This window comes from Comamonas flocculans, from assembly GCF_007954405.1.
Lineage (GTDB): Bacteria > Pseudomonadota > Gammaproteobacteria > Burkholderiales > Burkholderiaceae_C > Comamonas_C > Comamonas_C flocculans.
Genome location: NZ_CP042344.1, coordinates 279,108 through 329,084, shown reverse-complemented (window position 1 = coordinate 329,084; position 49,977 = coordinate 279,108). Strand labels below are relative to the sequence as shown.

Genomic DNA, 49,977 nt, shown 5'->3' with positions numbered 1-49,977 from the left:
CGATCCGGAATTCACCCCGGTGATGGCCAAGGCGCTGGCGCTGCGCAAGCGGGCCGCGCCCATCCTGGTGATCGAGACCGAGGATGCGCTCTACGGCCCGCCCGCGCAGTCGCTGGGCGGCACGCCCTACGAGGCCTTCATCGCCGCGGGCGACCCCGGCTTCGCCTGGCAGTGGCCGCTGGACGAGTGGGATGCGATTGCGCTGAACTACACCAGCGGCACCACGGGCAACCCCAAGGGCGTGGTCTACCACCACCGCGGCGCCTGCACCAACGCCATCAGCAACGTGCTGGAGTGGGACATGCCCAAGCACAGCGTCTACCTGTGGACGCTGCCGATGTTCCACTGCAACGGCTGGTGCTTTCCGTGGACGGTGGCCGCGCGCGCGGGCGTGAACGTCTGCCTGCGCCGTGTGGAGGCGCAGGCGATCTTCGACGCCATCCGTGAGCATGGCGTCACGCACTACTGCGGTGCGCCCATCGTGCAGTCGTTGCTGGTCAATGCCCCGGCGGCGATGAAAGAGGGCGTGCCCCCCGGCGTCAAGGCCATGGTGGCGGGCGCCGCGCCGCCGGCGGCGCTGATCGAGGGCATGGAGCAGATGGGGTTCGATCTGACGCACGTCTATGGCCTGACCGAGGTCTATGGCCCGGCGACCGTCTGCGCCAAGCAGGACGACTGGGCGCAGCTGGACGTCGGCGAGCGCGCGCGCCTGAACGCCCGCCAGGGCGTGCGCTACCACCTGCAGCGCGCCGCGCGCGTGCTCGACCCCGAGACCATGCAGCCCGTGCCCATGGATGGCGAAACCATGGGCGAGATCATGTTCCAGGGCAACATCACGATGAAGGGCTACCTCAAGAACCCGAAAGCGACCGAGGAGGCCTTCGCGGGCGGCTGGTTTCATTCGGGCGACCTGGCGGTGCAGTACCCCGACGGCTACATCAAGATCAAGGACCGCAGCAAGGACATCATCATCTCGGGCGGCGAGAACATCTCCTCGATCGAGGTGGAAGACGTGCTCTATCGCCATCCGGCGGTGATGGCCGCCGCCGTGGTCGCGCGCCCCGACCCCAAGTGGGGCGAGACGCCCTGCGCCTTCGTCGAGCTCAAGGCGGGAGCGAGCGCCACGGCCGAGGAGATCGTTGCGCACTGCCGCCAGCACCTAGCGGGCTTCAAGCTGCCGCGCGCCGTGGTGTTTGGCGAGCTGCCCAAGACCAGCACCGGCAAGATCCAGAAGTTCGAGCTGCGCCAGCGCGCGGGCTCGTTGTCGGCGATCGACGTGTAGCGTGGCCCCACGCGCCGCGGGTGCTCAGCGGCCCGCGGTAGCCAGGCGCAGGCGCTCGGCCAGCGTGGCCGCGGAAAGCTCGCCCACGCGCGCGGCCACGAGCCGGCCCTGGGCGTCGTAGAACAGCGTGGTGGGCAGGGCGCGCAGGCCCAGGCCGTGGCTCAGGGTGGAGTCGGCATCGAGCAGCACGCTGCCCGCGGGCAGGCCTTGCTGCTGAGCGTAGCGGCCGGCCTTGAATTTGTCCTCGCCCTGGTTGATCCAGAGAAAGCGCACCTGGGGCTGCTCGCGGCTGGCCTGCAGCAGCACCGGCATCTCGCGCCGGCAGGGCGGGCACCAGGTGGCCCAGAAGTTCAGCACCACCGGCTGGCCCTTGAGGGCGGACAGCGCCAGCACGCTGCCGTCCAGGGCATCGCCCTGCCAGTCGGGCAGGTCGGCGAGCGCCGTGGCTGGCGGCTCCACGCCCGCGGGCGGCCCCTGGTGCAGCCAGAGCCAGCCGCTGCCCCAGAGCGCCAGCGCGGCGAGCGTGCCCACGCTGACCGTTGCGCGCCAGCGGTTGGTGCTGGCCCACAGGAAGAGCAGGTAGCTGATCGCCATGCTCAGGCCCCACCACGGCGACCAGCCGCCGTCGCGCACGTCCAGGACGCCCCAGGGCGCGGCCGCGTATTCGCGGGCGAACGCCAGCACGTAGCCCACGCGTGCGGCCAGCAGGATGGCCAGCAGCATCAGCCAGCTGTGGTGCATGCCCGCGCCCAGGCCGCGCCGGCGCGCCAGGCCTTCGTGCAGCAGCGAGCCCAGCAGCCAGGCGAGCATCAGCAGCAGCATGCTCCAGGGCAGGGCCAGCGGCCCGAGGGCCAGGGTGCGTTCCATGGCGCGCGAGTATGCACGAGCGGCAAAGCGCGCAATAATGATCCGGTTCCCAAGACCACGGCAGGAGGGCGGCATGGTTCACATTCGTTTGGCGCTGGCGCTGGCCGTCCTGGCGCTGGCCATGCCGGCGGCCCAGGCCGCCTGCTACGTGGTCTACGGGCCCGACCAGCAGGTGGTGTACCGGGCGCAGCACCCGCCGGTGGACATGTCGCGCCCGCTGCATGAAACCCTGCCGCGGGTGGCGCCCGGGGGCAGCATGGTGTTTTCGCTGGACAACTTCGGCTGCGAGCTCACGGTGAACCGGCTGCCGCTCAAGGCCAGTGCCAAGGCGCCGGCGCGCGGCGCCAGAAAGAACCAGCGCAAGGCCGCAGCCGCAGGCGCCGCTTCCTGAGCGGCGCGCGGCCTGCACGGGGCGGGGTGCGCTCCGCGGGTGTGGGCCAGGCCGCCCGGCCGCGCCGGAATTTTTCTTCTGCGCTGGCGCGCCGCCGCCACCGGCTTTGCGACAATCGGTGCGCATGAGCGCAGCCAAGCCGAACCTCCCCGAAACCCCCGCCGACTGGCTTGAGGTCACTTCCATGGACATGGAGGCCCAGGGCGTTGCGCACCGCGGCGACGGCAAGGTGGTGTTCATCGACGGCGCGCTGCCCGGAGAGCTGGTGAGCGCGCGCACGCGGCGCAGCAAGAACCAGTGGGAGCAGGCCGATCTGACCGAGATCCACCGCGAGTCCAGCCTGCGCACCCGGCCGCCGTGTCCGCATTTCGGCCTGCATGTCGGCGCCTGCGGCGGCTGCAAGATGCAGCACCTGGACGCGGCGGCGCAGGTGGCGATGAAGCAGCGGGTGCTGGAAGACAACCTCTGGCATCTGGGCAAGGTCCGGCCACAGACCGTGCTGCCCGCCATCCACGGCCCCGCCTGGGGCTACCGCTACCGCGCGCGCCTGGCGGTGCGCCACGTGCTCAAGAAGGACACGGTGCTGGTCGGCTTTCATGAACGCAGGAGCCGCTACATCGCCGACATGCAAACCTGCAAGATCCTGCCGCCGCATGTGGATGCGCTCTTGCTGCCGCTGCGTGCGCTGGTCGCCTCGCTGGCCGCGCGCGACACCTGCCCGCAGATCGAGCTGGCCTGCGGCGACGCGTTCACGGTGCTGGTGCTGCGCCACCTCGAGCCGCTGTCGCCCGCGGACCAGGAGCTGCTGCGTGCCTTCGGCCAGGCGCATGGCGTGCAGTGGTGGCTGCAGCCCAAGGGGCCGGACACGGCCCACCCCATGGATGAAGGCGCCGCGCCGCTGAATTACCGGCTGCCCGAATTCGGCATCACCATCGCCTTTCGACCGACCGATTTCACCCAGGTCAACCCGCAGATCAACCGCGTGCTGGTGGGCCGTGCGCTGGCGCTGCTCCAGGCCGGGAGGACGGACCGGGTGATCGACTGGTTCTGCGGCCTGGGCAATTTCACCCTGCCGATCGCCACGCGCGCGGGCAGCGTGCTGGGCGTGGAGGGCAGCAGCGCGCTGATTGCGCGTGCACGAGAAAATTTTGCATCAAATCAGGCCCAAAGGCTTGCTGGGCAAGCGCTGGCAGCTACGGAATTTGAGGTAAAGAACCTGTTCGAGATCACGCCTTCCGAGCTCGTGGCCTACGGCAGCGCCCGGCGCTGGCTGGTCGATCCGCCGCGCGAAGGGGCGTTTGCCCTGGTCAAGGCCCTGGCGGACATCCACCAGGCCCGGCTGCAGGCCGAAGGCGCGCCGCCGCTGCCCGTGGCTGCGCAGGACTGGCAGCCGCCCGAGCGCATCGTCTACGTGAGCTGCAACCCCGCCACGCTGGCGCGCGACGCCGGCCTGCTGGTGCACCAGGCGGGCTACCGCTGCAAGGCCGCGGGGGTGGTCAACATGTTTGCGCACACTGCGCACGTCGAGAGCATGGCGGTGTTCGAGCGCGCCGCCTGAGCGCGCCGGCGGGCAGCGGGCCGCGGGCGCGGATCAGCCGCGGCTGCGCGCGCCGGATCGGGCGGGGGCATCGTCCTCGTCCGCGTCGTCGCTGCGGGCGGCGGGCTTGCCCGTCTGGGTCAGCACCGAGGGCACGGCTTCGACCTTGTTTTCGCGCATGTACTGGTCCATCTCCTTCCAGCCGGCGAAGATCTGCGCCTTGGCCGCCTTGGGGTTGAGCGTGTAGCAGTCTTCCAGCCCGCGCATGGCAAAGCGGCAGGCGCCGCCTATGGCCTGCGCTTCGGCGCTGCGCGCGAGCTCGCGCGGGTCCGGCCCCAGGCCCGGGATGTCGCAGCCGGCCAGCGACAGCAGGCCGCTGGCCACCAGCGCCCAGCGGGCGGGGGCGGCGGTGCGGTGGAAGCGGCGGCGCGTGGGCATGCCTTCATTATCGGCAGCCGCGCGCGATTGTTGAGCCCCAAGAAAAAGCCCCGCCGGGGCGGGGCTGCGGGCTGGCGCGCTGCCAGGCCGTATCAGTCGTTGCTGCCGCCGAAGATGCCCAGCAGCGCCAGCAGGCTCTGGAACACGTTGAACATGTCCAGGTACAGGGCCAGCGTGGCGCTGATGTAGTTGGTCTCGCCGCCGTCGAGCACGCGCTTGATGTCGTAGAGCATGAAGGCGCTGAAGATGCCGATCGCGGCCACCGAGATCGCCATCACGCCGGCCGTGGAGCCGACGAAGACGTTGATCGCCGCGCCCACCACCAGCACCAGCGCGCCGACGAAGAGCCACTTGCCCAGGCCCGTGAGGTCGCGCTTGATCACGCTGGCCAGGCTCGCCATCACGAAGAACACGCCCGCCGTGCCGGCGAAGGCCGTCATGATGAGGCTGGCGCCGTTGCTCATGCCCAGCACCAGGCCGATCAGGCCCGAGAGCATCAGCCCCATGAAGAAGGTGAAGGCGAGCAGCACCGCCACGCCCTTGCCCGAATTCTTGGTCTTTTCGATGGCGAACATGAAGGCGAAGGCGCCGCCGAGAAAGACGATCAGCCCCACGCCGCCGCGCAGGCTCTGCATGATGCCGGTGGCCACGCCCACCCAGGCGCCGAGCACCGTGGGCACCAGGCTGAGTGCAAGCAGCCAGTAGGTATTGCGCAGGACGCGATGGCGCTCCTGTGCCGACAGGCCATAGCCAGCGGCGGAGCCCATGCGGGTGATTTCAGTGTTCATGGTGTCGACCTCCTTGAATCGGCAACGGTAGGACGCCTCGGGGCGTATGGCTGTGATTCTACGTGGCGACGAAAGTGCCCGATGCAAGAGCTCGCCAGGCCCGCCAGATTGCGCCATCCGGAGGCAAGACTGTTTTGCCCGCGCCCGCCTGCCCCTTCGGGGTGCACGCGGCTATGCTGTACCTCCGGTTTCATTTCACTTGCAAAAAAAGAGAGCACACCATGAAGACACAAGCCACGCTGGAGTTGTCCGACATCAAGCAGATCGCCGCCGCCGCCGAGGCCGAGGCGCTGCGCAACGGCTGGGCCGTGGCCATCGCGATTGCCGACGCGGGCGGGCACCCGCTGTGGCTGCAGCGCCTCGACGGCTGCGCGCCGATGGCCGCCTACGTGGCACCGGCCAAAGCGCGCTCGGCCGCGCTGGGGCGGCGCGAGACGAAGAATTTCGAGGAAATGATCAACAACGGCCGCACTTCCTTCCTCTCGGTGCCCGAACTCCAGGCCCTGATGGAGGGCGGCGTGCCCATCGTGAAGGACGGCCAATGCATAGGCGCCGTGGGGGTGAGCGGCGTCAAGTCGATGCAGGACGCGCAGATTGCCCAGGCCGGCATCGCCGCCCTGGGTCTGTGAGACGGCGGCGCCCGCCGCCTATTCGCTCGGGTCGGTGACGAAGCCAATCTTGCGCACGCCCGCGCGCTGCGCCGCCGACATGGCCTTGGCCACGCGGTCGTAGCGCACATCCTTGTCGCCGCGGATGTGCAGGTCGGGCTGCGGGTCCTTGGCCGCTTCCTGGCGCAGCCGCGCTTCCAGCTCGTCGTCGGCGATGTCGCTCTCGTTCCAGTGGTACTTGCCGTCGGCGGTGATCGACAGGCGGATGGTCTCGGGCTGCACCACCTCCTTCTGGCTCACGGCGCGCGGCAGGTCCACCGGCACCGCATGCTTCATCACCGGAATGGTGACGATGAAGATGATGAGCAGCACCAGCGTGACGTCCACCAGCGGCGTCACGTTGATCTCGTTCATCACCTCGTCGGTATCGTCCTGCGTTCCGAAGGACATGGCTTCACCCCTTCTTCATCGGCAACACGTTGCCCGACTCGCCCGGCAGGCTCACGCGCGCGCCGGTGACGAAGTAGGCATGCAGGTCGTGGGCGAAGCTGGCGAGCTGGTTGAGGATGGACTTGTTGCCGCGCACCAGGGCGTTGTAGCCCAGCACCGCCGGGATCGCCACCGCCAGGCCCAGCGCGGTCATGATGAGGGCCTCGCCGATGGGCCCGGCCACCTTGTCTATGGTGGAAGCGCCGGTCGCGCTGATGGCCATCAAGGCGTGGTAGATGCCCCAGACCGTGCCGAACAGCCCGATGAAGGGCGAGGTCGAGCCGATGGACGCCAGGATCGCCAGCCCCGACTGGATGCTCGCGGTGAACTCGTCGATGCAGTTGCGCAGGCAGCGCGTGAGCCAGTCGCTCACGTCCAGCGTGTCGTGCAGGTGCGCCTGGGTGTTGCGGTGGTGCGCGGTGGCCTCGCGCGCCTCCAGCGCCAGGTAGAGGAAGGGGTTGCCGGGGTTGCTGCCCAGCTTGGTCAGGCCTGCGGCGAAGTCCTCGCTGTGCCAGAAGTCGCGGGCGTTGCGCGCATCGCGCTTGAAACGCACGATGTTCATGGTTTTGACCAGGATCACGATCCAGGTGAGCAGCGACATGACGAGCAGGATCGCGGCGGTTGCCCGCGTCACGAAGTCGCCCTGTTCCCAGAGGTGCCAGAGGCCGAGTTGAGTTTCCATGGGGGTTCTTCTAGTAGGTCAGGACAAAATTGATCGGTTGCAGATGCCACATGGCCTCCGCCACGCCGCCGCGCGTGCCGGGCACGAAGCGCCAGCGCAGCACGGTCTTGACGGCCGCCTGGTCGAGCCGCTCGTAGCCGCTCGATTCCTTGACTTCCACCTTCTGCGGCAGGCCGTCGGTGCCGATGAGCACGCGCAGCACCACCAGCCCCTGCTCGTTCAGGCGGCGACTGATCGCCGGGTACTGCGGTGGCGGGTTGTTCAGGTAGCTGGCGTTGCTCGACGGCGCGACCACCGCGGGTGGTGCCGGCGGCGCCGGGGGGGCGGGCGGCGGCGGCGCCACGGGCGCGAGCATGGGCGGCGCGGGGGGCTGGGGTTCGATCACGCCCACGGGCGCGTCCGCGGCCGGCGTGGGGTCGGCAATGGCCAGCGGCATCGGTGCGGGCTTGGGCGCCGGCGCCTTGGGTTTGGGCGGGCTGGGTGCGTGGCGCACCGGTGGGGGCGCCGGCGCTGGAGGCACGGGGGGGGGAGGCGGTGCGGGCCTGGGCGGTTGCGGCGGTGGCGGGGCCGGGGGTTGCGGCGCGGGTGCCGGCGGCGAGATGAATTCGCTGAGCACCTGCACGGGCACGACGATCTGCACCGCCTCGCGCAGCAGGCCGGTCTGCAGCGCCCAGATCGCCAGGGCGTGCGCCACCACCACGGAGCCGACGACGGCCGCCGTGCGCGCGTTGCCGCGCGCCTGCGCATAGTGCTCGAAATGACTCATTTAAAAATAGCTGCTGGCGCTTGCCCATCAAGGGTTTGCGCCAGATTTGATTGCAATCTCGCGGTGCGGCGATTCAGAGCGCGGCAAGCGGGTGCTCGGCACCGTCGTGCACGGTATTGTGCAATGCCGCAACCGGGTGGGCGCTGCAGCACTGGTCCGCCAGCTCGCGTGCCGTCTGCTCGCAGCAGCCGCACTGGGTGGCGACGCCGAGTTCCAGCTGGATTTCGTCAAAGCTCAGTCCGGCGCGCGCATGGCGTGCGATCTCGCGGTCGGAAATGCGGTGGCAGACACAAACGATCATGGTGGCAACTGGCCCAAAGCCCTGTGGGTTGCAAGTATAAATGAGAATTCATCGCATTCAAATAGTTTCTTCGGGCACAAAAAAACCGGCTCGCGCCGGTCTTTGTCGCAGGGGCTGCAGACGCTCAGCTCACGTGCTTGCCGATCAGGCCGGCGAGCTCGAACATCGAAACCTGCGGCTTGCCGAACAGCGCCTTGAGCTTGGCGTCGGCATTGATCATGCGCTTGTTCTTCGCGTCCTGCAGGTTGTGGGCCTTGATGTAGACCCACAGCTGCTTGACGATCTCGGTGCGCGGCAGAGGCTTGTTGCCGATCACGGCAGCCAGCGCGGCGTCGGGGGTGAGCGGCTTCATGAAAGCGGCGTTGGGGGTGCGCTTCTTGGCGGCGGGAGCCTTCTTGCTTGCGGTTGCCATGTGTCGGTAGTCCTTGTCTTGTCCATGAGAAAGCCAGTGCTTGGCAGCGACTGAACCGGGCACGGATACTAGCGGGAAAAGCCCGCTTGCCAAGTCGGCAGGCGACTTTTTGTGCTCCTGCGGCCCCTGGGTGCGGCGAACGGGCAACAGCCGGGGCAAAATGCGCCGGTTTGCACTTGACCGAACCGTCCCCATGACTGCCGCCGCCGCCACGCCCGCATTCCCCGCCACCTGCGATCTCTGCGATGCCCGCCGGGGCGACACCAGCGGCGCGTTTCGCGTGCTGGCGCCGGTGTTCCGGCACTTCGGTGCGCGCAGCGCGTTCCACGGACCGGTGGCGACGATCAAGTGCTTCGAGGACAACTCCCTGGTGCGCGAGGCGGTGCAGCGTCCGGGCGAGGGCCGGGTGCTGGTGGTGGACGGCGGTGCCTCGCTGCGCCGGGCGCTGGTGGGCGGCAATCTGGCGGCCGCTGCGGCGCGCAATGGCTGGGCCGGCATCGTCGTGGACGGCTGCGTGCGCGACGTGGCCGAGCTGCAAGCGCTGGCGCTGGGCATCCGCGCGCTGGCGCTCGTGCCCATGGCCACCGACAAGCGCGGCGCGGGCGAAGCCGACGTGCCGGTGCAGATCCAGGGCACCTGGGTGCGCCCCGGCGACTGGCTCTATGCCGACGCCGACGGCATGGTGGTCAGCGAGCGGGCGATGCACGCCTGAACCGCGGCCGGCGCGCCGTGGCCAGCACCACGCTGGCCATGGCCAGCGCAAACGCCAGCCATTGCAGCGCGCCCATGGATTCGCCGAGCGCAAGCACCCCCACCAAGGCTGCGCTCAAGGGCAGGAAGGTAGTGAAGATGCCGGCCTGCGAGGCAGGCACCGTGGACAGGCCCGTCATCCACAGCCAGACGCTCCACACGCACGCTGCCAGCGCGTAGAACAGCAGCAGCAGCCAGTGCGGCCAGGAGACGGCGGAAAAATCGAACTGCCAGGCCAGCCACAGGCCCGCCGGCGTGGCCAGCACGAAGCCCCAGAGGTTCATCAGGGCGCAGATGCGCCGTGGTCCGAGCGAGGCGGTCAGGCGCTTGCCTATCACCGAATAGGCCGCCTCGCAGCACGAGGCCGCCAGCAGCAGCACGCCGCCGAGCCAGCGCGTGCCCGTGCTCGGCGTGCTGGCCAGCTCGGCAGGCATGGGCGCCGCCGGCTTGCCGAGCGCAAACAGGGCGATGCCGGCCACCGCCAGCGCGATCGCCAGCCCGGTGCGCGCGGCGATGCGCTCGCCGAGGAAGAACCGGCTCAGCAATGCCACCCACGCGGGGATGGAGGCCATGATGACGCCGGCGGTGCTCGCGCTCGTCAGGCTCACGCCATAGATCATCAGCACGGTGAACAGGAAGTTGCCCAGCAGCGCGTTCAGGAACAGCAGGCCCCTGGCGTGCGGGCTCAGCGCCGGTTCGTCCATCGGCTTGCGCAGCCAGCCAAGCATGGCCAGCGCACCCAGGCCGAAGCGCAGCCATGCCAGCAGCATCACCGGAAACACCAGCGCCAGCGGCTTGGACAGCGCGACGTAGGTGCCGACGAGCGACATGCTCAGCGCCAGGCAGGCAAAGGCGGCGGGACGCGAGAGTGGACTCATGCGTCGGCGTGGGCGGCGGCGGGCGGCACCGTTGGCAGAAAGCGCTCGGACATCAGCGCGCGAGCGAGCGCCGCGTCCAGCGGCAGCGGCTCGCCATGCAGCCGGGCGGCGAGCAGTTCGGCGCACAGGCTGGCCAGCGTCGCGCCGCGTGCGCCCAGGCCGGTGCACACCCACAGCCCGGGCTGGCGCGCCGCATCCAGCGGGCCAACGAGCGGCAGGTGGTCGGGCAGGCTGCAGCGCACGCCGGACCAGGCACGCAGGCCGGCGCCGCCGCCCGCAAAGAGCGGTGCGAGCGCCGACGCGAGCGCTGGCAGCAGGAGCGACAGCTTGGCGAAATTGGCTTCGTGCCCGGCTTTGATTTCGACCGGCGTGAGCGGCAGGCGGTCCTGCCCGCGCTCGAAGGTAGAGCCGCAGACCCAATGGGGCGCCGCGTCGCCTGCCGGGCCCGGGACCAGCATGCCGTGGCCATTGACCGGCTGACCGGGCCAGGGGACGTTGTCCTTGCCAGGCAGGCGTGCTCCCAGGCTGCACATGCCGCGCACCGGCTGCAACGGCAGTGCAGCGGCCTGCGGGCCCAGCGCGCCGCTTGCCGCGCCTGCGCACACCACCACCAGATCCGCCTCGCCGAGCAGCCGGCCCCTGGCGTCCAGCAGGCGCCAGCGCGCGTGCGCTTCGGCCGAGGCTTCGATGCGCGCGATGTCGGAGTGCGTCTGCAGCTTGACGCCCGCTTGCGCCAGCAACCGCTCGATCAGCGCCTGCGGGCGCAGCCAGCCTGCGCCGGAATGCCAGAGCGCGCTGGCCTGCGCCGGCAGCCAGGCCTGGGCGCGTTGCCTTGCGTCGGCCGGGGCGCTCCAGTGCCGCCATTCGGGGCTGTCGCCCGGCAAGCGGGCGCTTTCGCCCACCCGGTGTTCGAGGACGCCGCCCAGCGCCCAGTCGGTGCCCTGCAGGTCGCCCGCATGCTGGTGCAGCGCCAGCTGCAGCGCGCGCAGCCCGGCGCGCGACAGGCGCGAGATCAAGCTGTCGTCGGGCGAGACATGGGGCGCGGCGATAGCGGCGGGCACGCCCGAAGCACCACTGGCCGCGCCGGCGCCGCGTTCATGCACCGTCACGCGCCAGCCGCGGCGGACCAGGCTGTCGGCCACGGAGGCACCGGCCAGGCCGGCGCCGACCACGGCGCATTCGCGTCCCTGCGCCAGCGTGGTGGCCGGCAGCGCGGCTCGAACCGGGTGCGGCTGCCAGGGCGGCTCGTAGCTGCCTCTGAGGTTTTCGCGCTTGGGCGGCACGCCCTCGGCGATGTGCAGCGCAAAGCCGCAGCGCGCCAGCGTCTCGCGCACGCTGTGCGCGGTGCACCAGGTCGCGATGCGCGCGCCGCGCCGGCAACTGCGCGCCACGGCCTTGAGCGTGTGCTCGCTCCACATGCGCGGGTTCAGGCGCGGCGCAAACCCGTCCAGGTACACGCAGTCCGCCTGCAGCCGCTGCGCGCGCAGCATGCGCTGCGCGTCTCCCACCAGCACGGTGAGCAGCACCCGCCCGTGTTCGAAGGCCAGGCGCTGCACCCCCGGCGTCATGCCCCGGTACTGCGCGGCCAGCTGCGCCGCCAGCGCCTGCAGCGCGGGCTCGGGCGGCGTGGCGCGCAGCAGCGCCTCGGGCGCCACGGGCCAGGCCTCGCAGGAGGTGAAATGCAGCAGCTGGGGGCGCGCAGGGTCCTTGCGCCAGGCGTCCCAGGTGACGAGGAAGTTCAGCCCCAGCCCGAAGCCGGTTTCAAGCACGTGCCACTGCGCGCGGCCGGCCCAGGCCTGCGGCAGCTCGCAGCCCGCCAGAAACGTGCCGCGCGCCTGCGGCAGGCCGTGGCCGGCGCGGCTGTGGTAGCGATCGCCAAAGCGCGCGCTGGCGGGCGTGCCGTCGTCAAGCCAGAGCAGGGGTTCGGCCATGGCCGGGTTCAGCGGCGCATCTGCAGCGCGCCGGGGTTGACGACATTGGTGGGCGTGCCCTTGATGTAGTTGACCACGTTGTCGAACGCCGCCCCGAAGTACAGCTCGTAGTTGTCCTGCTCGACGTAGCCGATGTGCGGCGTGCAGATGCAGTTTTCCAGGCGCAGCAGCGCATGGCCCTGCAGGATGGGTTCGCTCTCGAACACGTCGATCGCGGCCATGCCGGGGCGCCCGCGGTTGAGCGCGGCGATCAATGCGTCGGGCTGCAGCAGTTCGGCGCGCGCGGTGTTCACGAGTACCGCGGTGGGCTTCATCAGCGACAGGTCTTCCAGCGTGATCTGGTGCAGGGTCTCGGGCGTGAGCCGCAGGTGCAGGGAGACCACGTCGCACTGCTCGAAGAACTCGGCGCGGGTGCCCGCCGCCTGGTAGCCGTCTGCCAATGCGCGGGTGCGCGAGGCCTCGCTGCCCCAGACGCGCACGTTCATGCCGAAGGCGCGTGCGTAGCCGGCCACGATCTGGCCGATCTGGCCATAGCCCCAGATGCCCAGGGTGCGCCCGCGCAGCACCTGGCCGAGGGCGAAGTTGGGCGGCATCGACGCCGAACGCAGCCCTGCCTGCTGCCACGCGCCGTGCTTGAGGTTGGCGATGTAGTGCGGCAGGCGGCGCATGGCCGCCATCAGCAGCGCCCAGGTCAGCTCCGCCGGCGCCACCGGAGAGCTGCTGCCTTCGGCCACCGCAATGCCGCGCTCGGTGCAGGCGGCCAGGTCGATGTGCGGGCCGACGCGGCCGGTCTGGGCGATGAACTTGAGCCGCGGCAGTTTTTCGATCAGCGGACGGCTGATGTGGGTGCGCTCGCGTATCAGCACGATGACCTCTGCGTCGCGCAGGCGCACGGACAGCTGGCCCAGGCCTTTGACGGTATTGGTGTACACCTTGGCCGAGTGGTGGGCCAGGCGCTCTGCGCAGCGCAGCTTGCGTACGGTGTCCTGGTAATCATCCAGGATGACGATATTCATGTCGGGCAAAGAATCAACGGCGGCAAAACAGTCCCCCGCTCGCGCCACCGGCGGGCGGCGGGGAAACCTCGGAAAGACGCTCGATTGTCGTTGATGCGCATCGGGCCGCCCCGCCTTGCCGTAAGCTCTGGCGCCATGGCGGTCACCGATTTTTCACCCCCTTACGCTCCGGCCACGGCGCTTGCGCGCCGCTTGCGCGAGCGCGGCTATGCCGTGCTTGCGCCCTGCGACGTCGCCCGCTGGCTGCATCTGCCTCTTGCCGACCTGGCCGCGCTGCAGCCCGACTGGGACGATCTGCCGCCCGACGCCTACCTCAAGGACGCCGGGCGCTACCGTCGCCGGCGCCATTCCTGCTTCGTGGTGCAGGGGGGTCTGAGCATGCAGGTGCCGCACCGCGCGCACTGGCAGCCGGTCGAATACAACGCGTTGCACGGCGGCATGTTGCGCTGGTTTGCCCCCATGCTCGACGCGACCGTGGCGCTGGTGCAGTGGCACCGGCTGCTGCAGGCGCTGGCCGCGCTGGCGCAAAAGGCCTGGTTGCCGCCGGAGGCGGCGCCCGCGCGCTGGTGTGTGGAGGCGCACCAGTTTCGCATCGACACCGCCGGCGGCCTGGGCCGCCCCACGCCCGAGGGCGCGCACCGCGATGGCGTGGACCTGGTGGCCGTCTTTCTGGTGGCGCGCGAGCGCATCAAGGGCGGGGAGACGCGCATCTTCGAGGCGCAGGGCCCGGCGGGCCAGCGCTTCACGCTGAGCGAGCCATGGTCGGTGCTGCTGCTCGACGATGCGCGCATGATCCACGAGACCACGCCGATCCAGCCCACGGGTGATTTCGGCTGGCGCGATACCCTGGTGCTGACCTGCCGGCGCGGGCATTTCCTGGGCGAGGATGGTCAATAATCATCAAGCGCAACGACTGCGGCCGCCGGCCGCGAAAGGAGCACCCCATGTTCAAGCACATTCTGGTTCCGGTCGATGGTTCCGACACCTCGATGAATGCGGTTGCACGCGCCGCCGCGCTGGCTCAGGCGTTCGCCAGCGAAGTGACGCTGCTGTACGTGATCGACCCTTACCCGTTTACCGGGGTCGGCGCGGACTTTGCCTATGGCCAGGCGCAGTATCTGACCGCCGCCAACGCCGAAGCGAATGCGGCACTGGACGCCGCGCGCGCGCTGGTGGAAAAGACCGGTGTGGCCCGGGTCAACACCGTGGTCGGCGAGGGCCACACGGTGCATGACGGCGTGCTCAATACCTGCAAGAGCACCGGTGCCGACCTGGTGGTCATGGGTTCGCACGGCCGCCGCGGGCTGGAAAAGCTGGTGCTGGGCAGCGTCACCCAGCGGGTGCTGGGCGTCGTGCGGGTGCCGGTGCTGGTCGTGCACGACTGAAGCGCGCTGGCGCTTCAGCGGCCATCAAACGGCGGCCCTGAGAGACGGCTGCCGCTCGCCAGTCCCTTGCGGGCGAACCAGCCCTGGTTCATCTCCAGCACGTAGCGCACCGGCCTGGTCGAGCAGTGCGCGTCCTCGGTCTGCGGCTGCATGTCCGCAAGGTTCACGATGCGCCCGTCGTCGGCGATGAACGCGGCCGTCAGCGGCAGCAGCGTGTCCTTCATCCAGAAGCACTGCACGCCCGCTTCTTCGAAGACGAAGAGCATGCCCTCGTGTTCGGGCATCTGGCGCCTGTGCATCAGTCCGATCTGGCGCTGCTGCGCGGTTGCAGCGACCTGGGCATCGATGCGGTGGATGCCGGCCTGCAAGGCCACGCGCGTGAGCGAAGTCTGCGGCTGCTGCCCCGACTGCGCCGACGCGAGGGCGGCCAGGGCGAAGCCGGCCAATAGACAGAGAAGACGCGAAGCGGTGGCAAACATGGAGCGACCCGTAAAAAAGCCCGCAAGGATCATACGTTGCGGGCTTTGCTCGCCCGACCCGCGGCGGGGCGGACGCGGCGCTGCGTCAGGCGGCGGATTTGGCAGCCCTCTTGGCAGGGCGCTTGGCCTGCTTCTTGGCAGCCTTCCTGTGGGCCTTGGCCGCCTTCCGGGTCTTGGCCTTGGGCGCCGCAGTATCCGCAGGCGCTGTTGCAGCAGGGGCGAGCGGTGCAGCGGCGGCGGAAGGTGCCACGGGCTCGGTGGGCGCGGTCTGGTTCTGGGCGGCGGCGCCAAAGGCGATGAGGCTGGAAGCGAGGAGCGCGAAAACTTGTTTCATGGTGCTGATGTCCTGGTTGCAAAGTGCAGCGCGAGACGCCGCGTTGCGCAAGCTTGAACGGCCGCGCTCGCGCCGGGGTTGACGGCGCGCAGGGTTTTCTTCACTAGAATTTGACGCGTTCCGGGCCAGCGCGACCTTGTGCGTCGCGCGGGCCCGGTCACGGGTTTCGCGCTCACAAGGGGGAGAAGCACGCGCATGAGCAGTTTCCAGCACATCCAGGTGCCCGCGCAGGGCAGCAAGATCACCGTCAACGCCGACATGTCGCTTGTGGTGCCCGATGAGCCCGTCATTCCCTTCATCGAAGGCGACGGCACCGGAGTGGACATCACGCCGGTGATGATCAAGGTGGTGGATGCGGCCGTGGCCAAGGCCTACGACGGCCGACGCAGGATCCACTGGATGGAGGTGTATGCAGGCGAGAAGGCCACGCGCGTCTACGGTCCCGACGTCTGGCTGCCCGAAGAGACGCTGGTGGCGCTCAAGGACTACGTGGTCTCCATCAAGGGGCCGCTGACCACGCCGGTGGGGGGCGGCATACGCTCGCTCAACGTGGCGCTGCGCCAGGAGCTGGACCTCTACGTCTGCCTGCGCCCGGTGCAGTATTTCCGGGGCGTGCCCAGCCCGGTCAAGGCGCCCGAGAAGGTCAACATGGTGATCTTCCGGGAGAACTCGGAGGACATTTACGCCGGCATCGAATGGCCCGCGCGCAGCGAGCAGGCGCAAAAGCTCATCCGCTTCCTGCAGGGCGAGATGGGCGTGACCAAGATCCGCTTTCCGCAGACCTCGGGCGTGGGCGTCAAGCCGGTGTCCGTCGAAGGGACCGAGCGCCTGGTGCGCAAGGCCATCCAGTACGCGATAGACAACGACAAGCCCAACGTGACGCTGGTGCACAAGGGCAACATCATGAAGTACACCGAGGGCGGGTTTCGCGACTGGGGCTATGCGCTGGCCCAGCGCGAATTCGGTGCCGAGCCAATCGATGGCGGCCCCTGGTGCAAGTTCAGGAACCCGAAGACCGGCAAGGACATCGTCGTCAAGGACGCGATTGCCGACGCCTTCCTGCAGCAGATCCTGCTGCGCCCGGCCGAATACAGCGTGATCGCCACGCTCAACCTCAACGGCGACTACATCAGCGACGCGCTGGCGGCGCAGGTTGGCGGCATAGGCATCGCTCCGGGGGCGAACATGAGCGACTCGGTGGCCTGCTTCGAGGCCACGCATGGCACGGCGCCCAAGTACGCGGGCAAGGACTACGTCAACCCGGGTTCGGAGATCCTGAGCGCCGAGATGATGCTGCGCCACATGGGCTGGGTCGAGGCCGCGGACCTGATTCTGAGTGCGATGGAAAAGGCCATCCTGAGCAAGCGCGTGACCTACGACTTCGCCCGCCTGATGGAGGGCGCGAAGCAGGTCAGCTGCTCGGGTTTTGGCCAGGTGATGATCGATCACATGTAATCTCGTTTTGCCCCGATGTTCCGGGCGGCAAGAAAGTCCTGTTCTCCCATGAGATCGGGGCTATTTTGTTGTCTGGTGTTGCTCGAAGTTGGGTGGCGTGGCGGCTCCATGGCTCCATGATGCAGATACGGAGCCAGGCGGGCGACTTCTCGTCGTCGTCGCCTTCATGGAGCCACCCATGACAGATCCGGGATCAGCTTGCGGATGTCGCAGGTCAGGTCGAGGTCTTCGGAGAAGCGGTCGATGACCGTGTAGACCTTGGACAGCGACGTGCCGCCCTTGAAAGTCAAGTCGGCCGACAGTGGCGGGCTGAACAGGGCGCGCAGCGTCCACACCACCCACACGTCCTTTTCGAGCAGATGACCGGGCGGCCGCTTTCAGCGCGCCCGTGTTCGAGCGCTTAGCGTCGATCTTTCCTGGTGAGGGAGAAGAAGTGCTCAGCCATGCGCGGCTTCCGTACCGATGGCCTTCGCCATCCAGCCGGGCAGTGTTGCGCGCCCGCGGCGGCGCCGGGCGCGCCGGCCTGTCTCAGCCTTCGATGATGGTGATGGGCGGCAGATCGGCCGGGTCGTGCACGTCGCCGAGCTGCTGGCCGCTGTGCAGCGGCGCCGCGCGCTGGCGCAGCAGCTCGGCCAGGAAGTTGGGCTGGGCCAGCAGCGCCTGGTGGGTCTGACCGTTGTACAGCTGCAGCCGGCCGATGCCGCGCACCCGCAGGCGCGCGTCCACCTGCGCCGGCGTGAGCGCGGCCGGATCGGAGGTGTCCGAGGCCATGGCCATGCACCACAGCGTGCCGTACAGCGGCACGTACTGCAGGTAGGGCCGCACGATGGGGAACACCGCCTTGAGCGAGGCGTGGATGCGCTGCAGGCTCTCCTGCAGGTGGATGGGCGAGCCCAGGTGCAGCGAGATCACGCCGCCGGGCTGCAGGATGCGCTGGCAGGTCTGGTAGAACTGCACCGTGTACAGCTCCACCGCCGGGCCGAAGGGGTCGGTCAGATCGAGCACGATCTGGTCGAACCGCTCCTCGGTGGCCTGCATGAAGATGCGTGCGTCACCGAGCTGCAGGCGCAGTCGCCGGTCGTCGAGCGCGCCGCGATGGATGGACGGCAGCCACTCGCGCGCCATGCGCACAACTTCATCATCGAGCTCGCACAGCGTCACCTGCTCGATGCCGGGGAGCTTGAGCAATTCTTCGGCCGCGCCGCCGTCGCCGCCACCGACCACCAGCGCATGGCGCACGCCGGGGTGCGCGATCGCCGGCAGGTGCACCATGGGCTCATGGTAGAAAAATTCGTCGCGCTCGCTGGTCATGAAGCAGCCGTCGATGCGCATCACCCGCCCGAACTGCGGGTGTTCGAAGATCTCGATGTGCTGCCATTCGGAGCGGCTTTGCGCCAGCAGCTCGCAGTGGGTGAGGTAGAAGCCGAAGTGCGCGTTCAGCCGCTCCGCCACGGCCTGGCGCGCGCCCGCCGCGGCGCCCGTCATGCCCGGTCGACGCGATGCAGCCGAGGTTCGCTCGGGTTGAACGCGGCTTGCAGGCTGTCAAACAGCTTTTGTGCCTTGGGGCGGTTGTTTTCGGTGTAGTTGCAGACGTAGACGTCCAGCGTCACGTAGCCCGATTCGGGCCAGGTGTGGATGGACAGGTGCGATTCGGCCAGCACCACCACGCCGGTGACGCCGCCGTCCTCGCCAAAGCCGTGAAACAGCGAGCCGACCGAGGTCAGCCCGGCATCGGCCACCTGCTGCTTGCAGAATTCTTCCAGGTAAGCCGCGTCGTACATCAGCCTGGAATCACACTCGCAACCATAAAGGTCGCCTATCAGGTGCAGACCGGTGGCCAGCCGGTGGGCCGGGCGTGAAGGGGGGCGTGCGACGACAGCTTGATCCATCGTGGGATGACCTTTCCTGGGTGGCAAGGACAGCTGGCGGGCATTGCGCGCCTGGTCTGCCAAACCCGGCAGCAAGCGGTGATGCCCAAGCCTTGCAGTGCAAAACGGAACCGGCAATTATAGTTGCATGCCATATGTTTATTCCAGCCCGGGCGCGCAGGCCGCGCGGCGGGCATTTGGCGCTGCATTTATCATTGATCCCTTTGCCCGCGCTGGCCGCGCAGGCGCCTTCGAGTAGCCCCGATGTCCGAACCCCTAGTGCAGCTGCGCAACGTCACCTTCGGGTATGGCGCGCGCGCGGTGCTGCGCGACCTGTCGCTGGTGGTGCCGCGCGGCAAGGTCACGGCCATCATGGGCGCCTCGGGCGGTGGCAAGACCACGGTGCTGCGCCTGATCGGCGGGCAGCACCGGGCGCAGCAGGGGCAGGTGCTGGTCGACGGCCAGGACGTCGGCGCGCTCGAACTGCCGGCGCTCTATGCCTTGCGCCGGCGCATGGGCATGCTGTTTCAGTTCGGCGCGCTGTTCACCGACCTGAGCGTGTTCGACAACGTCGCCTTTCCGCTGCGCGAGCACACCGACCTGAGCCCGGCACTGGTGCGCGACATCGTCCTGATGAAGCTGCATGCGGTGGGCCTGCGCGGTGCGCGCGACCTGATGCCCAGCCAGATCTCGGGCGGCATGGCGCGGCGCGTGGCGCTGGCGCGCGCGATCGCGCTCGACCCCGAGCTGGTCATGTACGACGAGCCCTTTGCCGGGCTCGATCCCATCTCCATGGGCATTGCGGCGCAGCTGATCCGCCGGCTCAACGATGCCATGGGGCTGACCACGGTGCTGGTGTCGCACAACCTGCAGGAAACCTTCGCTCTGGCCGACCATGTCGTCATCCTGGGCGAAGGCGATGTCGCGGCCCAGGGCACGCCCGGAGAGGTGCGCACCAGCGACAACCCGCTGGTGCACCAGTTCGTGCATGCCCTGCCTGTGGGCCCCGTACCGTTTCACTACCCGGGACCCAGCATGGCGCAGGACTTTGGCGTGGCCCGTGAGGCCGGAGGCCGACGGTGAGCTGGTGGCGCCCCGCGGACGTGGGCCTGGCGCTGCGCAGCCGCCTGGCGGACATCGGCCTGGGCGCGCGCCTGTTCGTGCGGCTGCTGGCCTTGCTTGGCCCGGCGCTGCGCCGCCCGGCGCTGCTGCGCGACCAGGTGCACTTCCTGGGCAACCATTCGCTGGCCATCATTGCGCTGTCGGGCCTGTTCGTCGGCTTCGTGCTGGCGCTGCAGGGCTACAACGTGCTGCAGCTCTACGGTTCGGAGACCTCGCTCGGCCTGATGGTCACGCTCAGCCTGGTGCGCGAGCTCGGCCCGGTGGTCACCGCGCTGCTGTTCGCCGGGCGCGCCGGCACCTCCCTGACGGCCGAAATCGGCCTGATGCGCGCGGGCGAGCAGCTGTCGGCCATGGAACTGATGGCGGTGGACCCGGTGCAGCGCATTCTGGCGCCGCGCTTCTGGGGTGGCGTGATTGCCATGCCGGTGCTGGCGGCGGTGTTCAGCGCCGTCGGGGTGCTGGGCGGCTGGCTGGTCGGCGTGGTGATGATAGGGGTGGACGGCGGCGCGTTCTGGGGCCAGATGCAAGGCGGCGTGGACGTGTTCAAGGACGTGGGCAACGGCGTGGTCAAGAGCCTGGTGTTCGGCGTCGCGGTGACGTTCACCGCGGTGCTGCAGGGCTACGCGGCCAAGCCCACGCCCGAAGGCGTGGCGCGCGCGACCACGCGCACCGTGGTGATCGCGTCGCTGGCGGTGCTGGCGCTCGATTTCATCCTCACCGCCTTGATGTTCAGCTTGTAGGAGGCGCAATGGAACGATCCAAAAACGATGTCTGGGTGGGCCTGTTCGTGATGCTGGGCCTGGCCGCGCTGGTGTTCCTGGCGCTGCAGTCGGCCAACCTGCTCAACCTCAACTGGCAGCAGGGCTATCGCATCAGCGCGCGCTTTGACAACATCGGCGGCCTCAAGCCCAAGGCGGCGGTGCGCGGCGCGGGCGTGGTCGTCGGGCGGGTGCGCGCCATCACCTTCGACGACACCACCTACCAGGCGCGCGTGACGCTGGAGATGGACCGGCACTTCCAGTTTCCCAAGGACAGCTCGCTCAAGATCCTCACCAGCGGCCTGCTGGGCGACCAGTACATCGGCATCGAGCCGGGCGCCGACGAGCAGAACCTGGCCGATGGCGACACCGTCACCGCCACCCAGTCGGCGGTGGTGCTTGAAAACCTCATAGGGCAGTTCCTCTACGGCAAGGCGCAGGACAACGCCGCCCCGCCGGCCCCTGCCAACAACAAGAAATGACCACCTCTCACCATGCAAGCCCCGGCCTGCGGGCCATGCTGCTGGCGCTGACGGCGGGGCTGCTGCTGGCCCTGGCCGGCTGCGCCACCGGGCCGGGCGCCCATCCGCAAGATCCGCTCGAGCCCTACAACCGGGCGATGAGCGAGTTCAACGACGGGGTTGACACCATCTTGCTTACGCCCGCTGCCACGCTCTACAAGGAGGCCTTGCCTCGACCGGTGCGCACGGGCGTGGGCAACTTCTTTGCCAACCTCGCCGACCTCTGGTCCTTCGTGAACAACGTGCTGCAAGGCCAGGGCAGGGCGGCCGCCGACAGCCTGGCGCGCTTCGGCATCAATTCCTTCATCGGCATCGGCGGCGTGTTCGACGTGGCCAGCGAGGCGGGCATAGAGCGCCACAAGCAGGACTTCGGCCTGACGCTGGCGCGCTGGGGCATACCCAGCGGCCCTTATCTGGTGCTGCCGCTGCTGGGCCCGTCCACGCTGCGCGACACGGCCGCGCTGCCCGCCGATACCTGGGGCGACCTGGCCTGGCATGCGCGCCCGGTGCGCACGCGCAACGGCCTGTACGTGCTGCGCTTCGCCGACCGGCGTGCCGCCTTTCTCGGCGCCACGGCGGTGCGGGACGCGGCGGCGCTGGACCCCTACACTTTTACCCGCGACCTCTACCTCGGTGCGCGCGAGCGGCAATCCGGCCGCAACGCCGCGGACAGCGACGGCAGGTTGCCGGAGGAAGATGAATGACGGTTTTTTGCTTTGACTCCTTGAACCGGCGCGGCTGTCTGCGCGCCGCCGGCGCCGCCGCCGTGCTGGCCGGGCATCTGCCCTGGGCGCTGGCCGCGACCGAGGCGCCGAATGCCATGATCGAGCGCCTGTCCAACGAGGTGCTCGATGCCGTCGGCAAGGACGCGGCCATCAAGGCCGGCGACGTGCACAAGATCGTTGCGCTGGTGGACAGGATCATCCTGCCGCACCTGGACTTCAAGCGCATGACGGCCGCCGCCGTCGGCCCGGGTTGGCGCCGCGCCACGCCCGAGCAGCAGCAGCGCCTGCAGGACGAGTTCAAGCAGCTGCTGGTGCGCACCTACGCGGGCGCGCTCTCTGAGGTGTCCAACCTGCGCATCGCCGTCAAGCCGTTTCGCGCCGCCGAGGGCGACAAGGACGTGCTGGTACGCACCGAGGTGCGCGGCCGGGGCGACCCCATCGAGCTGGACTACCGCCTGGCGCAGAAGGCGGGCGAGGACTGGAAGATCTACAACATCAACATCATGGGCGTATGGCTGGTGGAAACCTACCGCAGCCAGTTCGCCGCCGAGATCAACGCCCGCGGCGTGGACGGCCTGATCGAGGCGCTGGTGGCGCGCAACCAGGCCAACGCGCCCGCGCGCTAGCGGTGCTGCGCCATGCTGGTGCTGCCTTCCACGCTCACCCACGCCAAGGCGGGCGCCTGTCTACAGCTGCTGCTGCAGGGCCTCAAGGCCGAACAGGGCAGCCAGGTGCTGGTCGATTGCGCGGCGCTGTCGGTCTTTGACAGCTCCGCCCTTGCCGTGCTGCTCGAATGCCGGCGCGCCGCGCTGTACGACGGCAAGCAGCTGGCCACCCGGGCGATGCCCCAGCCCCTGCTCGATCTGGCGGGCCTGTACGGCGTGCAGGAACTGCTGGCGCCAGCCGCCGCCTGAGGCGCGCTCCCCGGGCACCGCCGAAAGTCAGGGGCAGGACAGGGAAGACGGCGCCGACTAGAATGCCCGGTTCCCTATGGCCGCCGTTACCTTTCAGTCCGTCTCCAAGACCTTTTCCACGCCGCATGGGCCGTTTCACGCCCTGTCGGGGGTGAGTTTCGAGATCCAGGAGGGCGAATTCTTCGGCCTGCTGGGCCCCAACGGCGCGGGCAAGACCACCCTGATCAGCATCCTCGCGGGGCTGGCGCGCGCCAGCAGCGGCAAGGTCAGCGTCATGGGGCATGACGTGCACGGCGACTACGCCGCCGCCCGCCAGCTGCTGGGCGTGGTGCCGCAGGAGCTGGTCTACGACCCTTTCTTCAGCGTGCGCGAGACACTGCGCCTGCAGTCGGGCTACTTCGGCCTCAGGCGCAACGACGCCTGGATCGACGAGCTGCTGGAGCACCTGGGCCTGGCCGACAAGGCGGACGCCAACATGCGCCAGCTCTCGGGCGGCATGAAGCGGCGCGTGCTGGTGGCGCAGGCGCTGGTGCACAAGCCGCCGGTCATCGTGCTGGACGAGCCCACTGCCGGCGTGGACGTGGAACTGCGCCAGACCCTGTGGCAGTTCGTCGCGCAACTCAACAGGCAGGGCCATGCGGTGCTGCTCACCACCCACTATCTGGAAGAGGCCGAGGCGCTGTGCACGCGCCTTGCCATGCTCAAGCACGGACACGTGGTGGCGCTGGCCAATACGTCGGAGCTGCTGTCCCAGGCCTCCACCAGCGTGCTGCGCTTCAAGACCGACGACGCGCTGCCGCCCGCGCTGGCGCAGCTCGCGCGCGTGACGGGCCGGGTGGCGCAGCTGCCGGCCGGCAGCGCGCAGGAGATCGAGCAGCACCTGGGCGTGCTGCGCGGCGCCGGCGTGCGCGTGGAGGACGTGGAAATCCGCAAGCCCGACCTGGAGGACGTCTTCATCCATGTCATGGAATCGGCCCAGGACGAAGCCGCGCAGGAGGGCGCATGAGCGGCTGGCCCACGCTGTTCAGGAAGGAGCTGCTGCGCTTTTGGAAGGTGGCCTTCCAGACCGTGGTGGCGCCGGTGGTCACCTCCATGCTCTACCTGCTGATCTTCGGCCACGTGCTGGAAGACCGGCTGCAGGTGTACGGACAGCTCAGCTACACCGCCTTCCTCGTGCCGGGGCTGGTGATGATGAGCATCCTGCAGAACTCGTTCGCCAACAGCGCCTCCAGCCTGGTGCAGAGCAAGATCATGGGCAACCTGGTGTTCATCCAGCTCACGCCGCTGTCGCACTGGGCGTGGTTCACCGCCTACGTGGGCTCGTCCGTGGTGCGCGGGCTGGTGGTGGGGCTGGGCGTGTTCGTCGTCACGCTGTTCTATGCCCAGCCGGGCTTCGTCCAGCCGCTGTGGAGCCTGGCGTTTGCCGTGCTGGGCGCGGGCCTGCTGGGCGCGCTGGGGGTCATCGCGGGCCTGTGGGCCGACAAGTTCGACCACATGGCCACCTTCCAGAACTTCGTCATCGTGCCCATGACCTTTCTTTCGGGCGTGTTCTATTCGATAGACACCCTGCCGCCCTTCTGGCAGGGCGTGAGCCAGCTCAACCCCTTCTTCTACATGGTCGACGGCTTTCGCTACGGCTTCTTCGGCATGAGCGACATCTCCCCCTGGGTGAGCCTGGCCGTGGTGGGCCTGGCCTGGGTGCTGGTGAGCGCGCTGACGCTGCGCCTGCTGGCCGTCGGCTACAAGATCCGCAACTGATTTTTCTGTTTTCCGCAAAGGTGTGCCCATGACCGCTGACGACATCCGGCAACTCATCGCCGAGCACCTGGCCTGCGAGCACCTGCAGGTGGACGGCGACGGACACCACTGGTTTGCGCTGGTGGTCTCCCCCGCGTTCGAGGGCAAGCGCCCCATCCAGCGCCACCAGCTGGTCTATGGCGCGGTGCGCGCGCACATGGACAGCGAGGCGCTGCATGCCTTGTCCATGAAGACCTTCACGCCGGCCGAGTGGGAGCAGGCGCAGCAGCAGGCGGTGTGAGCCATGCTGCCGCCCGGCGCCGCTCTCTTGCTCCTTGCCCCGCCGGGGGAAGGCCGGGATGGGGGCTTGGGGCTTGTCCCACGCAGTGCGCTGATTGCGGTCCGGGCGGCCCCCACCCCAACCCTCCCCCAAAGGGGGAGGGGAAATTCACCTTTTGATAGCTATTGGCGCTTGATGGGCAAGCGTTAGAGCCCGATTTGACTCTTATTCGATGGACAAGCTCCTGATCCGTGGCGGACGCCGGCTCGACGGCCGCGTGACCATCTCCGGCGCCAAGAACGCCGCCTTGCCCCAGATGTGCGCGGCGCTGCTCACGCACGAGCCGGTGCACCTGGTCAACGTCCCGCGCCTGCACGACGTGCGCACCATGCGCCAGTTGCTCGACCACATGGGCGTGGTGAGCACCACGCATGGCGAGCGCGGCGGCATGAGCTTCGCAGCGCCCGACACCCTGCGCCCGGAGGCACCCTACGCGCTGGTCAAGACCATGCGCGCCTCGGTGCTGGCCCTGGGTCCGCTGCTGGCGCGCTTCGGCCGTGCCCGGGTGTCGCTGCCCGGCGGCTGCGCCATCGGCGCGCGGCCGGTGGACCAGCACATCAAGGGCCTGAGCGCCATGGGCGCGCTGATCGAGGTGGAGCACGGCGACATCGTCGCGCGCCTGCCCGAGGGGCAAAAGCGCCTCAGGGGTGCGCGCATCACCACCGACATGATCACCGTCACCGGCACCGAAAACCTCATGATGGCCGCCTGCCTGGCCGAGGGCGAAACCGTGCTGGAAAACGCCGCCCAGGAGCCCGAGGTCAGCGACCTGGCCGAGATGCTCATCGCCATGGGCGCGCGCATCGAAGGCCACGGCAGCAGCAGCATCCGCATCCAGGGCGTGGCGCGGTTGGCCGGCTGCACCCACCAGGTGGTGGCCGACCGCATCGAAGCGGGCACCTTCGCCTGCGCCGTGGCCGCCACCGGCGGCGACGTGCTGCTCGAGCATGCGCGCCTGGACCACATGGAGGCGCTGGCCGACAAACTGCGCAGCGCCGGCGTCACCCTCACGCCCGGGGCAGACGGCCTGCGCGTGCAGAGCCCCGGCGGCGCAGCCCTGGTGGCGCAGGGCTTTCGCACCATGGAATACCCGGGTTTTCCCACCGACATGCAGGCGCAGTTCATGGCGCTCAACCTGGTGGCGCAGGGCAGCACCACGGTGACCGAAACCATCTTTGAAAACCGCTTCATGCACGTGCAGGAGCTGATGCGCCTGGGCGCCGAGATCATGGTCGACGGCCGCGTGGCCACCGTGGCGGGCGGCGCGCGCCTGACCGGCGCCACCGTCATGGCCACCGATTTGCGCGCCTCCGCCAGCCTGGTGATCGCCGGCCTCGTGGCCGAGGGCGAAACCGTGGTGGACCGCATCTACCACCTGGACCGCGGCTACGACGCGATGGAAGACAAGCTGCGCCAGCTGGGCGCGGACATCGAGAGAATCCAATGACGCAGCAGATCACGCTGGCGCTGTCCAAGGGCCGCATCTTCGACGAAACCCTGCCGCTGCTGGCCACCGCCGGCATCGAGGTGCTGGAAGACCCGGAAAAAACCCGCAAGCTCATCCTGCCCACCAACCAGGCCGACGTGCGCGTGGTGCTGGTGCGCGCCACCGACGTGCCCACCTACGTGGAATACGGCGGCGCCGACCTGGGCGTGGCCGGCAAGGACAACCTGATCGAGCATGGCGGCCAAGGCCTGTTTCGCCCGCTGGACCTGCGCATCGCCCAATGCCACGTCGGCGTGGCCGTGCGCACCGACTTTGATTACCAGCAGGCCGTGCACCAGGGCGCACGCCTGCGCGTGGCCACCAAATACCCCACCATCGCGCGCAACTTCTTTGCCGGCAAGGGCATGCATGCCGACCTCATCAAGCTCTACGGCAGCATGGAACTGGCCCCGCTCACCGGCCTGGCCGACGCCATCGTCGACCTCGTCTCCACCGGCAACACGCTCAAGGCCAACCAGCTCGTCGAGGTCGAGCGCATCATGGACATCAGCAGCCACCTCGTGGTCAACCAGGCCGCGTTCAAGCTCAAGCAGGCGCGCATCAAGCGCATCATCGAGGCGTTTGCAGGGGCGGTGGGAGCGGACTGAGATACGGCCGTGGATGCAAAACAAGACGGCACGAGAGCGGTTCGCGGCTGAATCCGCTCCTGCGAAAATGGCCTTGCTTTCTATTTGAACAGTCTTGGAGCCCGCCATGCGTATCACGGTCACGATCGACGACGGGTTGTACCAGCAGGCACTGAAACTGGCCGGTCCGGGCACGGATAGGGTGACATTGCTGCGCGAAGCCATGCAGACCTTTATCCGTGTGCAGTCTGGCAAGCGGTCGGCTGCGTTGGGTGATCAGACATCGCAAGTGGCCGGTGCACCGCACCGCCGTTCACTGGCCGAGGTGTTGACCGCCATCCCTCCAGCGGAGCAAGACGACGGCTGGGATGGGTGGCCACATTCCACAATGGAATCTATCGAAAAACCATGAAATTGCTAGCTGCTCCCGCCCGCCTGTCAACGGTTTCAGCCACATTCGAGCAAGATTTTGCCGCCCGCCTGCACTGGTCTGCCGAGCAGGACGCCGCCATCGAGCAGCGCGTGGCCGACATCCTGGCCCAGGTGGCCGAGCGCGGCGATGCGGCCGTGCTGGAATACACCGCGCGCTTTGACCGGCTGCAGGCTGCCAGCGTCGCCGAACTGGAGCTGACTCAAGCAGAACTGCAAGCCGCGCACGACGGATTGAGCGCCGCCCAGCGTGAAGCCCTCACCGCCGCCGCCCGGCGCGTGCGCAGCTACCACGAGGCGCAGAAAAAAGCCTGCGGCCAAAGCTGGAGCTACCGCGACGAAGACGGCACCCTGCTGGGCCAGAAAGTCACGCCGCTGGACCGCGTGGGCATCTACGTGCCCGGCGGCAAGGCCGCCTACCCCAGCAGCGTCCTGATGAACGCCATCCCCGCGCAGGTCGCGGGCGTGCCCGAAATCATCATGATGGTGCCCACCCCCGGCGGCGACAAGAACCCGCTGGTGCTGGCCGCCGCATACCTTGCGGGCGTCACGCGCGGCTTCACCATAGGCGGCGCCCAGGCCGTGGCCGCACTGGCCCACGGCACCGCCACCGTCCCCAAGGTGGACAAGATCACCGGCCCCGGCAACGCCTACGTCGCCAGCGCCAAGAAGCGCGTGTTTGGCCAGGTCGGCATCGACATGATCGCCGGCCCCAGCGAAATCCTGGTGCTGGCCGACGGCAGCACCCCGCCCGACTGGGTGGCCATGGACCTCTTCAGCCAGGCCGAGCACGACGAACTGGCCCAGGCCATCCTGCTGTGCCCCGACGCCGCCTACATCGACCAGGTGGCCCAGGCCATGAACCGCCTGCTGCCTGAATTGCCGCGTGCCGAGATCATCGCCAAAAGCCTGTCGGGCCGCGGCGCGCTCATCCACACGCGCAGCATGGAAGAAGCCTGCGAAATCAGCAACCGCATCGCCCCCGAGCACCTGGAAATCTCCAGCAGCGAACCCCACCGCTGGGAGCCGCTGCTGCGCCACGCCGGCGCCATCTTCCTGGGCGCCTTCACCACCGAATCGCTGGGCGACTACTGCGCCGGCCCCAACCACGTGCTGCCCACCAGCGGCACCGCGCGCTTCTCCAGCCCGCTGGGCGTGTACGACTTTCAGAAACGCACCAGCCTCATCGAAGTGAGCGAGCAGGGCGCCCAAACCCTGGGCCGCACCGCCAGCGTGCTGGCGCGCGGCGAAGGCTTGCAGGCGCATGCCAGGGCGGCGGAGCTGCGGTTGAAGCCTTGAAAGGTGATCGTCAGGGGCAGCACAGCATCCGCATCAACGGCCAGTGGCGAGTCTGCTTTGCGTGGCACGACGACGGTGTGCATCGGGTCGAAATCGTGGACTACCACTAGGAGATGAAAATGACCGAACTGCTCGATGAAATCCACCCTGGCGAAATCCTGCTGGAGGAATACATGCTGCCCATGGGCATCACCGCCCGCCAGCTTGCGGCGGATATTGACGTCTCACCCAGCAGGATCAGCGAACTGGTGCACGGCCGTCGCCCGATCACTGCCGATACCGCCTTGCGACTGGGCTTGTTCTTTGACATGGAGCCGTGCTTCTGGATGAACCTGCAGACAGAGTACGACATGCGTGTGACGGCGCGCACCATGCAGGAAAAAATCGCACCCAGAATCCGCGTTTTCTGCCCGCGCACCACCGCCTGATGCAGGCCACCCGGAAAACCCACCCGTTCCTGCGCTACATCACCAAGGACGATGATCGCGTGCGCCCCGCGCACCGCGCCTGGCACAACCTGACGCTGCCCGTCGATGATGCGTTCTGGCTAATGCACTGGCCGCCCAACGGCTGGCGCTGCCGCTGCCGGGTGGTGTCCATGAACCGGCGCGAATACGCCGCGGGCCGCGCGCCCGATGGTTCGCCGCTGAACACCACCGCGCCCCCGTTCGAGACCATCGCCCACATCAACCGGCGCACCGGCGAGATCACGCAGACGCCCGCCGGTGTGGACCCGGGCTTTGGCTACAACGCAGGCATAGCGCGCCAGCAGGCGCTGGCGGCCGTCGAGCAGGCCAAGCTCAAGGCCGCCGCGGCCAATCTGGCCGCCGCTGCGCTCAAAGAGGGGCTGCAGCCGCCCCAGGTCGCACGCGAGAAGCCCGACCAGCCGACCTGGAAGACGCTGGAGCTGCCCGACCTGCGCGAGCTGCAGCCGCGCATGCAGGCGCCCGAGCTGCTGGCACGTGCCGAATCGATCGACGAAGCCGTGTCGCAACTGCGCGCCACGCTGGGCGTGCCGGTGGGCGCCGCCCGCAGCGTGCGCACCCCGGCGGGCGACGTGATCCTGATGGACGAGCTGCTGCGCCACGTTGTTGAAAAGCGCCTGGACGCACGCGAGCGCTACGCTGACTTCGTGCTGCCCACGCTGATGCGCCCCGATGAAATCTGGCGCACCGCCTACGACGATGGCACGCTGCGCAAGCGTTACATCAAGCTGTTCAAGGGGGCAAAATACGACATCTTGGTGATCGTCCGAGAGCTGCCGAACGGTGATGTAGTGTGGAACATCATCAACCGCGAAAGGGGCAAGATGAACGCCCTACGGATCGGTGATTTGATCTACCAGGCGGAGTGATGTTGGAGTGCACACAGGGGATCAAGCTCCCGCGACTGACTGGACATCGGGGTCAGTTTTCAGGCGGCTATCGGCCCAGGCGCCAGCCGCTTTCGCTCCCTGTGTGCGGTTCCCATTGTAGGGAAGAGCGCCCATGCTGACCATCGACGTAGAAGACAGCGGCTTTCGCCAGTACCTGGCCGACCTGCAGGCCCGCTTGGGCGACCTCACCGAAGCCATGCAGGCCATCGGCCAGGAAATGGAGAACCGCATCCGCGCCCGCTTCAAGACCGAGACTGACCCCGACGGCCGCAAATGGGCACAGTGGGCCGAATCCACGCGTGAGAGCTACCCCTACCCGGGCACCCCGGCCGCCGAGGCGATGGGCAAGCCCGGCACCGGCCGCATCCTCGACCGGTATGGCGACATGCTCGGCCACCTCAACTGGGACGCCGACGCCACCAGCGTGCGGGTCGGCTTCGCCCAGCACTACGCCACCTTCCACGAATTCGGCACCTGGAAGATGCCCCGCCGCGGCCTGATCTTCCAAGACCCCGAATCCGGCCACCTCGCCCCCGCCGACGAACAGGCCGTCATCGACATCTTGCAGGACTGGTTGCTGCCCGACTGAAGGCACAATCCCGCCACATTCTGCATTTACCGTAGCTGCAAGAGCGTTGCACGATCCCGCCCACCATGTGCCACGACCTGCCATCAAATCCCGGATTTATCGCACCGCCCGCCATCCATTTATCTCACCTTCGGTCAGCCTGAAGCCTGCCAGCGGCCGCCCTGCCGGCTCCTCTCCCCTTTGGGGAGAGGCTGGGTGAGGGGCTTGCAGCCTTGCTCTAACGCCCCGCCGCCACGGCATAAACCGCATTGCCGTCACGCTTGCCCACTGCGATGACTACCACTACCAGCTCCGTATCCCGCACCTCATAAACCAAGCGGTAGCCCAGCGCACGCAGCTTGATCTTGTAGCGGTCGGCATGCCCTGACAATTTGGCCGACGGCATTCGCGGATGTTGCAGGCGCTCTGCAAGCTCTTTCTTGAATTGGGCGCGAACCGACCCATCCAGCCGCTGCCATTCGTCCAGCGCAAGCCGCTTGAAGCGCAGTTCAAAGGGCATCCAGAGTCACCGCCACTTCCTTGTCGTCAGCGCGTGCGTTGGCAATGGCGTTGAGCTCCAGATCTTCCAGCTTCTCCATCAAGGCCTCAAATGCCTTGGCAGGCACGCAATAGAACGCCGGTTCATTGCGATTCAGAATAGCCACGGCACTCCCCTCGGCGGCAAGCACCGTACCCATGGGGTCGCGCTTGAGCTCGGTGACGCTGGCGGCCATCGGTGCGAGTATCTTGTGTGCCATGAATTGCCTTGCTGGTGTAAGTCCAAATCTTGATTGTGCGTTTGAATGATCTTTTCAGGGTGCCTTTGAAAGCACTTTTCATCTTTCGCCCCCACACCTCGGACTGAAGCTTGCCAGCGGTCGCTCTGTCGGCTCCTCTCCCCTGTGGGGAGAGGCTGGGTGAGGGGCCGGCAATCACCCTGGCTCCATGCGCCTGTCCAGGGGTTGATGACAGTGACACCAGCCGCGTCGTAGGGCGCAGCGTCGCGTGAAGCCACGATGAAACCCCGCGACGCCGCAATGGCCGCGACGTAGCCGTCTGGCGTCGGAAAGCCGCGCCCGCCATTTCCGGCCGTCACGGCCAGGTCGGCGTAGTGGCGCGCGGCATCTGCATCAAAGGGCAGCACCCGCTCCTTGAAGAGTTCCAGCAATTCGTTCAGGGCGCGGTCCAGCATGTCCTTGCGTCGGCTGGCCGTGAGCGCCTGGATGCCGAACAGCAGCTGCGCAAGCGTGATGCACTTCGTCGGGCAAAGGGGCGTGATGACGAATGGGTGCCCTGCGTCAGATGCTGGAGCCATTCAGATGGATGGGGTATCGAGCTGGCCTCGGTACATCGTCAGCACGCCCCTTTGCCCGGCGCGAGTGATCGGGCCAGTCATCGGGGGAATGGCGGGAAGTAATCTATGCCACTTGGTGGCATAATCTCAACCCATGGAGCGCGTATTCAAGACCCGTTATTTCCAGCGATGGATGCGCAAGACGGAGCTTGCCGATGCCGCCTTGTGCAAGGCCGTTCAGGAGATGGCTGCTGGCCTGATCGATGCCGACCTTGGCGGCGGCGTGGTGAAGAAGCGCGTCGGACTGGCTGGGCGCGGCAAGCGCGGCGGTGTGCGCACGCTGCTTGCCACCAACAAGGGCAGTCGCTGGTTTTTCGTATTCGGCTTCGAGAAGAACGAGCGCGACAACATCAGCGATGATGAACTGCAAGCATTGAAGGACTACGCTGCAGACTGATTGGAGCGCATGGACGCGCAATTGGATGACGCCGCTGCTGGCGGCACTTTGCAGGAGATCTGCCAATGACCACACCCAAGGCCAAGAGCCGCATCATGGAAGCCGTGCATGAAGGCGCACACGATCTGTACCGTCTGGGCTTCATCGACAAGCGCAAGATGCAGAAGTACGACGTGCTGTGTCTGAAGCCGGTGCAAGACTACGATGCCGCCAAGGTCAAGGCGCTGCGTGAACGGCTGCGCCTGAGCCAGGCCGTGCTGGCCAGCGTATTGAACACCAGCACGTCCACCGTCCGCAAATGGGAAGTGGGCGACAAGCGCCCCAGCGGACCGTCGCAAAAATTGCTGGACATCATCGAGCGCAAGGGGCTGGAAGCGGTGCTTTGAAGGAAATTGCACCTTCTCTTGCCCATTCAGCCCATTGCAGGCGCAGACATTGGCCGTAGTGCTTGGTTTGGAGCGGCGCATGTTCTACAAAAGCATGACGACCCATGCCGACCATACCCTGTGGCAAGACGTGTACCACGCACCTTGTCCCAATGGCTGCATGGCCTACATCAAAGTCACCTTTCGCGCGGATGGCGCGGTGGTGCTCCAGTTCAAGGAGCTTTGACATGACCCCCGACGCAAAGAACCGGTACTGCCTGCAATGCGACGACGGCACGGCCCTGGTGCACACCACCAAGGACGTGCATGGCGAGATCATGGGCGTGCCCTATTCCGTGAAGGGCGTCACTGGCTGGCATTGCCCGGCCTGCGGCGAAATCGAATACGACTTGCAGGGCGACAGCGCCGCCCGCATGAGCGCGGCCGTGGAGGCCGCTGGCCAGGAGGCCAGGCAACGGCAAGCCCTGGCGCTGCGCGCCGCGCGCAAAAAACTGGGCTTGTCGCAAGCCGAGGCGGGACGTCTGTTTGGCGGCGGTGTATCGGCTTTCAGCGAATATGAACGCGGCAAGACCCAGCCACACAAGTCCACCGTGCTGCTGATGCGCTTGCTGGACAAGCACCCCAACCTGCTGGCCGAGGTGCGATAGCCGAAGTTCGCGTTGGCCTGCTGCTGCCTGTCGGCCGTGTTGTCTGGCGTTCCCCCTCGGCATCAACCCCGCCAACTGCTCACGCACCCTTTCTTGCCCATTCAACCCATCGCAGGCTTCGGCTTGCCTGCCAGTGCCTGCGGGCGAATGCCTGGCATCAACGATATTCAGGTCGGATGCAGCATGGGGTGCACCGTCTGCACGGCCTGTTGCACTGCCCCGTCAAGCTCGGCCACGCGCAAATCGTAAGCCGTTTGCAGATTGAGCCATGACCGTGCGTCACCCCCAAAAAAGCGGCACAGGCGCAAGGCCGTATCGGCGGTAATGCCCCGGCGCCCCAGCACGATGTCGTTGATGCGCGATGCAGGTACGTGCAGTTGCCCGGCCAGCGCATTGGCGCTGAGCTGCAGAGGTTTGAGGTAGTCCTCACGCAATATTTCGCCCGGGTGGATGGGGCGCATGCCGTTTTTGACCATGTCTTTCTCCTGGCTGGCGTTGTCGTCAGTGATAGTCGACGATTTCCACATTCATGGGCCCTTTGTCCGTCCAGACAAAGCACACGCGCCACTGGCCGTTGATGCGGATGCTGTGCTGCCCTTGGCGGTCGCCCGTCAGCAGCTCAAGGCGATTGCCTGGCGGACTGCGCAAAAAATCCAGTGTCACGGCGGCATCCAGTTGTGCCAGCTTGCGCTCTGCCACAGACTGGAAGCTGGAAAAACGCCGTGTCTTGCCGCTGGTGAACAAGCGCTGAGTGTCTGGGCACCTGAAGGAAACAATGGGCATGAATGGAGAGTACTCTATCACGTTTACCGGTATTCGGTAAAACAATCCGGTGCACGCAGTTTGCTCTTGCAGCAGTCGGCATGCCCTTGCCCATTCAACCCATCGCAGGCTCCGGCTTGCCCACCAGTGTCTGGGCGGGAATGCCCAGCGCCAAAAGCCTGCGAATCATGTGCAGCGTGAGCGGGCGCTTGCCCCCCAAAATCTCATAGACCCGGTGGCGCGGGCCGATCCAGGGTGCCATGTCGGCCACCGTCAGGCCTGCCTGGTCCATGTGGAATTTGATCGCATCAACGGGGTCCAGCGGCTTCAGCGGGTAGTGCTTGCGTTCCCAAGCTTCAATGAGGGTGAGGAGCGCCTCGAACCAGGCACCTTCTTCACTGGCGGGATCACATTCATCAGGGGCATCGAAGAAACTTTCCGCCGTTTTCAACGCTGCCCGGTAATCGTCCTCGGTGCGAATGGGATGCAAGGTGTGCTGGCTCATGGTTTGATCTCCACGGTATGGGCGTCAATTCGGTCGTACTCGGCATGAGTGCCTGCGAATTTGATGTGCGCCGCCTTGCAAAGAGGCCCCCGCCGCGAAATTCCGCCGGGCCTTCTCCCTCCCCCTTTGGGGGAGGGCAGGGGTGGGGGCAAGCGCCACCACCCGCCACCGCCCATTTCAATTTCACCGGGCCGGGCTGATCACGCCTTCAACACCCCGTCTCCCGGCACCAAGCCCGCCAACTGCGCCCGCGCAATCACGTGCCCATGTGCCGCCGCGCGCGCCAGCCACATCAGCGCCAGCGCCTTGCCGCCGTCGCCCTCGTGACCGTTGCCCCCGCCAGCCAGCCCCGCCGCATGCAGCAGCGCCAGCCAATGCATCGCGTCCGCGCTGCCTTGGTCGGCGCCGGCCTGCAGAAAGTACAGCGCCGCCGCCGCGCCGGCGCTGCGGCCCCTGTCTGCCTGCGCGTGCGTGCCGGCCGCGCCCGCCAGCGCCTCCAGCGCCAGCAGCGCGCCCAGCTCCGCCTGGGCGGTGGCGTCGCCCCCGTCGGCACGCGCCAGCAGCGGCAGGTCGGCCGGGGCAATGGCCACCGCCAGCTCTGGCACCAGCGCATCGAAGGGCACCAGCGTGCGGCCTTCGCCCAGGCGCTCCACCAGCCCCTGCTCCACGCGGCGCTGCCAGGTGCGCACGCTGCGCCCGGTCAGCGCCGCGGCCGTGTTCTGGCTGACCGCGCAGGGGAAGGTAAGGGAAGGGTGCATGCACAAGACCAGGGCAGCCCAAGGCGGGGCGGAAGACCCATTGTCGCCAAAATTTCGCGACACGCGAGGGCGCGACACCCCCTTGTTGCGACAAAGCGGCGGCGCGGCGTACAAAACTTGACGTTTGTACCAATCGCCGCCGCCCGCGCCTGCCCTATGATGCGCATGCCGGCTGGTTTGGCCTGGCACGGTAAGTGCTTGCCAACAGGGCGTGCGGCGACGCACCCAGCGGAGTGTCTCCTGTTTCAACTTTTGTGAGGGATAGTCTTATGAAGACCATGAAGAAAGTCCAGCAAGGTTTTACCTTGATCGAATTGATGATCGTTGTGGCGATCATTGGTATCTTGGCTGCGGTGGCGTTGCCGGCGTATCAGGATTACACGATTCGTGCCCAAGTGGCAGAAGGTCCTTCATTGACCGGTGGGATGAAAGCGGCTATTGCTGATTTTTATGCAGCAAAAGGCACTTGGCCTGCGGATAACGCCGAAGCTCTTTGCGGAGCAACTGGTGCTACTTGTGCCGGCTCTGCTGCTACGGATAACAAAGGAAACTACATTAGCCAAATTGCTGTCCTGAATGGGGCGATGAACGTTACGTATGGGAACAAGGCTAACGCAAAAATAGCGACCAAGGTCTTGACAATTCGTCCAGGTGTTGATGCGGCCGGAAATATTTCTTGGATTTGTGGGACGGCTGCGGCTCCTGGCGGCGTCACGGCTGCTGGTGCTGATGCTACTACGGTCGATGCGCGTTATCTTCCTACGAGTTGCAAAATTTAATTAAATTAAATTTTAAAGAGAGCGCCGAATGGCGCTCTTTTTTTTGGAGCTGCCAAAAGGCATGAACCAGGGCTTCCAGGCATTTCCGCGGCCATGCGCGCCAGCTGGTGGACGCCGTGGGAAGCACAGAGCGCGGCGATCAAGGCACGCGCCAAGCCCTTGCCGGAGCTGATCGCCCGCCGCCTGCAAGACGCACAGACCCTGCATGATGCCGCCCAATCCGCGGGCGCCGAGCCGGCAAATCTGCTCTACCTCCGCTGACCAGCAGCAAGGTGAAAGAGTGGGTCGCGTTGCTGGATGCAGACCTCAAGCTGGTCGGATATGCGCCGGTGGATGCGTTCTGAGAGCGACTTGGTCGCTGATGGCGTGTTCGAGTTGCAGCCCAAGTCGTAAATCAAAAAAGTGAGCTGTTAGCGGTTGTCTGGTAAGGATTTAAAATATAAACCTATCTGAAATCGTTTGCTGGTGAGCGCAGACAGCTATGCAATTTGACGATTCCGTGGCACATCTTCAGTCTGTGGGATGGCTTGGTGGCCTGCCTCGGTTTGCGGAGGCTGAGCACTCGGCGGATGTCGCGCTCCTGCTCTTCGCTCAGGGCGCGCAGCACGCCCACGGGCCGTCCGCAGGGCTTGTCGGCCAGGGTCTTGGCGCCGCCCTCGTCATGGCGCCTCCAGATGTCAAACACGCCGGTGCGCTACAGGCCCTGGTCGGCCGCGATGGCCTCGCAGGTCCAGCCCGCGCGGCAGAAAGCGGGGCAGGGGCCGCAGCGGCACCTCCGTCACCGGCACGGCGGCGGGGCGCAAGGCGGCGCTGCCTTGCGGGCCGATCAGGTGCACTTGCGCGGAACGCGAGAGTTCGTCGGCAATATGCCAGTTCAGGCGCTCCATGCCGCCAACCAAGGGGGGCAGCTTGCGGGTGATGTGCAGGATGCGGTGAGGGGCGGTTGCCATCGAGGCCTCGATGCCGGGCGGGGCTTGCTTACGTTGCCACAAACTGTCACCTCGCCCTCTTCGAACAGGAGCTTGACGAACATGCCTGGCTGTTCGGTGTAGTCCTCGGTCATATCCGCCGCCGTATCGCTCAGCCGTGGGGTGACAAAACCCAAGTATTGCGGATCGGGCACGAAGATGTCGATGTCCTTGCTCATCCGGTGGCGGTAGCGGAACATCAACACGGTTCCACCGCCCAAGGTCCAGAACGGGTCTGCCATGCCGCCGTACTTGCTGATCTCGTCGATCAAGGCCAAGGCACGTGGGAACAGGCTTTCCCAAGCGCCGCTGGGCAGCACATTGGCGTTCATGCCCACAGCGCCCGACGGTGAACGGACAGCGACCGCGCGAGTTTTGCGACGTTGCGCCAGACCTGCCGAGGCGGCAGATGCGCATGCGCAGCTGCCTCCTCTACCGCCATCACGACGGTGGGCACGGGGGCCTCATCCAGCAGATGGGTCAGGTGTGGGGCGAACGAAGGCGGCACATCGCCACTGGCCAGCGCCTGCTCCAGTACCTCGGGGGCAAGCTCATGTGCATAGCTGACGCTCGCCGTCTTGGCCGCCATCCACAAGCCGCGTTTTTTGCGTCGTGCCTGCGTGTCCGGTTTGGAGCTATCGAGCCCCAGCACTGCCATGATCTGTCCCACGCGGTTGATGCCTAGATCGCTCAAGGTGCCGTTTTCAAGCCCCACCACGGTCTGGCGCGACAGGCCGCTCAGGTGTGCCAGTTGCGCTTGGGTCAGGCCCAGCTTGGCGCGTCGGGCGCTCACGGCACGTCCAATCTCAGTCAGGTTCATGGTCAGGCAATGGGAATATGTCAAAAATATTTGACATATTAATGCTTGAACGCTAATTCGACCAGCCACCGTGAGTGATCTGCAGACAAGCTACGGACAGTGCAGGGTGCTTGGCTTGAGTGCCCTTTGAATTCGGAAACTCAGAGCAGGTCGAAGATGGGGGCGAAGGTTGCGACCACGACGGCGGCTTATGCCCGCACCAGCCTTGCTCGTTTGTCGGATTTCCTGCCCCACGGGGTAACGGCGCGGCGGACGCCGATCAAGGCTGCGAACTCTTTCGCTTGGATCGGTTTTACCGGACGATGCGCTGGCACTTTGGGCCGTGGTGTCGTTCAGACAAGCGCCAGCCGCTGCACGGTATCGGGAAACTTCTCGACCAACCGGATCAGCAGCGCTGCCTGAGCGTTGGGTTTGGCCCGGCCTTGCTCCCAGTTCTCCAGGGTGCGGGGATTGGTGCGCAGGTAGCTTGCGAATACGGGGCGCGACAAGTGCAGGCGCTCACGCAGCGCAAGCAACTCGGCGGCTGTGAATCGCCCCAGGTTTCGAGGAGGCTACGTGGTTAAAGTGGCCGCCTCTTCCGAAGCGTGTTTGATTGCCAAGTTACTGAAGTATTTTGCTTCAGCTTCTACTGGTGGAATGTTACCGATGGGTTCAAGCAGTCGTTCGGTGTTGAACCAGTGGACCCAGCGCAGTGTGGCCAGCTCCAGTTGCTCACGAGATCTCCACGGCCCCAGTCGCTTGATCACCTCGGTCTTGTACAGGCCATTGATCGTCTCGGCCAAGGCGTTGTCGTAGGCGTCACCCACGGAGCCCACCGAGGCGGCAACGCCAGCGTCGACCAGGCGCTCGCTGTAGCGCCAGGACAGATACTGTGAGCCTCTGTCCCCGTGATGCGTGAGCGCGCCCTTGTCCGGCTGACGCGCGTGCAATGCCTGCTCCAGGGCGTCCAGCACGAAATCGGTGTTCATGCACGTGCTTGTCTGCCAGCCCACGATACGGCGGGCAAAGACGTCGGTGACGAAGGCCACGTACAGCCATCCCTGCCAGGTGGACACGTACGTGAAGTCGACCACCCATAGCTGGTTGGGTCGCTCGGCGGTGAAGTTGCGATTGACCCGATCGAGCGGGCACGGCTGGGCGGCATCGGCCATAGTGGTGCGCACGCGCCTGCCACGGCGTGCGCCTTCGATGCCCAGGTGCTTCATCAGCCGAGCCACGGTACAGCGAGCCACGGCAATACCCTCACGCTGCAACTGGTGCCAGAGCTTGCGCACGCCATAGACCTGCCAGTTGGCGTTGTACACACGCTCAATCTCTACGGCCAGCACCTCATCGCGTTTGGCTCGCTCGCTACGCAGTTCAGGATCGCGCTGACAAGCAGCGTGACGCCAGTACGCCGACGGGGCGACCTGCAACGTCCTGCAGATCGGCTCGACCCCATGCACTTCGCGGTGCCTGTCGATGAACGCGTTCACTTGAATTTGCGGTCGAGCTCCGCCTGGGCGAAAAAAGCACTGGCAAGGCGCAGTATTTCGTTGGCGCGCCGCAACTCCTTGACCTCACGCTGCAGCGCCTTGATCTCATCGCGCTCGTGCGTGGTGACGCCGGGCCGCTGCCCGCCATCAACCTGGGCGCGCTTGACCCAGCTCAGCAAGGTTGTGGGCGTGCAGCCGATCTTGGGGGCAATCGCCGCCACGGCCTTCCACAGGGAGGGATACTCGCCCCGTCCCTCCTGCACCATCCGCACTGCGCGTTCGCGCACCTCTGCGGAAAACTTCGTTGCATTGTTCATGGCTCAATCCTCTCAAAGATTTGAGCCTCCTCGGAAACCGGGGCGATTCAGCTGTGACATCGGGCGCGGCCTTCACCTGGACCTCGTGCGTGCGTAGCGTTTGCTTGCCTTGGCGCTCGCCCGAAAGGGCCTCGAAGCCTTCGGTCAGCTCTGCAAACAGGTTCCGTTTTTTCATCGACGTGCCTCCAGTTCGGTTTTCAGCATGTTCTTGAGCACCTTTTTCTCGTCGGGGCTCAGGTCAGCCATTTCGTCCTTGTCGTACAGGGTGAACAGCCAGAATTGCGAATCGCCATCAGGTAACGGCCGTTGCGCGCTCAGGCGCCTTGGCCAAAAAGGCAGATCGGTGTTGGCGGGGGGATTCGAATCAGGCCAGCTGCACGATCTGGTTCAGTATCAGGCACACCTGCGAAAAGACTTCTGGAGTGGCCCGGCGCATGGGATGGGGCGTGGCGCCGCGCGCCCGCCAGTCGAACGATTTGGGTTGGTGGCACAACACGTAGCTGGTAGCACCGGCCTTGCGCCCACTGGCTGTGCCTGCGGCCACGGCAAAGGGGTTGTCCGCGTTGTAGGCGGCGGTGGTCATGGGCAGGCCCAGCACCAGCGAGGTGCGGTCATTGAAGGCGCGGGGAGAAAGCACGACAAAGGGGTGGATGTCGCGCATTTCGTGACCGGCCTGGGGGTTGCAGTCGATCCAAATGATGTCCTGCCGGTCTGGCACCCAGGTTTTCTGGGTGCGGCTTACCACTGCTCGGCGCCCAGCCGACCGGCGTCAGGCATGGCTTCGCCACCGTGGCGTTGGGCATCAAAGCGGGCCAGGCGTTCACCCAGGGTAGGTTGCGCATCCCGCACCGGCTCGATGACCACGCGCCCGTTCTCCACCAGCATGCGCACGCGCTGCTCGGCATTCAGGCGGGCTGCACGGGCCACCTTGGCGGGAAGGCGCACGCCCAGGCTGTTGCCCCAGTATTTGATATCGAGCAGGACTTCGGTCATGTGGGCCTCCAACGCGGGATCAACAAGGGAACGGTGTTTATACAAGTATAAACGACTACCTTGCCTGAATGGGGGCGGAAGGTGCGCGGCGGGGTCGTGAGGATCGTCAACCGGCTCTTTGCGCAGCCAGCGCCTGCATAGCCTGGACACGACACCTCGCAGACCAGCGCCGCGCCGGCGCATTCTGCTAAATTGCCCGCATGACCCCTTTATCCGGAAAACACATCGTGCTGGGCCTGTCGGGCGGCGTGGCCTGCTACAAGGCGGCGGAGCTGGTGCGCCTGCTGGGCAAGGCGGGCTGCACGGTGCAGGTGGTGATGACGGAGGCGGCCGAGCACTTCATCACCGCGACCACGCTGCAGGCGCTCAGCGGGCGGGCGGTGTACACCTCCCAGTGGGATGCGCGCGAGCCCAATGCGATGGCGCACATCAACCTGAGCCGCGACGCGCACGCCATCGTGATTGCCCCTTGCAGCGCGGACTTCATCGCGCGGCTGGCGCAGGGGCGCTGCGACGAGCTGCTGAGCCTGCTGTGCGTGGCGCGGCCGCTGCAGCGCGTGCCGCTGCTGCTGGCCCCGGCGATGAACCGCGAGATGTGGCTGCACCCGGCCACGCAGCGCAACCTGGCGCAGGTGGTGGCGGACGGCGCGGTGTCGCTGGGCGTGGGCTGCGGCTCGCAGGCCTGCGGCGAGACCGGCGACGGGCGCATGCTGGAGCCGGCTGAAATCGTGGAAGAGCTGCAGGCCTTCTTCAGCCCCAGGCTGCTGGCGGGCGAACAGGTCTTGATCACCGCCGGCCCGACCTTCGAGGCGATCGACCCGGTGCGCGGCATCACCAACCGCTCCAGCGGCAAGATGGGTTTTGCGCTGGCCCGGGCGGCGCGCGAAGCCGGCGCGCAGGTGACGCTGGTGGCCGGGCCGGTGGCGCTGGCGACGCCGCGCGGCGTGCAGCGCCTGGACGTGGAGTCGGCGCAGGACATGCTGGGCGCAGTGGAGCAGTGCGTGCCCCACGCCAGCGTCTTCATCGCCACGGCGGCGGTGGCGGACTGGCGTCCGGCGGCCGTCGCCGCGCACAAGATCAAGAAGGACGGCACGGGGCAGCTGCCCCAGCTGGGCTTCATCGAGAACCCGGACATCCTCGCGACGGTGGCGGCCAGCCGCCGCGCGCAGGAGGGAGCGCTCTACTGCGTGGGCTTTGCCGCCGAGAGCGAGAACCTGCTGGAACATGCGCGTGCCAAGCGCCAGCGCAAGGGCGTGCCGCTGCTGGTGGGCAATATCGGCCCGGCCACCTTCGGGCAGGACGACAACGCCCTGCTGCTGGTCGATGAGGCCGGTGTGCAGGAGCTGCCGCGGGCCAGCAAGCACGCTCTGGCGCGCCAACTGGTGGCCGAGCTGGCGCGCCGCCTGGGCGCAGCACGCGCGGGCTTGCCGCGAGAGGACATGCCATGAGCCTGCCAGGTGCCGAAGGGCCGCCCGACGGCGATTTCGCCCGCTACGTGGAGCGGCTGAGCGCGAGCGTGCCGGGGGCGTCGGTAGCCGCGCCCGGCGCCACGGCCGCTCCTGCGTCGGCTGGCCGGCGTGCGGCGCGCACCGATGCGCCGCGGCGGGCGCAGGGCAGGGATGCGGGCGCGGCGCCGCGCGGCAAGGCGGCGCGCCCGCTGGCAGTCCCGCCGGTTTGGCCGGCGCTGGTTTTCAGGGTGGTGCTGATCGGCGTGGTGGTGGCGCTGGTGACGACGTTCGCACCCGTGGCGCTGCCGGCGGCGGTGGTGTTCGCACTGGCCTGGCTGGTGTCGGCGGCCATCCGCGCCAAGGGGCGTGGGCGTTGAGGCGCCGCGGCGCAGGAAGGTGAAGAGGGGCCGATGCTGGTCGATCTGAAGATTCTCGATGAGCGCCTGCGCAGCCAGATGCCGGGCTACGCCACGGCGGGCAGCGCGGGGCTGGACTTGCGCGCCTGCCTGGAGCAGCCGCTGGAGCTGGTGCCCGGACAGTGGGAGCTGGTGCCCACGGGCATGGCCATCCATTTGAAGGACCCGGGCTTTGCGGCACTGATCTTGCCCCGCTCCGGACTGGGCCACAAGCACGGCATCGTGCTGGGCAATCTGGTGGGCCTGATCGACAGCGATTACCAGGGCGAGCTGATGGTCAGCTGCTGGAACCGCTCGGCGACGGCCTTCACCATGCAGCCCATGGAGCGGCTTGCGCAACTGGTGATCGTGCCGGTGGTGCAGGCGCAGTTTCGCGAGGTTGAGGAATTTGTGGCCTCCGACCGGGGTCGCAGTGGTTACGGCTCCACCGGTCGGCAATAGGTCGGCCCCGCCCAGGGTGCCAATTTGCAAGAAAGGATTCAAAGATGAAACAGGTTTTTCGACACGGCGCGACGGTGCTGGCTGTGCTGGCGGCGGGTGTGCTGGCCGGCTGCGCCGGCAACCAGCCCAGGGAATACGGCAATGCGCCGCACTATCGCGGCCAGGCCGCCCAGGTGCAGCACTACCAGTCCGACCCCCGTGGCACGCGCTATGGCACGGTGCTCGGCATCGAGTCCGAGCGTGTCGACCGCGGCACCAGCGGCGCGGGCGCCGTGGCCGGCGGTGTGGTGGGCGGGGTGCTTGGCAACCAAGTCGGTGGCGGCTCGGGCCGCGCGTTGGCGACGATAGCCGGCGTGATCGGCGGCGCGGTGGCCGGCAACGCGATCGAGGGGCAGGCCAACCGCGGCAGCAGCGGGCGCTACTACGTGACGGTGCGCTTTGACGACGGCAGCCAGCAGGTGTTCGAGGTGCCCGGCGTGGGTGACCTGCGCCGCGGCGACCGCGTGCGCTACTACCAGGGGCAGATCTCGCGCCTGTGAGCGCGCCGGTGCTCAGTCTTGCAGCTTGAAGAAGCCGGTGCCGGCACTGCGCCGCTCGGTTTCTTCGGCGCTGGCTGCGCGCACCGCGTGCACCTTGAGCCGGATGCGCAGCGCCATGCCGGCCAGCGGATGGTTGCCGTCGAGCACCACGTGCTCGGGGTAGATCTGGGCGACGGTGTACAGGTGCTCTGCAGGCAGCCGCGTGGCGAGGTCGGCGGGCAGGCTGGCCGCCTCGATCAGCATGCCTTCTTCGATCCCGGGCGCGAAGGCTGCGCGCGGCTCCAGAAAGAGCAGCTTCTCGTCGTAGTCGCCGAAGGCTTCCTCGGGCTCCAGGTGCAGCGCCAGTTCTGCGCCGGGTCCGTGGCCCTGCAGGGCCTGCTCGATGCGTGCGAGCAGGTCGTCGCCGCCGACGAGGAATTCGGCAGGCTCGTGCAGCACGTCCAGCTCTTCGCCCAGCGTGTCCTGCAAGACCCAGGTGAGGGCGACCACGCAGTGTTCATTGATGTCCATGGCGCAGAATTGTCGCAGCAGCGAGGGCGCCGCGCACCCGAGGAGGCCGAACATGGAGCAGATTCCCGCCGACAGCCTGGCCACCGGCCGCTTTGATGGGCGCGAGGCTTTCCGCCAGTTGGTGCGCGACGCCCTGCATCAGGCCGCTGCCGAAGGCTGGCCCGAGCTGCTGCTGTGCGATGCCGACTTTGCCGACTGGCCTCTGGGCGAGCGCGCCGTGGTGGAGAGCCTGCAGGCCTGGGCCGGCGGCCGGCGGCGCCTGGTGCTGCTGGCGGGCCACTACGACGCGGTGCTGCGGCTGCACCCGCGCTTCGTGCAGTGGCGCGTGCGCTGGGAGCACCTGGTCACGGCGCGCAAGGCCAGGGCGGCGCAGGCACAGGATTTGCCCAGTTTGTGCTGGACCAGGGCCTGGGCCATGCACCGCATCGACCCGGTGCGCAGCCAGGGTGTGGCCACGCGTGAGCCCGAGCGCCTCGTCCTGCTGCGCGAGCAGCTCGATGAATGGCTGCTCAATCGCTCCACGCCGGGCTTTGCGTCCTCGGTCCTGGGTTTGTAACTTTGATTTGCATTCGGGTAAATATGGATTGACGTGGCTCACTACAATGGGTTCGTCTTGTGCTATGGCCGTTTTGGCAGCGCATGAAACCCGCCCCGCGGCAGCAGGAAATGCCGCGGGCGGGGCAAGCAATTACCTGCCTCTTTTGGGAGATCGATCATGAAATATTCCGTCGTATTGGCTTCGCTCGTGGCTGCTGGCGCGCTGGTCGCCTGTGGGGACAAACAGGAACCCGCCCCCGCACCGGCTCCGGCTGCGCCCGCCGTGGCACCGGCCCCGTCCAGCTCCGACGCCGCGGTGGATGCGGCCAAGGACGCGGCCAGGGACGCGGCGGATGCGGCTGCCCAGGCCGCTTCGGCGGCCGGTGACGCGGCCAAGGCTGCCGGCCATGCGGCGGTAGAGAAGAGCAAGGTTGCCGCGCACGCCACCGCCGACGCGGCACGCGACGCCGCCGACGCCACCAGGGAAGCGGCGAGCGATGCTGCCCGGGCGGCCAAGGAAGCGGCCGACAAGGCCGCGACCTCGGCGACCGGCAACGGCAACTGAGCCGGCCTTCACGGCGGGCAAGATCGCATGGTCGTCATGGCCCCCGACTTGTCGCAATCCACCTCTCAAAGCGAAGGCGCAGCCCGTGGGCTGCGCTTTCGTCGTGGGTGACAGCGGATGCGTCCCCATCGTCAGGGCTGTTTCGGTGGCGCGGCCCTGGGTGCCGCTCCTTTCCTGAATCCTCGGTCGCCGGCGATGAACGCCTCCAGCATGTGCGGGAGGCTACCGATGCCTGCTTCCAGCGCATTGCCCACTTGTGTCAGCCAACCGCCAGTCGAACCGTCTTGCCGACCCGACTGAGCATTTCCACCAGCGTGTCGATGGTGAACTTCGCCGTCTTCTTGTTCACCACATCGGACACGCGTGGACGCGAAACCATCAGGATTTCCGCAGCCTCGGCCTGCTTCAGGTGATGCTGCGCGATCCACTCGGCCAGCTCCGACATCAGTTGTTCCTTGAGCAACCGCGTGTCGTTGATCTGCTGGCGCGACGCCTCCTGTAGCCGTCTGGCTTCGTCAGCCGGGAAACCCAACTCCAGGAACAGGTTCGCGCCCGGCTTCGTGACATGGCGGATTTCGGTGTCGATCTTCATGGCTTGGCCTTTCTCGCGTTGACCACGGCGCGGTAGCGCGCCGTGGCAATGTCCTTGTCCCGTTGGCTGGTCGCCCGGGTCTTCTTCTGGAAGCAGTGCAGGACGTAGACAGCTTCCTCGAACTTGGCGACGTACATCATGCTTGCGCAGCCACGCCAGGACCGTGGAGCGACCCTGGATGCCGTACTTGTCCTGGGCGGCCTGCTTGTATGTCAGCTCGCCTTTTTCTACCTGCTCGACTACTGACAGCTTAAAAGCCAGCGTGTAGTCCCGCTGCGTGCGCTTGCGCCTTGATTCCATGAGACTTTCCTTTCCAGGTGGGGAAAGGTGTCAACCTCTGGCAGGACGGGTCATGGTGAAATGAAAAAGCCCCGGCCTGTGCAGGCCGGGGCTTTTGTCTCTGGGGGCGCTGACGCGCTACTTCATGTCTTCGACCAGGATGCGCAGCATGCGCTCGACGTTGGCCTGGCTTTCGGCGCTGCCGTCCGCGCCGAGGACGGAGACCGTGCTGTGCCGGGCGTTGCTGCGCACCACGATGCGGTATTTTTCCGGCGCCGCGGCGCTGGCCGACGCGCCGAACAGCCGGCTGAAGAAGCCCGGCTCCTTCTTTTCGGTCGGCGGCACGTAGCGCACGAAGTAGGTGCCCTGGCTGCGGTCGCGGTCTTCCACGGTGAAGCCGGTGCGGTCCAGCGACAGGCCGACGTGGCGCCAGGCGCGGTCGAAGTCTTCATCGAGCTCGATCACCTGCGTGCCGTTGGCCTGCGCCAGGCGCGCGGCGGCGGGTGCGGCCACGGCGGGCGCGGCGGCGGCCTCGGCCCTGGCCTGCTCTTCGGAGACGCCGAGCTTGACCATCAGGCGGCGCAGGAATTCGGTCTCCAGCTCGGGGTCGGCCGGGCGCGGCTGCCAGATGGTGTTGTCCTTCTGGGTATTGGTGTAGACCTCGGCCATGCCCTTGTGGGTGATGTAGATGTCGGTGCCGCCGTCGGCGCGGCGCTCCAGCCGGGTGCGGAACTTGTCGCGCTCGCCGGTGGAGTAGAGCGAATCGAACAGCTTGCCTATGGTGCGGCGGATCACGTCCTGCGGGATCTTGGCGCGGTTTTCCGCCCAGTCGGTTTCCATGATGCCCAGTTGCGGCTGGTCGATCGAGAGCACGAAGCCGTGCTCCAGCCAGAAGTCGCGCACCGGATCCCAGAGCTGGTTGGGCGAGCGCGCCACCACCAGCCAGCGTTCGTTGCCGTCGCGCTCGATGCGCACGTCGCCTATGTCCTTGGGCGCGGCGTTGACGCCGGCCTGCGCCTGCTGCGCGCGCCCGGCCTCGTAGGCGGCGGCGGAGGCGGCCTTGCCCGGCACGACGTAGCGGGTGTCGGTGGACAGTTGCGTGAGGTCGGGCGGCACCTCCAGGGTGGAACCGGTGGTGGCGCTCTTGTAGTCGATCTTGTCGCTCTCGAGGACGGAGCAGGCCGAGAGCGCGACGGCGAGGCCCAGCAGGCTCAGGCGTAGGGTCGTGTTCACGCGGAGGTCTTTCGTGTTGCGGTGGGTGGGTTACTTGAGCAGCCCGCTGGCGCGCAGGGCGCCCAGCACGGCGGCTTCGTTCTGGCTGGCCAGCGGCGTCATCGGCAGGCGCATGGCGCTGGCGCACAGGCCCATGCGCGCCATCGCCCACTTGACGGGAATGGGGTTGGCCTCGATGAACAGCTGCTTGTGCAGCGGCATGAGCTGGCGCTGGATCTGCATGGCGCTGCGCGCATCGCCGGCGATGGCGGCCACGCACAGCTCGTGCATCAGGCGCGGCGCGACGTTGGCGGTGACGCTGATGTTGCCCTGGCCGCCGCAGAGCATCAGCGCCACGGCGGTGGGGTCGTCGCCCGAGTACACGGCAAAGCCCTCGGGCACGTCGCGGATCAGCCACTGCGCGCGCGCGATGTCGCCGGTGGCTTCCTTGATGCCGACGATGCCGGGGATCTGCGCCAGGCGCAGCACGGTGTCGTGCTGCAGGTCCGCCATCGAGCGGCCGGGCACGTTGTACAGCACCATGGGCAGGTCGCCCGTGGCTTCGGCGATGGCCTTGAAGTGCTGGTACTGGCCCTCTTGCGTGGGCTTGTTGTAGTAGGGCACCACCTGCAGCTGGCTGTGCGCGCCGACCTTCTTGGCAAAGCGCGCCAGCTCGATCGCCTCCCGCGTGGAATTGGCGCCGCAGCCGGCCAGCACCGGCACGCGCCCGGCGGACTGCTGCACCGTCACGCGGATGATCTCGCAGTGCTCCTCGACGTTGACGGTGGGCGATTCCCCGGTGGTGCCGACCACGCTCAGGCAGTCGCTGCCTTCCTGGATGTGCCAGTCGATCAGCTTGCGCAGGGTGGGGTAGTCGACGCTGCCGTCCTCGTGCATGGGGGTGACGAGGGCGACCGTGCTGCCGGTGAAGAGGTAACTGCGGGAGGTCATATCCGTGCGTGAAAACCGCAAAAGGGCATTCTATGGCAGTCAGAGTGGCAGGCGCCGTGGCGCGCGGGGCGCCTCAAGCGGCGCGCGTACCGCCGCGATGCGCTGCACGAAGCGCTCGGGCTCGGTCAGAAAGCCGTCCTCATAGGCCACCACGCGCAGCCCGGCGCAGGCGCCGAGCAGCTCGCCGGGCTGCAGCAGAAAGTCCGCCCGCCCGGGCTTGCCCACGGTTTCGTTGCCCGCGGCGAAGGTTTCGTACAGCAACACGCCGCCGGGTGCGACGCTGGCGACGATCTTCGGCAACAGCGCACGCCACAGGTAGTTGGTGACGACGACCGCGTCGAAGGTGCGCCCCGTCAGCGGCCAGGGGCCGTTTTCGATGTCGGCGCAGATTGCCTCACCCAGCTCGGATATGGAATCAATAGCTGCTTGCGCAATATCCACGCCGGTGACGAAGTGATTTCTTTCATGAAACCAGCGCAGATGCCGGCCCGTGCCGCAGGCCACGTCCAGCACCGTGCCGCCGGGGCGCACGAGGTGCGACCAGCGCCGTATCCAGTCCGACGGTGGCAGAGGTGCATGCATCTCAGAAGCAGGCCCAGACCTGCTCGGCGAGCAGCACCATGAATTCGGGCTGCAGATACAGCAGCGCCCCGGCCAGCAGCGCCAGTACCAGCGCGAGCCAGAGCAAAACGCGGGCGGTGCTCATGCGGACTGCGTCAGGGGGCGGTGCATCGGGGTTTCCTTCACCGGCAGGTTCAGCAGCGTGGCCATCACGCTCAGGGCGATCGCGATCATCCACACCATGTCGTAGTTGCCGCTGCGGTCGTACAGATAGCCGCCCAGCCACACGCCCATGAAGCTGCCCAGCTGGTGGCTGAAGAAGGAAAAGCCGCTGAGCATGGAAAAGTGCTGCAGGCCGAAGATCTGCGCCACCGCCGCATTGGTCGGCGGCACGGTGGACAGCCACAGCAGGCCCATCGCCGCCGCAAAGACGTAGACCGACAGGGGCGAGACCGGCGCCAGCAGAAAGAGCGCGATGACCAGCGCGCGCGTGGCGTAGATGAAGGCCAGGATCCAGCGTTTTTGAAAGCGCTGCCCGAGCAGGCCGGCGCTGTAGGAGCCGACGATGTTGAGCAGCCCGACGATGGCCAGCGCGAACGCGCTGACCTGCGGGCTCAATCCCTTGTCCGACAGGTAGCCGGGCAGGTGCACCGCGATGAAGGTGACCTGGAAGCCGCAGACGAAGTAGCCCGCGGTCAGCAGCAGATAGGGCGGGTGGCGCAGCGCCTCGGCCAGCGCGTGGCGCACCGTCTGGGTGCGCAAGGTGGCGTGGCGTGCGTGAAAGTCCGGCTCGCGCAGGCCGAAGGCCAGCGGCGCCATCAGCAGCGCCAGCGCCACGATGGCAAGCAGCGCCGGCTGCCAGCCCATGCGCAGGATCATCTGCCCTTCGACGGGCATCAACAGGAACTGGCCGAAGGAGCCCGCCGCCGCCGCCACGCCCATGGCCCAGGAGCGGCGCTCGGGCGCGATCTGCCGCCCGATCACGCCGTAGATGATGGAGTAGGTGGTGCCCGCCTGCGCCGCGCCGATCAGCACGCCGGTGGTGAGCGCGAACAAGAAGGGCGTGGGCGAGAGCGCCATGCCCAGCAGGCCCGCCGCGTACAAGAGTGTGCCGCCCAGCAGCACGCGAAACGCGCCGTAGCGATCGGCCAGCATGCCGCCGAAGATGCCGAGCACGCCCCATGAAAGATTCTGGATGGCGATCGCCAGCGCGAAAGTCTCGCGCGTCCAGCCCATCTGCTGCGTGA

70 protein-coding genes, 5 pseudogenes and 1 other annotated feature (2 of these 76 running past the window's edge) are annotated in these 49,977 nt (G+C 67.3%); of the genes and pseudogenes, 37 read left to right on the top strand and 38 right to left on the bottom strand.

Annotated features, from left to right (window positions below; genetic code table 11):
• Positions 1-1,282, top strand: the 3' portion of a protein-coding gene (locus FOZ74_RS01710) for an acyl-CoA synthetase (protein ID WP_146911421.1). Its footprint begins 362 nt before the window's first position; only the last 1,282 of its 1,644 coding nucleotides appear in the window; the start codon falls outside the window, past its left edge; it ends in the stop codon at positions 1,280-1,282.
• A 24-nt stretch (positions 1,283-1,306) separates the two neighbouring features.
• On the opposite strand, the gene FOZ74_RS01705 is transcribed toward FOZ74_RS01710, so the two are convergent.
• Positions 1,307-2,149, bottom strand: a complete 843-nt coding sequence (locus tag FOZ74_RS01705; protein WP_146911419.1) for a TlpA family protein disulfide reductase — start codon at positions 2,147-2,149, stop codon at positions 1,307-1,309.
• 73 nt (positions 2,150-2,222) lie between these two features.
• Here FOZ74_RS01705 and FOZ74_RS01700 point away from each other — a divergent pair, with 73 nt between their 5' ends.
• Complete coding sequence (locus FOZ74_RS01700; RefSeq protein WP_255437731.1) at positions 2,223-2,540, top strand: hypothetical protein; 318 nt, start codon at positions 2,223-2,225, stop codon at positions 2,538-2,540.
• A 124-nt stretch (positions 2,541-2,664) separates the two neighbouring features.
• Complete coding sequence (rlmD, locus tag FOZ74_RS01695; RefSeq protein ID WP_146911417.1) at positions 2,665-4,098, top strand: 23S rRNA (uracil(1939)-C(5))-methyltransferase RlmD; 1,434 nt, start codon at positions 2,665-2,667, stop codon at positions 4,096-4,098.
• A gap of 33 nt (positions 4,099-4,131) precedes the next feature.
• Here rlmD and FOZ74_RS01690 read toward each other — a convergent pair whose 3' ends face one another.
• Positions 4,132-4,515, bottom strand: coding sequence for a hypothetical protein (locus tag FOZ74_RS01690; protein ID WP_146911415.1), 384 nt, complete (start codon positions 4,513-4,515; stop codon positions 4,132-4,134).
• Positions 4,516-4,607: 92 nt separating this feature from the next.
• Complete coding sequence (locus FOZ74_RS01685; protein WP_146911414.1) at positions 4,608-5,303, bottom strand: Bax inhibitor-1 family protein; 696 nt, start codon at positions 5,301-5,303, stop codon at positions 4,608-4,610.
• A gap of 221 nt (positions 5,304-5,524) precedes the next feature.
• On the opposite strand from FOZ74_RS01685, the gene FOZ74_RS01680 reads away from it, so the two are divergent.
• Positions 5,525-5,932 carry a heme-binding protein gene (locus FOZ74_RS01680; protein ID WP_146911412.1) on the top strand — a complete coding sequence of 136 codons (408 nt, stop codon included), beginning with the start codon at positions 5,525-5,527 and terminating at the stop codon, positions 5,930-5,932.
• An 18-nt stretch (positions 5,933-5,950) separates the two neighbouring features.
• On the opposite strand, the gene FOZ74_RS01675 is transcribed toward FOZ74_RS01680, so the two are convergent.
• The 5 genes from FOZ74_RS01675 to FOZ74_RS01655 all read right to left on the bottom strand — a co-directional run bounded on the left by FOZ74_RS01675 (position 5,951) and on the right by FOZ74_RS01655 (position 8,561).
• Positions 5,951-6,361 carry an ExbD/TolR family protein gene (locus tag FOZ74_RS01675; RefSeq protein ID WP_146911410.1) on the bottom strand — a complete coding sequence of 137 codons (411 nt, stop codon included), beginning with the start codon at positions 6,359-6,361 and terminating at the stop codon, positions 5,951-5,953.
• 4 nt (positions 6,362-6,365) lie between these two features.
• On the bottom strand, positions 6,366-7,082 hold the full coding sequence (locus FOZ74_RS01670; RefSeq protein ID WP_146911408.1) for a MotA/TolQ/ExbB proton channel family protein: 717 nt from the start codon (positions 7,080-7,082) through the stop codon (positions 6,366-6,368).
• Between the two features lie 10 nt (positions 7,083-7,092).
• Positions 7,093-7,848, bottom strand: a complete 756-nt coding sequence (locus FOZ74_RS01665) for an energy transducer TonB (RefSeq protein WP_146911406.1) — start codon at positions 7,846-7,848, stop codon at positions 7,093-7,095.
• Between the two features lie 73 nt (positions 7,849-7,921).
• The gene (locus tag FOZ74_RS01660) at positions 7,922-8,149 is read right to left on the bottom strand and encodes a (2Fe-2S)-binding protein (protein WP_146911404.1); all 228 of its coding nucleotides are present in this window, start codon (positions 8,147-8,149) and stop codon (positions 7,922-7,924) included.
• 124 nt (positions 8,150-8,273) lie between these two features.
• Entirely contained in the window at positions 8,274-8,561 is a 288-nt protein-coding gene (locus FOZ74_RS01655; protein WP_146911403.1) for an SWIB/MDM2 domain-containing protein, read from the bottom strand.
• A 193-nt stretch (positions 8,562-8,754) separates the two neighbouring features.
• On the opposite strand from FOZ74_RS01655, the gene rraA reads away from it, so the two are divergent.
• A complete protein-coding gene (rraA, locus tag FOZ74_RS01650; protein WP_146911400.1) occupies positions 8,755-9,273 on the top strand; it encodes a ribonuclease E activity regulator RraA in 519 nt (172 codons plus the stop codon).
• On the opposite strand, the gene FOZ74_RS01645 is transcribed toward rraA, so the two are convergent.
• Genes FOZ74_RS01645 through FOZ74_RS01635 form a run of 3 tightly spaced genes read right to left on the bottom strand, consistent with a single transcriptional unit; the run spans position 9,248 to position 13,136 of the window.
• Complete coding sequence (locus tag FOZ74_RS01645; protein WP_146911399.1) at positions 9,248-10,189, bottom strand: DMT family transporter; 942 nt, start codon at positions 10,187-10,189, stop codon at positions 9,248-9,250. The genes rraA and FOZ74_RS01645 overlap by 26 nt on opposite strands.
• Positions 10,186-12,120 carry a bifunctional tRNA (5-methylaminomethyl-2-thiouridine)(34)-methyltransferase MnmC2/FAD-dependent 5-carboxymethylaminomethyl-2-thiouridine(34) oxidoreductase MnmC1 gene (gene mnmC, locus FOZ74_RS01640; protein WP_146911397.1) on the bottom strand — a complete coding sequence of 645 codons (1,935 nt, stop codon included), beginning with the start codon at positions 12,118-12,120 and terminating at the stop codon, positions 10,186-10,188. Before mnmC ends, FOZ74_RS01645 begins: the two co-directional genes overlap by 4 nt.
• A gap of 8 nt (positions 12,121-12,128) precedes the next feature.
• Complete coding sequence (locus FOZ74_RS01635) at positions 12,129-13,136, bottom strand: D-2-hydroxyacid dehydrogenase family protein (protein WP_146911395.1); 1,008 nt, start codon at positions 13,134-13,136, stop codon at positions 12,129-12,131.
• Positions 13,137-13,271: 135 nt separating this feature from the next.
• On the opposite strand from FOZ74_RS01635, the gene FOZ74_RS01630 reads away from it, so the two are divergent.
• Together FOZ74_RS01630 and FOZ74_RS01625 are read left to right on the top strand one after the other, a co-directional pair.
• On the top strand, positions 13,272-14,033 hold the full coding sequence (locus tag FOZ74_RS01630; protein WP_146911394.1) for a 2OG-Fe dioxygenase family protein: 762 nt from the start codon (positions 13,272-13,274) through the stop codon (positions 14,031-14,033).
• A 47-nt stretch (positions 14,034-14,080) separates the two neighbouring features.
• Positions 14,081-14,521 carry a universal stress protein gene (locus tag FOZ74_RS01625; protein ID WP_146911392.1) on the top strand — a complete coding sequence of 147 codons (441 nt, stop codon included), beginning with the start codon at positions 14,081-14,083 and terminating at the stop codon, positions 14,519-14,521.
• A 14-nt stretch (positions 14,522-14,535) separates the two neighbouring features.
• Here FOZ74_RS01625 and FOZ74_RS01620 read toward each other — a convergent pair whose 3' ends face one another.
• The gene (locus FOZ74_RS01620) at positions 14,536-15,000 is read right to left on the bottom strand and encodes a DUF192 domain-containing protein (RefSeq protein ID WP_146911390.1); all 465 of its coding nucleotides are present in this window, start codon (positions 14,998-15,000) and stop codon (positions 14,536-14,538) included.
• An 85-nt stretch (positions 15,001-15,085) separates the two neighbouring features.
• Positions 15,086-15,334, bottom strand: coding sequence for a hypothetical protein (locus FOZ74_RS01615; RefSeq protein ID WP_146911388.1), 249 nt, complete (start codon positions 15,332-15,334; stop codon positions 15,086-15,088).
• A gap of 195 nt (positions 15,335-15,529) precedes the next feature.
• Between FOZ74_RS01615 and icd the strand changes: the two genes are divergently transcribed.
• Complete coding sequence (icd, locus tag FOZ74_RS01610; protein WP_146911386.1) at positions 15,530-16,789, top strand: NADP-dependent isocitrate dehydrogenase; 1,260 nt, start codon at positions 15,530-15,532, stop codon at positions 16,787-16,789.
• A gap of 182 nt (positions 16,790-16,971) precedes the next feature.
• On the opposite strand, the pseudogene FOZ74_RS01605 reads toward icd, so the two are convergent.
• From FOZ74_RS01605 to speD, 3 genes and pseudogenes are all read right to left on the bottom strand, one after another.
• Positions 16,972-17,234 (bottom strand): annotated as a pseudogene (locus FOZ74_RS01605) (nucleotidyl transferase AbiEii/AbiGii toxin family protein); the annotation flags it as partial.
• An 83-nt stretch (positions 17,235-17,317) separates the two neighbouring features.
• Entirely contained in the window at positions 17,318-18,274 is a 957-nt protein-coding gene (speE, locus tag FOZ74_RS01600) for a polyamine aminopropyltransferase (RefSeq protein WP_146911385.1), read from the bottom strand.
• Positions 18,271-18,678 (bottom strand): adenosylmethionine decarboxylase, encoded by a 408-nt coding sequence (speD, locus tag FOZ74_RS01595; RefSeq protein ID WP_146911383.1) that lies wholly within the window; start codon positions 18,676-18,678, stop codon positions 18,271-18,273. The genes speE and speD overlap by 4 nt, the downstream gene beginning before the upstream one ends.
• Positions 18,679-18,921: 243 nt before the next feature.
• Here speD and FOZ74_RS01590 point away from each other — a divergent pair, with 243 nt between their 5' ends.
• From FOZ74_RS01590 to FOZ74_RS01510, 17 genes and pseudogenes are all read left to right on the top strand, one after another.
• Positions 18,922-19,740 carry an ABC transporter ATP-binding protein gene (locus FOZ74_RS01590; RefSeq protein WP_146911381.1) on the top strand — a complete coding sequence of 273 codons (819 nt, stop codon included), beginning with the start codon at positions 18,922-18,924 and terminating at the stop codon, positions 19,738-19,740.
• Positions 19,737-20,519, top strand: a complete 783-nt coding sequence (gene mlaE, locus FOZ74_RS01585) for a lipid asymmetry maintenance ABC transporter permease subunit MlaE (RefSeq protein WP_146911379.1) — start codon at positions 19,737-19,739, stop codon at positions 20,517-20,519. The genes FOZ74_RS01590 and mlaE overlap by 4 nt, the downstream gene beginning before the upstream one ends.
• An 8-nt stretch (positions 20,520-20,527) precedes the next feature.
• Positions 20,528-21,019 carry an outer membrane lipid asymmetry maintenance protein MlaD gene (gene mlaD / locus FOZ74_RS01580; protein WP_146911377.1) on the top strand — a complete coding sequence of 164 codons (492 nt, stop codon included), beginning with the start codon at positions 20,528-20,530 and terminating at the stop codon, positions 21,017-21,019.
• The gene (locus tag FOZ74_RS01575; RefSeq protein WP_370625879.1) at positions 21,016-21,762 is read left to right on the top strand and encodes an MlaA family lipoprotein; all 747 of its coding nucleotides are present in this window, start codon (positions 21,016-21,018) and stop codon (positions 21,760-21,762) included. Before mlaD ends, FOZ74_RS01575 begins: the two co-directional genes overlap by 4 nt.
• Positions 21,759-22,409, top strand: coding sequence for an MlaC/ttg2D family ABC transporter substrate-binding protein (locus FOZ74_RS01570; RefSeq protein WP_146911375.1), 651 nt, complete (start codon positions 21,759-21,761; stop codon positions 22,407-22,409). Before FOZ74_RS01575 ends, FOZ74_RS01570 begins: the two co-directional genes overlap by 4 nt.
• A gap of 12 nt (positions 22,410-22,421) precedes the next feature.
• A complete protein-coding gene (locus FOZ74_RS01565) occupies positions 22,422-22,697 on the top strand; it encodes an STAS domain-containing protein (RefSeq protein WP_146911374.1) in 276 nt (91 codons plus the stop codon).
• 76 nt (positions 22,698-22,773) lie between these two features.
• Positions 22,774-23,703, top strand: a complete 930-nt coding sequence (locus FOZ74_RS01560) for an ABC transporter ATP-binding protein (RefSeq protein WP_146911372.1) — start codon at positions 22,774-22,776, stop codon at positions 23,701-23,703.
• Entirely contained in the window at positions 23,700-24,455 is a 756-nt protein-coding gene (locus tag FOZ74_RS01555; protein WP_146911370.1) for an ABC transporter permease, read from the top strand. The genes FOZ74_RS01560 and FOZ74_RS01555 overlap by 4 nt, the downstream gene beginning before the upstream one ends.
• Before the next feature lie 28 nt (positions 24,456-24,483).
• Positions 24,484-24,735, top strand: coding sequence for a BolA family protein (locus FOZ74_RS01550; RefSeq protein WP_370625880.1), 252 nt, complete (start codon positions 24,484-24,486; stop codon positions 24,733-24,735).
• Between the two features lie 211 nt (positions 24,736-24,946).
• Entirely contained in the window at positions 24,947-26,221 is a 1,275-nt protein-coding gene (murA, locus tag FOZ74_RS01545) for a UDP-N-acetylglucosamine 1-carboxyvinyltransferase (protein WP_146911366.1), read from the top strand.
• Complete coding sequence (hisG, locus tag FOZ74_RS01540) at positions 26,218-26,868, top strand: ATP phosphoribosyltransferase (protein WP_146911365.1); 651 nt, start codon at positions 26,218-26,220, stop codon at positions 26,866-26,868. The genes murA and hisG overlap by 4 nt, the downstream gene beginning before the upstream one ends.
• A 106-nt stretch (positions 26,869-26,974) precedes the next feature.
• The gene (locus FOZ74_RS16500; protein WP_146911363.1) at positions 26,975-27,259 is read left to right on the top strand and encodes a type II toxin-antitoxin system VapB family antitoxin; all 285 of its coding nucleotides are present in this window, start codon (positions 26,975-26,977) and stop codon (positions 27,257-27,259) included.
• Positions 27,256-28,575 carry a histidinol dehydrogenase gene (hisD, locus tag FOZ74_RS01530; protein ID WP_146911361.1) on the top strand — a complete coding sequence of 440 codons (1,320 nt, stop codon included), beginning with the start codon at positions 27,256-27,258 and terminating at the stop codon, positions 28,573-28,575. Before FOZ74_RS16500 ends, hisD begins: the two co-directional genes overlap by 4 nt.
• Positions 28,554-28,685: pseudogene (locus FOZ74_RS01525) on the top strand (type II toxin-antitoxin system RelE/ParE family toxin); the annotation flags it as partial. The gene hisD and the pseudogene FOZ74_RS01525, both read left to right, overlap by 22 nt.
• Positions 28,686-28,694: 9 nt before the next feature.
• Positions 28,695-29,003 (top strand): HigA family addiction module antitoxin, encoded by a 309-nt coding sequence (locus FOZ74_RS01520; protein WP_146911358.1) that lies wholly within the window; start codon positions 28,695-28,697, stop codon positions 29,001-29,003.
• The gene (locus FOZ74_RS01515; RefSeq protein WP_146911357.1) at positions 29,003-29,929 is read left to right on the top strand and encodes a PBECR2 nuclease fold domain-containing protein; all 927 of its coding nucleotides are present in this window, start codon (positions 29,003-29,005) and stop codon (positions 29,927-29,929) included. The genes FOZ74_RS01520 and FOZ74_RS01515 overlap by 1 nt, the downstream gene beginning before the upstream one ends.
• A 133-nt stretch (positions 29,930-30,062) precedes the next feature.
• A complete protein-coding gene (locus FOZ74_RS01510) occupies positions 30,063-30,539 on the top strand; it encodes a phage virion morphogenesis protein (RefSeq protein WP_146911355.1) in 477 nt (158 codons plus the stop codon).
• Positions 30,540-30,756: 217 nt separating this feature from the next.
• Here the strand turns inward: FOZ74_RS01510 and FOZ74_RS01505 are convergent, their stop codons facing one another.
• The 3 genes and pseudogenes from FOZ74_RS01505 to FOZ74_RS16215 all read right to left on the bottom strand — a co-directional run.
• Complete coding sequence (locus FOZ74_RS01505) at positions 30,757-31,038, bottom strand: type II toxin-antitoxin system RelE family toxin (RefSeq protein ID WP_146911353.1); 282 nt, start codon at positions 31,036-31,038, stop codon at positions 30,757-30,759.
• Entirely contained in the window at positions 31,028-31,276 is a 249-nt protein-coding gene (locus tag FOZ74_RS01500; protein WP_146911352.1) for a type II toxin-antitoxin system Phd/YefM family antitoxin, read from the bottom strand. Before FOZ74_RS01500 ends, FOZ74_RS01505 begins: the two co-directional genes overlap by 11 nt.
• A 197-nt stretch (positions 31,277-31,473) precedes the next feature.
• Positions 31,474-31,833, bottom strand: a pseudogene (locus tag FOZ74_RS16215) (PIN domain-containing protein); the annotation flags it as partial.
• A 133-nt stretch (positions 31,834-31,966) separates the two neighbouring features.
• On the opposite strand from FOZ74_RS16215, the gene FOZ74_RS01490 reads away from it, so the two are divergent.
• From FOZ74_RS01490 to FOZ74_RS01475, 4 genes are all read left to right on the top strand, one after another.
• A complete protein-coding gene (locus FOZ74_RS01490) occupies positions 31,967-32,269 on the top strand; it encodes a type II toxin-antitoxin system RelE/ParE family toxin (protein ID WP_255437727.1) in 303 nt (100 codons plus the stop codon).
• Between the two features lie 65 nt (positions 32,270-32,334).
• Complete coding sequence (locus FOZ74_RS01485; protein ID WP_146911350.1) at positions 32,335-32,655, top strand: helix-turn-helix domain-containing protein; 321 nt, start codon at positions 32,335-32,337, stop codon at positions 32,653-32,655.
• Between the two features lie 79 nt (positions 32,656-32,734).
• Positions 32,735-32,881, top strand: coding sequence for a type II toxin-antitoxin system MqsR family toxin (locus FOZ74_RS01480; protein ID WP_146911348.1), 147 nt, complete (start codon positions 32,735-32,737; stop codon positions 32,879-32,881).
• Between the two features lies 1 nt (position 32,882).
• Positions 32,883-33,302, top strand: coding sequence for a type II toxin-antitoxin system MqsA family antitoxin (locus FOZ74_RS01475; RefSeq protein WP_146911347.1), 420 nt, complete (start codon positions 32,883-32,885; stop codon positions 33,300-33,302).
• 167 nt (positions 33,303-33,469) lie between these two features.
• On the opposite strand, the gene FOZ74_RS01470 is transcribed toward FOZ74_RS01475, so the two are convergent.
• From FOZ74_RS01470 to FOZ74_RS01455, 4 genes are all read right to left on the bottom strand, one after another.
• Entirely contained in the window at positions 33,470-33,778 is a 309-nt protein-coding gene (locus tag FOZ74_RS01470; RefSeq protein WP_146911346.1) for a HigA family addiction module antitoxin, read from the bottom strand.
• Between the two features lie 25 nt (positions 33,779-33,803).
• Entirely contained in the window at positions 33,804-34,085 is a 282-nt protein-coding gene (locus tag FOZ74_RS01465) for a type II toxin-antitoxin system RelE/ParE family toxin (RefSeq protein ID WP_146911344.1), read from the bottom strand.
• 94 nt (positions 34,086-34,179) lie between these two features.
• Complete coding sequence (locus FOZ74_RS01460; RefSeq protein WP_146911342.1) at positions 34,180-34,569, bottom strand: helix-turn-helix domain-containing protein; 390 nt, start codon at positions 34,567-34,569, stop codon at positions 34,180-34,182.
• A gap of 200 nt (positions 34,570-34,769) precedes the next feature.
• Positions 34,770-35,327, bottom strand: coding sequence for a hypothetical protein (locus FOZ74_RS01455; RefSeq protein WP_146911340.1), 558 nt, complete (start codon positions 35,325-35,327; stop codon positions 34,770-34,772).
• Between the two features lie 269 nt (positions 35,328-35,596).
• Between FOZ74_RS01455 and FOZ74_RS01450 the strand changes: the two genes are divergently transcribed.
• Positions 35,597-36,106, top strand: a complete 510-nt coding sequence (locus tag FOZ74_RS01450) for a pilin (RefSeq protein WP_284698426.1) — start codon at positions 35,597-35,599, stop codon at positions 36,104-36,106.
• 93 nt (positions 36,107-36,199) lie between these two features.
• Positions 36,200-36,367, top strand: coding sequence for a hypothetical protein (locus tag FOZ74_RS16015; RefSeq protein WP_186764631.1), 168 nt, complete (start codon positions 36,200-36,202; stop codon positions 36,365-36,367).
• Positions 36,368-36,980: 613 nt separating this feature from the next.
• Here the strand turns inward: FOZ74_RS16015 and FOZ74_RS01440 are convergent.
• The 6 genes from FOZ74_RS01440 to FOZ74_RS01410 form a co-directional block, all read right to left on the bottom strand.
• Positions 36,981-37,406, bottom strand: a complete 426-nt coding sequence (locus tag FOZ74_RS01440; protein WP_146911336.1) for a nucleotidyl transferase AbiEii/AbiGii toxin family protein — start codon at positions 37,404-37,406, stop codon at positions 36,981-36,983.
• On the bottom strand, positions 37,403-37,894 hold the full coding sequence (locus FOZ74_RS01435; protein WP_146911335.1) for a helix-turn-helix domain-containing protein: 492 nt from the start codon (positions 37,892-37,894) through the stop codon (positions 37,403-37,405). The genes FOZ74_RS01440 and FOZ74_RS01435 overlap by 4 nt, the downstream gene beginning before the upstream one ends.
• A gap of 332 nt (positions 37,895-38,226) precedes the next feature.
• On the bottom strand, positions 38,227-38,409 hold the full coding sequence (locus tag FOZ74_RS01430) for a helix-turn-helix domain-containing protein (RefSeq protein WP_255437724.1): 183 nt from the start codon (positions 38,407-38,409) through the stop codon (positions 38,227-38,229).
• A gap of 36 nt (positions 38,410-38,445) precedes the next feature.
• Positions 38,446-39,686, bottom strand: a protein-coding gene (locus FOZ74_RS01425; RefSeq protein ID WP_432417468.1) for an IS3 family transposase whose coding sequence is annotated in 2 segments (ribosomal slippage) — positions 38,446-39,395 and positions 39,395-39,686 — 1,242 coding nt in all. Because the reading frame shifts where the segments join, the coding sequence is not laid out codon by codon here.
• Positions 39,295-39,408: a sequence feature (AL1L pseudoknot), on the bottom strand. It overlaps the preceding gene by 114 nt.
• Positions 39,687-40,050: 364 nt before the next feature.
• On the bottom strand, positions 40,051-40,347 hold the full coding sequence (locus tag FOZ74_RS01415; protein ID WP_255437723.1) for a type II toxin-antitoxin system PemK/MazF family toxin: 297 nt from the start codon (positions 40,345-40,347) through the stop codon (positions 40,051-40,053).
• 77 nt (positions 40,348-40,424) lie between these two features.
• Positions 40,425-40,679, bottom strand: coding sequence for an AbrB/MazE/SpoVT family DNA-binding domain-containing protein (locus tag FOZ74_RS01410; RefSeq protein WP_146911328.1), 255 nt, complete (start codon positions 40,677-40,679; stop codon positions 40,425-40,427).
• Between the two features lie 200 nt (positions 40,680-40,879).
• Here FOZ74_RS01410 and coaBC point away from each other — a divergent pair, with 200 nt between their 5' ends.
• From coaBC to FOZ74_RS01390, 4 genes are read left to right on the top strand one after another with little or no spacing between them, the layout of a single operon-like run.
• Positions 40,880-42,127 carry a bifunctional phosphopantothenoylcysteine decarboxylase/phosphopantothenate--cysteine ligase CoaBC gene (gene coaBC, locus FOZ74_RS01405; protein ID WP_146911326.1) on the top strand — a complete coding sequence of 416 codons (1,248 nt, stop codon included), beginning with the start codon at positions 40,880-40,882 and terminating at the stop codon, positions 42,125-42,127.
• Positions 42,124-42,504 (top strand): hypothetical protein, encoded by a 381-nt coding sequence (locus tag FOZ74_RS01400; protein WP_146911325.1) that lies wholly within the window; start codon positions 42,124-42,126, stop codon positions 42,502-42,504. Before coaBC ends, FOZ74_RS01400 begins: the two co-directional genes overlap by 4 nt.
• Positions 42,505-42,537: 33 nt before the next feature.
• Positions 42,538-42,984, top strand: a complete 447-nt coding sequence (dut, locus tag FOZ74_RS01395; RefSeq protein ID WP_146911323.1) for a dUTP diphosphatase — start codon at positions 42,538-42,540, stop codon at positions 42,982-42,984.
• A gap of 44 nt (positions 42,985-43,028) precedes the next feature.
• Positions 43,029-43,523, top strand: a complete 495-nt coding sequence (locus tag FOZ74_RS01390; protein WP_146911321.1) for a glycine zipper 2TM domain-containing protein — start codon at positions 43,029-43,031, stop codon at positions 43,521-43,523.
• A gap of 12 nt (positions 43,524-43,535) precedes the next feature.
• On the opposite strand, the gene FOZ74_RS01385 is transcribed toward FOZ74_RS01390, so the two are convergent.
• Positions 43,536-44,033 (bottom strand): FKBP-type peptidyl-prolyl cis-trans isomerase, encoded by a 498-nt coding sequence (locus FOZ74_RS01385; RefSeq protein ID WP_146911320.1) that lies wholly within the window; start codon positions 44,031-44,033, stop codon positions 43,536-43,538.
• 52 nt (positions 44,034-44,085) lie between these two features.
• On the opposite strand from FOZ74_RS01385, the gene FOZ74_RS01380 reads away from it, so the two are divergent.
• On the top strand, positions 44,086-44,589 hold the full coding sequence (locus tag FOZ74_RS01380) for a hypothetical protein (protein WP_146911318.1): 504 nt from the start codon (positions 44,086-44,088) through the stop codon (positions 44,587-44,589).
• Between the two features lie 159 nt (positions 44,590-44,748).
• Entirely contained in the window at positions 44,749-45,135 is a 387-nt protein-coding gene (locus FOZ74_RS16010; protein ID WP_186764630.1) for a hypothetical protein, read from the top strand.
• A gap of 131 nt (positions 45,136-45,266) precedes the next feature.
• Here FOZ74_RS16010 and FOZ74_RS16205 read toward each other — a convergent pair.
• From FOZ74_RS16205 to FOZ74_RS01330, 8 genes and pseudogenes are all read right to left on the bottom strand, one after another.
• Positions 45,267-45,356: pseudogene (locus FOZ74_RS16205) on the bottom strand (DUF2274 domain-containing protein); the annotation flags it as partial.
• Between the two features lie 38 nt (positions 45,357-45,394).
• On the bottom strand, positions 45,395-45,727 hold the full coding sequence (locus FOZ74_RS01360) for a helix-turn-helix domain-containing protein (RefSeq protein ID WP_146914029.1): 333 nt from the start codon (positions 45,725-45,727) through the stop codon (positions 45,395-45,397).
• Positions 45,728-45,865: 138 nt separating this feature from the next.
• A pseudogene (locus tag FOZ74_RS01350) lies at positions 45,866-46,027 on the bottom strand (IS3 family transposase); the annotation flags it as partial.
• Between the two features lie 117 nt (positions 46,028-46,144).
• Complete coding sequence (gene bamC / locus FOZ74_RS01345) at positions 46,145-47,239, bottom strand: NlpB/DapX family lipoprotein (protein ID WP_146911313.1); 1,095 nt, start codon at positions 47,237-47,239, stop codon at positions 46,145-46,147.
• A 30-nt stretch (positions 47,240-47,269) separates the two neighbouring features.
• A complete protein-coding gene (gene dapA / locus FOZ74_RS01340; RefSeq protein WP_146911311.1) occupies positions 47,270-48,169 on the bottom strand; it encodes a 4-hydroxy-tetrahydrodipicolinate synthase in 900 nt (299 codons plus the stop codon).
• A gap of 39 nt (positions 48,170-48,208) precedes the next feature.
• Entirely contained in the window at positions 48,209-48,751 is a 543-nt protein-coding gene (locus tag FOZ74_RS01335) for a class I SAM-dependent methyltransferase (protein ID WP_186764629.1), read from the bottom strand.
• A 1-nt stretch (position 48,752) separates the two neighbouring features.
• Positions 48,753-48,875 (bottom strand): hypothetical protein, encoded by a 123-nt coding sequence (locus FOZ74_RS16200; RefSeq protein ID WP_255437722.1) that lies wholly within the window; start codon positions 48,873-48,875, stop codon positions 48,753-48,755.
• On the bottom strand, positions 48,872-49,977 hold the 3' portion of the coding sequence (locus FOZ74_RS01330) for an MFS transporter (protein ID WP_146911310.1). Its footprint extends 112 nt past the window's final position; the window shows 1,106 of its 1,218 coding nt (coding positions 113-1,218); its start codon lies off the right edge, out of view — the gene reads right to left on this strand; the stop codon is at positions 48,872-48,874. The genes FOZ74_RS16200 and FOZ74_RS01330 overlap by 4 nt, the downstream gene beginning before the upstream one ends.

Coding starts and splice junctions, on each gene's coding strand:
- FOZ74_RS01705 (WP_146911419.1), bottom strand. CDS start 2,149: ATGGAACGCACCCTGGCCCTCGGGCCGCTGGCCCTGCCCTGGAGCATG.
- FOZ74_RS01700 (WP_255437731.1), top strand. CDS start 2,223: ATGGTTCACATTCGTTTGGCGCTGGCGCTGGCCGTCCTGGCGCTGGCC.
- rlmD (WP_146911417.1), top strand. CDS start 2,665: ATGAGCGCAGCCAAGCCGAACCTCCCCGAAACCCCCGCCGACTGGCTT.
- FOZ74_RS01690 (WP_146911415.1), bottom strand. CDS start 4,515: ATGCCCACGCGCCGCCGCTTCCACCGCACCGCCGCCCCCGCCCGCTGG.
- FOZ74_RS01685 (WP_146911414.1), bottom strand. CDS start 5,303: ATGAACACTGAAATCACCCGCATGGGCTCCGCCGCTGGCTATGGCCTG.
- FOZ74_RS01680 (WP_146911412.1), top strand. CDS start 5,525: ATGAAGACACAAGCCACGCTGGAGTTGTCCGACATCAAGCAGATCGCC.
- FOZ74_RS01675 (WP_146911410.1), bottom strand. CDS start 6,361: ATGTCCTTCGGAACGCAGGACGATACCGACGAGGTGATGAACGAGATC.
- FOZ74_RS01670 (WP_146911408.1), bottom strand. CDS start 7,082: ATGGAAACTCAACTCGGCCTCTGGCACCTCTGGGAACAGGGCGACTTC.
- FOZ74_RS01665 (WP_146911406.1), bottom strand. CDS start 7,848: ATGAGTCATTTCGAGCACTATGCGCAGGCGCGCGGCAACGCGCGCACG.
- FOZ74_RS01660 (WP_146911404.1), bottom strand. CDS start 8,149: ATGATCGTTTGTGTCTGCCACCGCATTTCCGACCGCGAGATCGCACGC.
- FOZ74_RS01655 (WP_146911403.1), bottom strand. CDS start 8,561: ATGGCAACCGCAAGCAAGAAGGCTCCCGCCGCCAAGAAGCGCACCCCC.
- rraA (WP_146911400.1), top strand. CDS start 8,755: ATGACTGCCGCCGCCGCCACGCCCGCATTCCCCGCCACCTGCGATCTC.
- FOZ74_RS01645 (WP_146911399.1), bottom strand. CDS start 10,189: ATGAGTCCACTCTCGCGTCCCGCCGCCTTTGCCTGCCTGGCGCTGAGC.
- mnmC (WP_146911397.1), bottom strand. CDS start 12,120: ATGGCCGAACCCCTGCTCTGGCTTGACGACGGCACGCCCGCCAGCGCG.
- FOZ74_RS01635 (WP_146911395.1), bottom strand. CDS start 13,136: ATGAATATCGTCATCCTGGATGATTACCAGGACACCGTACGCAAGCTG.
- FOZ74_RS01630 (WP_146911394.1), top strand. CDS start 13,272: ATGGCGGTCACCGATTTTTCACCCCCTTACGCTCCGGCCACGGCGCTT.
- FOZ74_RS01625 (WP_146911392.1), top strand. CDS start 14,081: ATGTTCAAGCACATTCTGGTTCCGGTCGATGGTTCCGACACCTCGATG.
- FOZ74_RS01620 (WP_146911390.1), bottom strand. CDS start 15,000: ATGTTTGCCACCGCTTCGCGTCTTCTCTGTCTATTGGCCGGCTTCGCC.
- FOZ74_RS01615 (WP_146911388.1), bottom strand. CDS start 15,334: ATGAAACAAGTTTTCGCGCTCCTCGCTTCCAGCCTCATCGCCTTTGGC.
- icd (WP_146911386.1), top strand. CDS start 15,530: ATGAGCAGTTTCCAGCACATCCAGGTGCCCGCGCAGGGCAGCAAGATC.
- speE (WP_146911385.1), bottom strand. CDS start 18,274: ATGACGGGCGCCGCGGCGGGCGCGCGCCAGGCCGTGGCGGAGCGGCTG.
- speD (WP_146911383.1), bottom strand. CDS start 18,678: ATGGATCAAGCTGTCGTCGCACGCCCCCCTTCACGCCCGGCCCACCGG.
- FOZ74_RS01590 (WP_146911381.1), top strand. CDS start 18,922: ATGTCCGAACCCCTAGTGCAGCTGCGCAACGTCACCTTCGGGTATGGC.
- mlaD (WP_146911377.1), top strand. CDS start 20,528: ATGGAACGATCCAAAAACGATGTCTGGGTGGGCCTGTTCGTGATGCTG.
- FOZ74_RS01575 (WP_370625879.1), top strand. CDS start 21,016: ATGACCACCTCTCACCATGCAAGCCCCGGCCTGCGGGCCATGCTGCTG.
- FOZ74_RS01570 (WP_146911375.1), top strand. CDS start 21,759: ATGACGGTTTTTTGCTTTGACTCCTTGAACCGGCGCGGCTGTCTGCGC.
- FOZ74_RS01565 (WP_146911374.1), top strand. CDS start 22,422: ATGCTGGTGCTGCCTTCCACGCTCACCCACGCCAAGGCGGGCGCCTGT.
- FOZ74_RS01560 (WP_146911372.1), top strand. CDS start 22,774: ATGGCCGCCGTTACCTTTCAGTCCGTCTCCAAGACCTTTTCCACGCCG.
- FOZ74_RS01555 (WP_146911370.1), top strand. CDS start 23,700: ATGAGCGGCTGGCCCACGCTGTTCAGGAAGGAGCTGCTGCGCTTTTGG.
- FOZ74_RS01550 (WP_370625880.1), top strand. CDS start 24,484: ATGACCGCTGACGACATCCGGCAACTCATCGCCGAGCACCTGGCCTGC.
- murA (WP_146911366.1), top strand. CDS start 24,947: ATGGACAAGCTCCTGATCCGTGGCGGACGCCGGCTCGACGGCCGCGTG.
- hisG (WP_146911365.1), top strand. CDS start 26,218: ATGACGCAGCAGATCACGCTGGCGCTGTCCAAGGGCCGCATCTTCGAC.
- FOZ74_RS16500 (WP_146911363.1), top strand. CDS start 26,975: ATGCGTATCACGGTCACGATCGACGACGGGTTGTACCAGCAGGCACTG.
- hisD (WP_146911361.1), top strand. CDS start 27,256: ATGAAATTGCTAGCTGCTCCCGCCCGCCTGTCAACGGTTTCAGCCACA.
- FOZ74_RS01520 (WP_146911358.1), top strand. CDS start 28,695: ATGACCGAACTGCTCGATGAAATCCACCCTGGCGAAATCCTGCTGGAG.
- FOZ74_RS01515 (WP_146911357.1), top strand. CDS start 29,003: ATGCAGGCCACCCGGAAAACCCACCCGTTCCTGCGCTACATCACCAAG.
- FOZ74_RS01510 (WP_146911355.1), top strand. CDS start 30,063: ATGCTGACCATCGACGTAGAAGACAGCGGCTTTCGCCAGTACCTGGCC.
- FOZ74_RS01505 (WP_146911353.1), bottom strand. CDS start 31,038: ATGCCCTTTGAACTGCGCTTCAAGCGGCTTGCGCTGGACGAATGGCAG.
- FOZ74_RS01500 (WP_146911352.1), bottom strand. CDS start 31,276: ATGGCACACAAGATACTCGCACCGATGGCCGCCAGCGTCACCGAGCTC.
- FOZ74_RS01490 (WP_255437727.1), top strand. CDS start 31,967: ATGGAGCGCGTATTCAAGACCCGTTATTTCCAGCGATGGATGCGCAAG.
- FOZ74_RS01485 (WP_146911350.1), top strand. CDS start 32,335: ATGACCACACCCAAGGCCAAGAGCCGCATCATGGAAGCCGTGCATGAA.
- FOZ74_RS01480 (WP_146911348.1), top strand. CDS start 32,735: ATGTTCTACAAAAGCATGACGACCCATGCCGACCATACCCTGTGGCAA.
- FOZ74_RS01475 (WP_146911347.1), top strand. CDS start 32,883: ATGACCCCCGACGCAAAGAACCGGTACTGCCTGCAATGCGACGACGGC.
- FOZ74_RS01470 (WP_146911346.1), bottom strand. CDS start 33,778: ATGGTCAAAAACGGCATGCGCCCCATCCACCCGGGCGAAATATTGCGT.
- FOZ74_RS01465 (WP_146911344.1), bottom strand. CDS start 34,085: ATGCCCATTGTTTCCTTCAGGTGCCCAGACACTCAGCGCTTGTTCACC.
- FOZ74_RS01460 (WP_146911342.1), bottom strand. CDS start 34,569: ATGAGCCAGCACACCTTGCATCCCATTCGCACCGAGGACGATTACCGG.
- FOZ74_RS01455 (WP_146911340.1), bottom strand. CDS start 35,327: ATGCACCCTTCCCTTACCTTCCCCTGCGCGGTCAGCCAGAACACGGCC.
- FOZ74_RS01450 (WP_284698426.1), top strand. CDS start 35,597: ATGAAGACCATGAAGAAAGTCCAGCAAGGTTTTACCTTGATCGAATTG.
- FOZ74_RS16015 (WP_186764631.1), top strand. CDS start 36,200: ATGCGCGCCAGCTGGTGGACGCCGTGGGAAGCACAGAGCGCGGCGATC.
- FOZ74_RS01440 (WP_146911336.1), bottom strand. CDS start 37,406: ATGAACGCCAATGTGCTGCCCAGCGGCGCTTGGGAAAGCCTGTTCCCA.
- FOZ74_RS01435 (WP_146911335.1), bottom strand. CDS start 37,894: ATGAACCTGACTGAGATTGGACGTGCCGTGAGCGCCCGACGCGCCAAG.
- FOZ74_RS01415 (WP_255437723.1), bottom strand. CDS start 40,347: ATGCGCGACATCCACCCCTTTGTCGTGCTTTCTCCCCGCGCCTTCAAT.
- FOZ74_RS01410 (WP_146911328.1), bottom strand. CDS start 40,679: ATGACCGAAGTCCTGCTCGATATCAAATACTGGGGCAACAGCCTGGGC.
- coaBC (WP_146911326.1), top strand. CDS start 40,880: ATGACCCCTTTATCCGGAAAACACATCGTGCTGGGCCTGTCGGGCGGC.
- FOZ74_RS01400 (WP_146911325.1), top strand. CDS start 42,124: ATGAGCCTGCCAGGTGCCGAAGGGCCGCCCGACGGCGATTTCGCCCGC.
- dut (WP_146911323.1), top strand. CDS start 42,538: ATGCTGGTCGATCTGAAGATTCTCGATGAGCGCCTGCGCAGCCAGATG.
- FOZ74_RS01390 (WP_146911321.1), top strand. CDS start 43,029: ATGAAACAGGTTTTTCGACACGGCGCGACGGTGCTGGCTGTGCTGGCG.
- FOZ74_RS01385 (WP_146911320.1), bottom strand. CDS start 44,033: ATGGACATCAATGAACACTGCGTGGTCGCCCTCACCTGGGTCTTGCAG.
- FOZ74_RS01380 (WP_146911318.1), top strand. CDS start 44,086: ATGGAGCAGATTCCCGCCGACAGCCTGGCCACCGGCCGCTTTGATGGG.
- FOZ74_RS16010 (WP_186764630.1), top strand. CDS start 44,749: ATGAAATATTCCGTCGTATTGGCTTCGCTCGTGGCTGCTGGCGCGCTG.
- FOZ74_RS01360 (WP_146914029.1), bottom strand. CDS start 45,727: ATGAAGATCGACACCGAAATCCGCCATGTCACGAAGCCGGGCGCGAAC.
- dapA (WP_146911311.1), bottom strand. CDS start 48,169: ATGACCTCCCGCAGTTACCTCTTCACCGGCAGCACGGTCGCCCTCGTC.
- FOZ74_RS01335 (WP_186764629.1), bottom strand. CDS start 48,751: ATGCATGCACCTCTGCCACCGTCGGACTGGATACGGCGCTGGTCGCAC.
- FOZ74_RS16200 (WP_255437722.1), bottom strand. CDS start 48,875: ATGAGCACCGCCCGCGTTTTGCTCTGGCTCGCGCTGGTACTGGCGCTG.